This is a genomic window from Longispora albida DSM 44784, assembly GCF_000379825.1.
In the GTDB taxonomy this organism is placed as follows: Bacteria; Actinomycetota; Actinomycetes; order Mycobacteriales; family Micromonosporaceae; genus Longispora; species Longispora albida.
Window position 1 is genome coordinate 113,556 of the sequence record NZ_KB903816.1, and the last position, 54,093, is coordinate 167,648.

General features: G+C 70.5%; 56 protein-coding genes, 1 tRNA gene and 1 pseudogene (2 of these 58 running past the window's edge). 26 read left to right on the plus strand and 32 right to left on the minus strand.

The genetic code is table 11. The annotated features are described in order from the left end of the window. From A3G1_RS0109730 to hrcA, 7 genes are all read right to left on the minus strand, one after another. Positions 1 to 491, minus strand: the 5' end (the start) of a protein-coding gene (locus A3G1_RS0109730) for a PhoH family protein (RefSeq protein ID WP_018349286.1). 529 nt of this gene lie to the left of the window's left edge; only the first 491 of its 1,020 coding nucleotides appear in the window; its start codon is at positions 489 to 491; the stop codon falls past the left edge of the window. Positions 492 to 824: 333 nt separating this feature from the next. Beyond that, positions 825 to 2,171 (minus strand): serine hydrolase domain-containing protein, encoded by a 1,347-nt coding sequence (locus A3G1_RS0109735; RefSeq protein WP_018349287.1) that lies wholly within the window; start codon positions 2,169 to 2,171, stop codon positions 825 to 827. A 48-nt stretch (positions 2,172 to 2,219) separates the two neighbouring features. Then, entirely contained in the window at positions 2,220 to 2,567 is a 348-nt protein-coding gene (locus tag A3G1_RS0109740; RefSeq protein WP_018349288.1) for a histidine triad nucleotide-binding protein, read from the minus strand. 102 nt (positions 2,568 to 2,669) lie between these two features. Further along, positions 2,670 to 3,146: a hypothetical protein gene (locus A3G1_RS0109745; protein ID WP_018349289.1), complete on the minus strand. Its 477-nt coding sequence runs from the start codon at positions 3,144 to 3,146 to the stop codon at positions 2,670 to 2,672. A 177-nt stretch (positions 3,147 to 3,323) separates the two neighbouring features. Beyond that, on the minus strand, positions 3,324 to 4,031 hold the full coding sequence (locus A3G1_RS0109750; RefSeq protein ID WP_018349290.1) for a 16S rRNA (uracil(1498)-N(3))-methyltransferase: 708 nt from the start codon (positions 4,029 to 4,031) through the stop codon (positions 3,324 to 3,326). 63 nt (positions 4,032 to 4,094) lie between these two features. Beyond that, positions 4,095 to 5,225 carry a molecular chaperone DnaJ gene (gene dnaJ, locus A3G1_RS0109755; protein WP_018349291.1) on the minus strand — a complete coding sequence of 377 codons (1,131 nt, stop codon included), beginning with the start codon at positions 5,223 to 5,225 and terminating at the stop codon, positions 4,095 to 4,097. 12 nt (positions 5,226 to 5,237) lie between these two features. Beyond that, complete coding sequence (gene hrcA, locus A3G1_RS0109760; RefSeq protein ID WP_026211982.1) at positions 5,238 to 6,272, minus strand: heat-inducible transcriptional repressor HrcA; 1,035 nt, start codon at positions 6,270 to 6,272, stop codon at positions 5,238 to 5,240. 132 nt (positions 6,273 to 6,404) lie between these two features. Between hrcA and A3G1_RS0109765 the strand changes: the two genes are divergently transcribed. Both A3G1_RS0109765 and A3G1_RS0109770 read left to right on the plus strand, forming a co-directional pair. After that, positions 6,405 to 6,812, plus strand: coding sequence for a DUF4870 domain-containing protein (locus A3G1_RS0109765; RefSeq protein WP_018349293.1), 408 nt, complete (start codon positions 6,405 to 6,407; stop codon positions 6,810 to 6,812). Between the two features lie 207 nt (positions 6,813 to 7,019). Beyond that, positions 7,020 to 7,544: a DUF4870 domain-containing protein gene (locus A3G1_RS0109770; protein WP_018349294.1), complete on the plus strand. Its 525-nt coding sequence runs from the start codon at positions 7,020 to 7,022 to the stop codon at positions 7,542 to 7,544. A gap of 145 nt (positions 7,545 to 7,689) precedes the next feature. Here A3G1_RS0109770 and A3G1_RS0109775 read toward each other — a convergent pair whose 3' ends face one another. Together A3G1_RS0109775 and A3G1_RS0109780 are read right to left on the minus strand one after the other, a co-directional pair. Continuing rightward, a complete protein-coding gene (locus tag A3G1_RS0109775; RefSeq protein ID WP_018349295.1) occupies positions 7,690 to 8,529 on the minus strand; it encodes a hypothetical protein in 840 nt (279 codons plus the stop codon). An 11-nt stretch (positions 8,530 to 8,540) separates the two neighbouring features. Continuing rightward, positions 8,541 to 9,311 (minus strand): enoyl-CoA hydratase family protein, encoded by a 771-nt coding sequence (locus tag A3G1_RS0109780; RefSeq protein WP_018349296.1) that lies wholly within the window; start codon positions 9,309 to 9,311, stop codon positions 8,541 to 8,543. Positions 9,312 to 9,330: 19 nt separating this feature from the next. On the opposite strand from A3G1_RS0109780, the gene hemW reads away from it, so the two are divergent. Further along, on the plus strand, positions 9,331 to 10,521 hold the full coding sequence (gene hemW, locus A3G1_RS0109785; protein ID WP_018349297.1) for a radical SAM family heme chaperone HemW: 1,191 nt from the start codon (positions 9,331 to 9,333) through the stop codon (positions 10,519 to 10,521). Here hemW and A3G1_RS0109790 read toward each other — a convergent pair. Both A3G1_RS0109790 and A3G1_RS34060 read right to left on the minus strand, forming a co-directional pair. After that, positions 10,518 to 11,909 (minus strand): caspase family protein, encoded by a 1,392-nt coding sequence (locus tag A3G1_RS0109790; protein ID WP_018349298.1) that lies wholly within the window; start codon positions 11,907 to 11,909, stop codon positions 10,518 to 10,520. The genes hemW and A3G1_RS0109790 overlap by 4 nt on opposite strands. Next, entirely contained in the window at positions 11,902 to 12,270 is a 369-nt protein-coding gene (locus tag A3G1_RS34060; protein ID WP_018349299.1) for an effector-associated constant component EACC1, read from the minus strand. Before A3G1_RS34060 ends, A3G1_RS0109790 begins: the two co-directional genes overlap by 8 nt. A gap of 52 nt (positions 12,271 to 12,322) precedes the next feature. Between A3G1_RS34060 and A3G1_RS34065 the strand changes: the two genes are divergently transcribed. Both A3G1_RS34065 and A3G1_RS38345 read left to right on the plus strand, forming a co-directional pair. Further along, positions 12,323 to 14,146 carry a putative baseplate assembly protein gene (locus A3G1_RS34065; protein WP_018349300.1) on the plus strand — a complete coding sequence of 608 codons (1,824 nt, stop codon included), beginning with the start codon at positions 12,323 to 12,325 and terminating at the stop codon, positions 14,144 to 14,146. Then, the gene (locus A3G1_RS38345; protein WP_018349301.1) at positions 14,143 to 14,616 is read left to right on the plus strand and encodes a phage tail protein; all 474 of its coding nucleotides are present in this window, start codon (positions 14,143 to 14,145) and stop codon (positions 14,614 to 14,616) included. The genes A3G1_RS34065 and A3G1_RS38345 overlap by 4 nt, the downstream gene beginning before the upstream one ends. A gap of 22 nt (positions 14,617 to 14,638) precedes the next feature. On the opposite strand, the gene A3G1_RS0109810 is transcribed toward A3G1_RS38345, so the two are convergent. Continuing rightward, entirely contained in the window at positions 14,639 to 15,655 is a 1,017-nt protein-coding gene (locus A3G1_RS0109810; RefSeq protein WP_018349302.1) for an NADH:flavin oxidoreductase/NADH oxidase, read from the minus strand. A gap of 85 nt (positions 15,656 to 15,740) precedes the next feature. Between A3G1_RS0109810 and A3G1_RS0109815 the strand changes: the two genes are divergently transcribed. The 4 genes and pseudogenes from A3G1_RS0109815 to A3G1_RS38350 all read left to right on the plus strand — a co-directional run bounded on the left by A3G1_RS0109815 (position 15,741) and on the right by A3G1_RS38350 (position 19,632). Then, on the plus strand, positions 15,741 to 16,058 hold the full coding sequence (locus tag A3G1_RS0109815; RefSeq protein ID WP_245563468.1) for an ArsR/SmtB family transcription factor: 318 nt from the start codon (positions 15,741 to 15,743) through the stop codon (positions 16,056 to 16,058). Positions 16,059 to 16,177: 119 nt separating this feature from the next. Next, positions 16,178 to 17,154: pseudogene (locus A3G1_RS0109825) on the plus strand (beta-ketoacyl-ACP synthase 3). Further along, positions 17,144 to 18,166, plus strand: coding sequence for a 1-acyl-sn-glycerol-3-phosphate acyltransferase (locus A3G1_RS0109830; RefSeq protein WP_018349305.1), 1,023 nt, complete (start codon positions 17,144 to 17,146; stop codon positions 18,164 to 18,166). The pseudogene A3G1_RS0109825 and the gene A3G1_RS0109830 overlap by 11 nt, the downstream one beginning before the upstream one ends. Then, entirely contained in the window at positions 18,157 to 19,632 is a 1,476-nt protein-coding gene (locus A3G1_RS38350; protein WP_018349306.1) for a patatin-like phospholipase family protein, read from the plus strand. The genes A3G1_RS0109830 and A3G1_RS38350 overlap by 10 nt, the downstream gene beginning before the upstream one ends. Positions 19,633 to 19,664: 32 nt before the next feature. On the opposite strand, the gene A3G1_RS0109840 is transcribed toward A3G1_RS38350, so the two are convergent. Together A3G1_RS0109840 and lepA are read right to left on the minus strand one after the other, a co-directional pair. Next, positions 19,665 to 20,666: a coiled-coil domain-containing protein gene (locus tag A3G1_RS0109840; RefSeq protein ID WP_026211984.1), complete on the minus strand. Its 1,002-nt coding sequence runs from the start codon at positions 20,664 to 20,666 to the stop codon at positions 19,665 to 19,667. Between the two features lie 3 nt (positions 20,667 to 20,669). After that, positions 20,670 to 22,526, minus strand: a complete 1,857-nt coding sequence (gene lepA / locus A3G1_RS0109845) for a translation elongation factor 4 (protein ID WP_018349308.1) — start codon at positions 22,524 to 22,526, stop codon at positions 20,670 to 20,672. A gap of 107 nt (positions 22,527 to 22,633) precedes the next feature. Between lepA and A3G1_RS0109850 the strand changes: the two genes are divergently transcribed. The 4 genes from A3G1_RS0109850 (at position 22,634) to A3G1_RS0109865 (ending at position 25,204) form a co-directional block, all read left to right on the plus strand. Continuing rightward, positions 22,634 to 23,611: an aminoglycoside phosphotransferase family protein gene (locus A3G1_RS0109850; protein WP_018349309.1), complete on the plus strand. Its 978-nt coding sequence runs from the start codon at positions 22,634 to 22,636 to the stop codon at positions 23,609 to 23,611. 135 nt (positions 23,612 to 23,746) lie between these two features. Beyond that, positions 23,747 to 24,013, plus strand: a complete 267-nt coding sequence (gene rpsT, locus A3G1_RS0109855; RefSeq protein WP_018349310.1) for a 30S ribosomal protein S20 — start codon at positions 23,747 to 23,749, stop codon at positions 24,011 to 24,013. A 174-nt stretch (positions 24,014 to 24,187) separates the two neighbouring features. Then, the gene (locus tag A3G1_RS38355) at positions 24,188 to 25,087 is read left to right on the plus strand and encodes a thioredoxin-like domain-containing protein (protein WP_245563470.1); all 900 of its coding nucleotides are present in this window, start codon (positions 24,188 to 24,190) and stop codon (positions 25,085 to 25,087) included. Positions 25,088 to 25,129: 42 nt separating this feature from the next. Continuing rightward, positions 25,130 to 25,204, plus strand: a tRNA-Arg gene (locus A3G1_RS0109865). A gap of 333 nt (positions 25,205 to 25,537) precedes the next feature. Here A3G1_RS0109865 and A3G1_RS0109870 read toward each other — a convergent pair. After that, positions 25,538 to 25,897 (minus strand): hypothetical protein, encoded by a 360-nt coding sequence (locus A3G1_RS0109870; protein WP_018349311.1) that lies wholly within the window; start codon positions 25,895 to 25,897, stop codon positions 25,538 to 25,540. A 151-nt stretch (positions 25,898 to 26,048) separates the two neighbouring features. On the opposite strand from A3G1_RS0109870, the gene A3G1_RS0109875 reads away from it, so the two are divergent. From A3G1_RS0109875 to A3G1_RS38360, 3 genes are read left to right on the plus strand one after another with little or no spacing between them, the layout of a single operon-like run. Beyond that, positions 26,049 to 26,849, plus strand: coding sequence for a hypothetical protein (locus A3G1_RS0109875; protein ID WP_018349312.1), 801 nt, complete (start codon positions 26,049 to 26,051; stop codon positions 26,847 to 26,849). Beyond that, the gene (locus A3G1_RS0109880) at positions 26,846 to 27,244 is read left to right on the plus strand and encodes a hypothetical protein (RefSeq protein ID WP_018349313.1); all 399 of its coding nucleotides are present in this window, start codon (positions 26,846 to 26,848) and stop codon (positions 27,242 to 27,244) included. Before A3G1_RS0109875 ends, A3G1_RS0109880 begins: the two co-directional genes overlap by 4 nt. Further along, positions 27,241 to 27,933 carry a YkgJ family cysteine cluster protein gene (locus tag A3G1_RS38360; protein WP_157641033.1) on the plus strand — a complete coding sequence of 231 codons (693 nt, stop codon included), beginning with the start codon at positions 27,241 to 27,243 and terminating at the stop codon, positions 27,931 to 27,933. Before A3G1_RS0109880 ends, A3G1_RS38360 begins: the two co-directional genes overlap by 4 nt. A gap of 47 nt (positions 27,934 to 27,980) precedes the next feature. On the opposite strand, the gene A3G1_RS0109890 is transcribed toward A3G1_RS38360, so the two are convergent. From A3G1_RS0109890 to A3G1_RS0109905, 4 genes are all read right to left on the minus strand, one after another. After that, complete coding sequence (locus tag A3G1_RS0109890) at positions 27,981 to 28,952, minus strand: IS481 family transposase (protein WP_026211986.1); 972 nt, start codon at positions 28,950 to 28,952, stop codon at positions 27,981 to 27,983. A gap of 107 nt (positions 28,953 to 29,059) precedes the next feature. Further along, positions 29,060 to 29,662, minus strand: coding sequence for a dihydrofolate reductase family protein (locus tag A3G1_RS0109895; RefSeq protein WP_018349316.1), 603 nt, complete (start codon positions 29,660 to 29,662; stop codon positions 29,060 to 29,062). Continuing rightward, positions 29,662 to 30,030, minus strand: coding sequence for a DUF1801 domain-containing protein (locus A3G1_RS0109900; RefSeq protein ID WP_018349317.1), 369 nt, complete (start codon positions 30,028 to 30,030; stop codon positions 29,662 to 29,664). Before A3G1_RS0109900 ends, A3G1_RS0109895 begins: the two co-directional genes overlap by 1 nt. Positions 30,031 to 30,170: 140 nt before the next feature. Then, complete coding sequence (locus A3G1_RS0109905; RefSeq protein ID WP_018349318.1) at positions 30,171 to 31,040, minus strand: LysR family transcriptional regulator; 870 nt, start codon at positions 31,038 to 31,040, stop codon at positions 30,171 to 30,173. Positions 31,041 to 31,111: 71 nt separating this feature from the next. Between A3G1_RS0109905 and A3G1_RS0109910 the strand changes: the two genes are divergently transcribed. The 4 genes from A3G1_RS0109910 to A3G1_RS0109925 all read left to right on the plus strand — a co-directional run bounded on the left by A3G1_RS0109910 (position 31,112) and on the right by A3G1_RS0109925 (position 34,580). Continuing rightward, a complete protein-coding gene (locus A3G1_RS0109910; protein ID WP_018349319.1) occupies positions 31,112 to 31,966 on the plus strand; it encodes an NAD-dependent epimerase/dehydratase family protein in 855 nt (284 codons plus the stop codon). Beyond that, the gene (locus A3G1_RS0109915) at positions 31,966 to 32,829 is read left to right on the plus strand and encodes an aldo/keto reductase (protein WP_018349320.1); all 864 of its coding nucleotides are present in this window, start codon (positions 31,966 to 31,968) and stop codon (positions 32,827 to 32,829) included. Before A3G1_RS0109910 ends, A3G1_RS0109915 begins: the two co-directional genes overlap by 1 nt. A 79-nt stretch (positions 32,830 to 32,908) precedes the next feature. Beyond that, a complete protein-coding gene (locus A3G1_RS0109920) occupies positions 32,909 to 33,616 on the plus strand; it encodes a TetR/AcrR family transcriptional regulator (RefSeq protein ID WP_018349321.1) in 708 nt (235 codons plus the stop codon). Continuing rightward, entirely contained in the window at positions 33,609 to 34,580 is a 972-nt protein-coding gene (locus tag A3G1_RS0109925; RefSeq protein WP_018349322.1) for a VOC family protein, read from the plus strand. The genes A3G1_RS0109920 and A3G1_RS0109925 overlap by 8 nt, the downstream gene beginning before the upstream one ends. Here A3G1_RS0109925 and A3G1_RS0109930 read toward each other — a convergent pair whose 3' ends face one another. Next, positions 34,581 to 35,345 (minus strand): SDR family oxidoreductase, encoded by a 765-nt coding sequence (locus A3G1_RS0109930; RefSeq protein ID WP_018349323.1) that lies wholly within the window; start codon positions 35,343 to 35,345, stop codon positions 34,581 to 34,583. Beyond that, on the minus strand, positions 35,342 to 36,208 hold the full coding sequence (locus A3G1_RS0109935) for an NAD(P)-dependent oxidoreductase (RefSeq protein ID WP_026211987.1): 867 nt from the start codon (positions 36,206 to 36,208) through the stop codon (positions 35,342 to 35,344). The genes A3G1_RS0109930 and A3G1_RS0109935 overlap by 4 nt, the downstream gene beginning before the upstream one ends. A 143-nt stretch (positions 36,209 to 36,351) precedes the next feature. On the opposite strand from A3G1_RS0109935, the gene A3G1_RS0109940 reads away from it, so the two are divergent. Further along, positions 36,352 to 36,699 carry a winged helix-turn-helix transcriptional regulator gene (locus tag A3G1_RS0109940; protein WP_018349325.1) on the plus strand — a complete coding sequence of 116 codons (348 nt, stop codon included), beginning with the start codon at positions 36,352 to 36,354 and terminating at the stop codon, positions 36,697 to 36,699. On the opposite strand, the gene A3G1_RS0109945 is transcribed toward A3G1_RS0109940, so the two are convergent. Continuing rightward, positions 36,696 to 37,310 (minus strand): TetR/AcrR family transcriptional regulator, encoded by a 615-nt coding sequence (locus A3G1_RS0109945; RefSeq protein ID WP_245563469.1) that lies wholly within the window; start codon positions 37,308 to 37,310, stop codon positions 36,696 to 36,698. The two genes, A3G1_RS0109940 and A3G1_RS0109945, sit on opposite strands and share 4 nt — an antisense overlap. A gap of 70 nt (positions 37,311 to 37,380) precedes the next feature. On the opposite strand from A3G1_RS0109945, the gene A3G1_RS0109950 reads away from it, so the two are divergent. Beyond that, complete coding sequence (locus A3G1_RS0109950; RefSeq protein ID WP_018349327.1) at positions 37,381 to 37,917, plus strand: peroxiredoxin-like family protein; 537 nt, start codon at positions 37,381 to 37,383, stop codon at positions 37,915 to 37,917. Here the strand turns inward: A3G1_RS0109950 and A3G1_RS38365 are convergent. From A3G1_RS38365 to A3G1_RS41710, 4 genes are all read right to left on the minus strand, one after another. Then, positions 37,904 to 39,532, minus strand: a complete 1,629-nt coding sequence (locus A3G1_RS38365; RefSeq protein WP_018349328.1) for a WG repeat-containing protein — start codon at positions 39,530 to 39,532, stop codon at positions 37,904 to 37,906. The genes A3G1_RS0109950 and A3G1_RS38365 overlap by 14 nt on opposite strands. A gap of 74 nt (positions 39,533 to 39,606) precedes the next feature. Beyond that, the gene (locus tag A3G1_RS0109960; protein ID WP_018349329.1) at positions 39,607 to 40,878 is read right to left on the minus strand and encodes a citrate synthase; all 1,272 of its coding nucleotides are present in this window, start codon (positions 40,876 to 40,878) and stop codon (positions 39,607 to 39,609) included. Positions 40,879 to 41,130: 252 nt separating this feature from the next. Then, positions 41,131 to 43,326, minus strand: a complete 2,196-nt coding sequence (locus tag A3G1_RS0109965) for an MMPL family transporter (protein WP_018349330.1) — start codon at positions 43,324 to 43,326, stop codon at positions 41,131 to 41,133. A gap of 285 nt (positions 43,327 to 43,611) precedes the next feature. After that, a complete protein-coding gene (locus A3G1_RS41710; RefSeq protein ID WP_018349331.1) occupies positions 43,612 to 44,109 on the minus strand; it encodes a hypothetical protein in 498 nt (165 codons plus the stop codon). A 345-nt stretch (positions 44,110 to 44,454) separates the two neighbouring features. Between A3G1_RS41710 and A3G1_RS0109975 the strand changes: the two genes are divergently transcribed. Beyond that, complete coding sequence (locus tag A3G1_RS0109975) at positions 44,455 to 44,772, plus strand: helix-turn-helix domain-containing protein (protein ID WP_018349332.1); 318 nt, start codon at positions 44,455 to 44,457, stop codon at positions 44,770 to 44,772. A 52-nt stretch (positions 44,773 to 44,824) separates the two neighbouring features. On the opposite strand, the gene A3G1_RS0109980 is transcribed toward A3G1_RS0109975, so the two are convergent. Then, positions 44,825 to 46,117, minus strand: a complete 1,293-nt coding sequence (locus tag A3G1_RS0109980; RefSeq protein ID WP_018349333.1) for a PepSY-associated TM helix domain-containing protein — start codon at positions 46,115 to 46,117, stop codon at positions 44,825 to 44,827. A gap of 113 nt (positions 46,118 to 46,230) precedes the next feature. Beyond that, positions 46,231 to 46,989, minus strand: coding sequence for a DUF1684 domain-containing protein (locus A3G1_RS0109985; RefSeq protein ID WP_083936838.1), 759 nt, complete (start codon positions 46,987 to 46,989; stop codon positions 46,231 to 46,233). A 106-nt stretch (positions 46,990 to 47,095) separates the two neighbouring features. On the opposite strand from A3G1_RS0109985, the gene A3G1_RS0109990 reads away from it, so the two are divergent. After that, positions 47,096 to 47,683 (plus strand): ArsR/SmtB family transcription factor, encoded by a 588-nt coding sequence (locus A3G1_RS0109990; RefSeq protein WP_018349335.1) that lies wholly within the window; start codon positions 47,096 to 47,098, stop codon positions 47,681 to 47,683. A gap of 20 nt (positions 47,684 to 47,703) precedes the next feature. Then, positions 47,704 to 48,918, plus strand: a complete 1,215-nt coding sequence (locus A3G1_RS34100) for an MFS transporter (protein ID WP_040478026.1) — start codon at positions 47,704 to 47,706, stop codon at positions 48,916 to 48,918. Here A3G1_RS34100 and A3G1_RS34105 read toward each other — a convergent pair. Next, positions 48,915 to 49,694, minus strand: coding sequence for a PP2C family protein-serine/threonine phosphatase (locus A3G1_RS34105; RefSeq protein WP_018349337.1), 780 nt, complete (start codon positions 49,692 to 49,694; stop codon positions 48,915 to 48,917). The genes A3G1_RS34100 and A3G1_RS34105 overlap by 4 nt on opposite strands. Positions 49,695 to 49,842: 148 nt before the next feature. Here A3G1_RS34105 and A3G1_RS0110005 point away from each other — a divergent pair, with 148 nt between their 5' ends. Beyond that, positions 49,843 to 51,024, plus strand: coding sequence for a helix-turn-helix domain-containing protein (locus tag A3G1_RS0110005; protein ID WP_040478028.1), 1,182 nt, complete (start codon positions 49,843 to 49,845; stop codon positions 51,022 to 51,024). Between the two features lie 61 nt (positions 51,025 to 51,085). Here the strand turns inward: A3G1_RS0110005 and qcrB are convergent, their stop codons facing one another. The 3 genes in view from qcrB to qcrC are tightly spaced (each overlapping or abutting the next) and all read right to left on the minus strand, a layout consistent with a single transcriptional unit that may run on beyond the window. After that, positions 51,086 to 52,678, minus strand: coding sequence for a cytochrome bc1 complex cytochrome b subunit (gene qcrB, locus A3G1_RS0110010; protein ID WP_018349339.1), 1,593 nt, complete (start codon positions 52,676 to 52,678; stop codon positions 51,086 to 51,088). After that, positions 52,675 to 53,754, minus strand: coding sequence for a cytochrome bc1 complex Rieske iron-sulfur subunit (qcrA, locus tag A3G1_RS0110015; RefSeq protein WP_018349340.1), 1,080 nt, complete (start codon positions 53,752 to 53,754; stop codon positions 52,675 to 52,677). The genes qcrB and qcrA overlap by 4 nt, the downstream gene beginning before the upstream one ends. Further along, positions 53,751 to 54,093, minus strand: the 3' portion of a protein-coding gene (gene qcrC, locus A3G1_RS0110020; RefSeq protein ID WP_018349341.1) for a cytochrome bc1 complex diheme cytochrome c subunit. It continues 464 nt past the right edge of the window; the window shows 343 of its 807 coding nt (coding positions 465-807); its start codon lies beyond the right edge, outside the window; its stop codon occupies positions 53,751 to 53,753. The genes qcrA and qcrC overlap by 4 nt, the downstream gene beginning before the upstream one ends.

Genomic DNA, 54,093 nt, shown 5'->3' on the forward strand with positions numbered 1-54,093 from the left:
ATGATCCGGGTGACCTGCTTGGACTGGAGGGCCTGGACGGCCTTGGCCATCGCCAGGTACGTCTTGCCGGTACCGGCCGGGCCGATGCCGAACACGATCGTGTTCTCGTCGATCGAGTCCACATACCGCTTCTGGTTCAGGGTCTTGGGGCGGATCGTCTTGCCGCGCCGGGACAGGATGTTGAGGGTCAGCACCTCGGCCGGCCGCTCGTTCCCGCCCTGCTCGATCATGCCGACGGTGCGCCGCACGTCGTCAGAGGTCAAGGATTGGCCTTTCTCGATCAGCTCGATCAGCGTGGTGAAGACCCGCTCCGCGTGCGCGTTGTCAGCGGCCTCACCCGTGATGGTGATCTCGTTGCCCCGGACCAGCACATCGCTCTTCAGGGACTTCTCGACAAGTTTGAGCAGTTCGTCACCGGGGCCCAGCAGCCTCACCATCAGGCTCGGATCGCGCACGGTGACCTTGGTCTGCACCCGGGGTGTCTCGGACATACGCCGGCCCGCTGAGGGCCTGTCCCACCTGCTCTCCCTGACCTGGCCGGCCCAAGACCGGCGCCGTTACCGATTCCACCATCGTATCGGGCATTCGCACACATGGCCTGCTTGATTTAGCGTGGTCATCGGGTGCTGGGAGCACCCGGCGAAGGCCCGGAGGCGCGCGGCGTCCCGTGATCAGAACGGGAACGTGGCGGGGGAATCGTGAGCCGCCCGGCCCGCCGGGCCGGGGTCTCCCCCGGCGATGACGAGCTGACGCCGCGCGAAGTGGACTGTGCCGGACGCCAGCCCGCCGGGCAACACGATTTTCGTGTACCGGCGGCCGGCCGGCTACCGGAAGGAGTGCCCGTCGAAGGCCTGCTGGTCGCGGGTGAAGCGGTACGTGGCCCAGTGCATCCGGACGACGGTGCCGCTGGCGTCGCGGGTCAGGCGGAGCTGCTCGCCGGCCTCACGGCCGGAGACGGTGCGCAGCACGTCGGCGGACTCCACGGCGAAGACCGACGGCGGCTTGTTCGCGGGGGCGCCGGCGGGCCGGGCGACGAGAGCGCCCTTCTCCCAGCGGAAGACATGCTCGAAACCCTCGCCCCACCAGCGGCCGAGGACGCTGCGGAACTCTGCGGGCACTTCCTCACCCGGTACCCAGGGGGTGACGTCAGCGGGGTCGGCGGCCACCGACGCGGCGAGCAGTTTGTTCGGCAGGTCGACGACGGGGTCGCCGTTGCCGGCCGAGCCGAAGGCCGCAGCGCCCATGCCGCGCGGGGTACCCGGGCCTCGGCGGCCGAAGACACCGGCCAGGAAGCCCGGCATCGCGCCGTCGTGGCCGACGTGGACGATCCGGTCGCCCTGCGGCAGCAGGATCACGCCGAGGCCGAAGCCGGCCGCCCAGGCCGCGTCGTCCACTGTGGTCACCGGCCAGCAGGCCTCGTCGAGGGTCGAGGGCTTCAGCACCGCGCCGTCCGGGTCGATCCCGGCCGGGTCTGCGAGGAAGGCCGCCCAGCGGGCCAGGTCCGTCGCGGTACCCCAGAGCTGCGCGGCCGGGGCCACGGCCGCCATGTCGACGGGCGGCTCGGGCCGGGCGTAGTCGGAGTAGGCGTCGACCTGGTACCCGATAACGGCGTCCTCACCGGGGCTCACGGTCACGGACTCCAGCCCCAGCGGGGCGAGCACGAGGTCGTGCAGGATCTCGGCCCACGTGCCGCCGCGCAGCTTGGCGACGGCGAGCCCGGCCAGCGCGAAGCCCAGGTTCGAGTAGTGGAACTGGCGGGCAGACGGGAGCACCTGCTCGGCCAGGTCGAGCTGGGCCAGCAGCTCGGCGGTACCGGGCGGCTGGAGCGTGTCCCACACGTCGCCGTACGGCTCGCGCTGGAGGCCGGCCGTGTGGCTCAGCAGCCGCCGGAACGAGTGCTCGCCGTGGGACGGCACGTCGAGGTGCTTGCCGACCGGGTCGTCGAGGTCCAGCAGGCCGGCGTCGCGGGCCTGGAGCACCAGGACGGCCGTGAAGGTCTTCGTCACCGAGCCGATCCGGAACAGGCTGCCCGGGCCGAGCGGCCGGCCGGTACCCGAGCTGCCGACGCTGAACTCCCAGGCCGGCCGGTGTGCGCGCACCAGGGCCGCCTGCACGGCGGGAATCCGGCCAGAGGCTTGGGTATCGCGGACCAGCCGCTCCAGCTCCTTCATGGCGGCGACGGTACCAGCAGGCGGGACGGAATTGACCTATGTCACGGTTCAGTGAAGGTCGAGACCGGACGGGCCGAGCGGCTTGCCGCCGATCACGTGCAGGTGGGCGTGGAAGACCGTCTGGCCGGCGTCGGCACCGGTGTTGAAGACCAGCCGGTAGGAGTCGATGCCGTCCTGCTTGGCCACGTCGCCGGCGGCCGCGATCAGCTCGCCAGTCAGGGCCGGCGCGGCCTGAGCCAGCTCGACGGCGTTCGCGTAGTGCGCCTTCGGCACGATGATCACGTGCGTCGGGGCCTGCGGGGAGATGTCACGGAAGGCGAACAGGTGCTCGGTGTCGAGCACGACGGTGGCCGGCAGCTCCCCGGCGACGATCCGGCAAAACAGGCAGTCAGTCACGGGAGCGATCCTACTCAGCAGAGCAACGGGGTCACCGGGTAGCGGCCGGTCCAGCTTGTGCGCAGCAGGTACAAAATCATGCTCTTCGGTTTTGGTGCTTTGTCAGCCGCGGACCGTGAAGTTGCCGCTGGCGGTCTCCGACATCGGGGCCATCCCGGTGCAGGGCGGAAGGTCGCCCATGTGCGCGAGCTGCCAGGAGGCACCCAGCCGGTCGTGCCGTCCCTGATCGTGCACGGTCAGGCCGATCCGCACCCCGAGCGGCATCCGGGGATCGGAAGCCCAGGTCACCCGGCCCGTCATGACAGCGACCTGGCCGCCGACCTGGAGACAGTCCACCTCACCGGTGAACGACGCCTCCTCGCCGCCCTCCTTGTGCCGGATGCGGAAGGTGCCCCGCGCGGCCTGGTCCACCCCACGGGCGTCGATCGTGAAGTCGAGCTCAGCTTCGGTCGTTGTCTTGAGGCGTACCGAGCCGGTGAGGCTGGGCTCGCGAGGAGCCGTGGGGGCGGTCGCCACGGCGGGCGTGGCGGCTGCGAGGAGAACAGTGACGGCGAGTGTCGAAACAGCGATCGGTCTCATGTCCACATAGTCCAGAGGTGGCACTGTGGAGACGCTGAGCCCAGCTCAGGCTCCGCTCAGCTGGCCTTGATCTGTTCTTGATCTGGCTCTTGATCTGACCTGAAGTGGCCCGCCCACACCGGGTCCAAACGGCCTCCGACGCGCAGTCCAGCGTCGTCCACACCGGGTCCAAACGGCCTACCAGCGGCGGAGGCGGGCGGAGAGGATCGAGAGGGCCGCGACGCCAGCCGTCGAGGTGCGCAGGACCGTGGGGCCCAGGCGGACCGGGATGGCACCCTTGTCGGCGAAGGCGAGAACCTCAGCCGGGTCGATGCCACCCTCCGGGCCGACCACGATGGTCAGGTCACCGGCCGGCAGCGGAACCGTCGACAGTGGAACGTCGGCCTCCTCGTGGAGGACGAAGGTCGGGGCGATCTGCGCGGTGGCGTGCAGGCCGGAGACGACCGGGAACCACATCCGGCGGGACTGCTTGCCGGCCTCGCGGGCCACGGCACGCCACTTCTCCAGGGACTTCGCGCCGCGCTCGCCCTTCCAGTGGGTGATCGCGCGCGCCGCGTGCCACGGGATGATCTCGTCGACGCCGACCTCGGTCATCGCCTGCACCGCCAGCTCGGCCCGGTCGCCCTTCGGCAGGCCCTGGACGACGATCAGGCGGGGGCTGGGGGCCGGCTCGGTGTCGTACTGCTCGACGCGGAGATCCAGCGCGCCCTTGTGGGCCGCGATGACCACGCACACCGCGCGCGCACCCTGGCCGTCGCCGAGCAGCAGCCGCTCGCCGGCCCGCAGGCGCTGCACGTCGGCGGCGTGCTTGCCCTCGGGGCCGTCGAGCCGGAAGACCTGGCCGGCCGCCGGTACCGACGCGCAGAGGAAGAGAGGAAGACTCACGGCACGCCTCCACAAGAGATCCAGCTCAGCCGGGAACCCGGCTGAGCTGGGGACCGATGAAGTTTATTTGAGCGCGTCCTTGACCCGCGAGAAGAACCCGCCGGCCTGCTTGGAGACCTCGACGATCTCCTCGCCCCGCGCCTTGGCGAACTCGCGGAGCAGCCGCTCGGACTCGGCGTCCAGCTTGGTCGGGGTCTTCACGTCGAGATGGATGCGGATGTCGCCCCTGGTGCCGCCGGTGCCGATGTTCCGCAGGTGGGTGACACCCTTGCCCTTGATCCGGACCTCGGTACCCGGCTGGGTGCCCGGCCGGATCTCCACCGGCTCCTCGCCGTCGAGCGTCTTGATCGTGATCTGGGTACCGAGGGCCGCGGCCGTCATCGGCACGGACACGGTGCAGTGCAGGTCGTCGCCCTTGCGGGTGAACACCTCGTGCCGCCGCTCGTGGATCTCGACGTACAGGTCGCCGGCCGGGCCGCCACCCGGGCCGACCTCACCCTGGCCGGACAGCCGGATCCGCATGCCGTCCTCGACGCCGGCCGGGATCTTCACGGTCAGGCTGCGGCGGGACCGGACCCGGCCGTCGCCGGCGCACGTCGCGCACGGGCTGGGGATCACGGTGCCGAAACCCTGGCAGGCCGCGCACGGCCGGGCAGTGACCACCTGGCCGAGGAAGGTCCGCTGGACGCTCTGTACCTCGCCACGGCCCTGGCACATGTCACAGGTCACCGGGTGCGTCCCGGCGGCCGTGCCCTCGCCCTCACACGTCCCGCAGACCACGGCCGTGTCCACCGTGATCGGCGCCTCGACGCCGAACGCCGTCTCGGTCAGGTCGAGGTCGAGCCGGAGCACAGCGTCGGCGCCGGCCCTGACCCGCGACCGGGGGCCACGGCTGGTCGAGTTGCCGAAGAAGGCGTCCATGATGTCCTGGAACCCGACGAACGGGCTCCCGCCCGGCGGCATGCCACCGCTGTTCGGCGACAACGGGTCGCCGCCCAGGTCGACCATCTGCCGCTTCTGCGGGTCGGAGAGGACCTCGTAGGCTGCGCTGATGTCCTTGAACTGCTCCTGAGCCTCCGGAGCCGGGTTGACGTCCGGGTGGTACTGGCGGGCCAGCTTCCGGTACGCCTTCTTCAGCTCGTCTGGGCTCGCGTCACGGCTCACGCCGAGAATCGCGTAGTAGTCCTTGGCCACTGTCGTCCTAACTCAGTGTGGGGAGTTCTGGGCGAGGATCTCGCCGACATAGCGGGCCACCGCGCGGACGGCGGCCATCGTGCTCGGATAGTCCATGCGGGTCGGGCCGAGCACGCCCATCCCGCCGACGGCTGTCTGGCCCGGCCCGTAGCCGGTGGAGATCACCGAGGTGGTGCGCAGGTCGGCGAACTCGTGCTCGTCGCCGATCAGGACCCGGACCATGCTCCCGGAGGTGCCGGTCTCCCCGATCAGCTTGAGCAGGACGACCTCCTCCTCGATCGCTTCCAGGATCGGCATCAGCGAGCCGTGGAAGTCCAGCGCGCTGCGGGTCAGGTTGACCGTGCCCGCCAGGGCCAGCCGCTCCTCGTTCCGCTCGGCCAGCGACTCCATCAGGACCGTGGACAGGCTGGTCATCGCGGGGCGCAGGTCGTAGCGCACCTCGTCGACCAGCGCTGCGACCAGGCTGGGGGTGTCGGCGAGCCGCTTGCCGGTCAGCTTCTCGTTGATCAGGCGGCGGAGGGTGAGGACGGACTCCTCGTCATACGGCCCGGGCAGCTCGCACAGCCGCTGCTCGACCCGGCCGGTATCCGTGATCATGACGACCAGCAGCCGGGTCGTGCTCACCGAGATCAGCTCGAGGTGGCGGACGGTGCTGCGGGTCAGCGACGGGTACTGCACGACGGCGACCTGGCGGGTCAGCTGGGCCAGCAGCCGGACGGCGCGGTGCACCACGTCGTCGAGGTCGAGCGAGCCCTCCAGGAACCGCTGGATGGCTCGCTTCTCGGCAGGCGACAGCGGCTTGATCCGGCTGAGCTTGTCGACGAAGAGCCGGTAGCCCTTGTCGGTCGGGATCCGCCCAGCGCTGGTGTGCGGCTGGCGGATGTACCCCTCCTCCTCCAGCACCGCCATGTCGTTGCGCACGGTGGCTGAGGAGACACGGAGATTGTGCCGGTCGACGAGTGCCTTACTGCCCACGGGCTCCTGGGTGGCGACATAGTCCTCGACGATGGCGCGCAGCACGTCGAGCTTGCGTTCGTCCATCGGCACCGTGTCACCTCCCCTGGCACTCCCACGTCGTGAGTGCCAGTCTACGACCGAGGGCAAGCAGAACGGGAGTTCCGCTGTCAGCTTGCTGTCAGGTGACGGACATTAGTGATCTACGCAACTACGGTGTGCGCCATGACGCAGCTCCCACCGCCCGGATACGCCACCTCCGACGACAAGACCTGGGCGCTCATCGCCCACTTCGGCGGGGCAGCCGGGGCACTGGTCTCCTGCGGGGTCTTCGGTTTCGTCGCCCCGCTGATCGCATTCCTCGCGAAGGGCAAGGAGTCCCCAGCCATCCAGGCACACTCCCTTGCCGCCCTCAACTTCCAGGCACCCCTCAGCGCCGCGACGTTCGTCGTCGGCGTCCTCTACTACTGCGCGGGCTTCGGCGGGCTCGGCATGGCCCTGGTCTCGCTCGCGCTGTCGCTGGTCGGCCTCGCCGTCACGGCCGTCGCCGTGGTGTTCGGCGTCATGGCTGGGATCAAGGCCAACGACGGGCTGCTGTACAAGTACCCGTTCAACCTGGGCCTGATCAAGTAGGACCCGGCCCAGCCAGGGCCTTTTTCGGGTCGCACGCACCGATCTTGCAGGAAAGCACGCCAGGGCATGGGAAGCACCCCGGCGGGCCCGGACTGCAAGATCGGCTTTTTTCTCTGTACCCGTTTCTCTGTACCCGCCGGCTTCTCCGGGGTTTCTCAGGGGCACAGGGACTGTCTGCACCTGGTACCGCTGCCATACCCTGGGCCCGTGGCTGACTACGACCCCGACCGCCCCGTCACCGGCCCGCCGTGGACCCCGCCGGGCCCGCCGCCGCCCCCGCGTGGCAGCTTCCGGCCGCCGGCCCGGCCGGCCACCGGCTACGGGTACGGCGGACCGGGTGATCCCAGCGATCCGGTCTACGCCGGCCCCGGGCCGAGCAGGGCCGAGGCGAGCGACGCGGCCCTGACCCACTTCCTCGGGGCGATCGGCATCATCGGCCCGCTGCTGATGTACCTGCTGAAGGGCCAGCGTTCCCCCTGGGTGAAGGCCAACGCCGCCGAGGCGCTGAACTTCCACCTGTGCATGATCGGGTACACGTTCGCGTGGTTCTTCGTGGCCGGCGTGCTGTCCTGCGGGCTGGCCGCCGTGACGGAGGGCCGTGGGTTCATCGTGTTCTTCCTGCTGGCCTTCGTGCCGGTGATCGCCTCGGTGACGGCTTCGGTGATCGCGGGGCTGGCAGCCAACCGCGGCGAGTTCTTCCGCTATCCCGGCACCTATCGCATGGTCAAGTAGAGGTAGTGCCGAACCGCTGAGGACGAATCTGGACTGCGCATCGCGAAGGCCCGCATACAACACCGGTATGCGGGCCTTCGCGATGCTTGCCAGATCCGCCCTCAGCGGGTCACCTCGCGCTAGGTCAAGATCAAGGTCAGGAGCTTCATGCGTAGACCTCTGCTGTTACCCGGTCGCCTGTTGCCGCTGTGGTGCGTGACCAGCCGCCCGACTTGGCCGTCCACTCCAGGCCGGCGAAGCGCACCGAGCGCACCCCGTGTTCCTCCGCGCGGGCCACCAGCCAGTGCGCGTAGCGCCAGCCGACCTGGTTGCTCACCGCCGGCAGGCTGAACGCCCCGCCCTCCACCGTGCCCGACGTGCCCCAGTCGAGCTGGACGGACGTGTCGAGGGCCTTGGCCGCCTCCGCCCCGCGTGTCGCCGGGTTGCTGCCGAGGGTGCAGGTGACGGCCTGGACGGCCGTGCCCTGGAGCGCCCTGGCGAGGATCTCGGACTCGTCGGCCCACTGCTGGTACAGCTCGGGGTGCGCGCTGATCTGCACGGCCTGGGCCGCGTCGGTGACCCGCATCTTCTCCCAGCCGGGGATCTTCACGAGCTTGTCGTAGAACTTGCCTGCCGCGTAGCGCTGGTCGCTGATCTGCTCGACCGTGCCCCAGCCCTGGCTGGGCCGCTGCTGGAACAGCCCGACCGAGTCACGGTCCCCGCCGGACAGGTTACGGATCTTCGACTCCTGGTACGCGGTGGCGAGTGCCACCACGACCGCGCGCTCGGGGAGCTGGCGGCGGATGCCCACCGCGGCGATCGTGGCGGCGTTACCGAGCTGCTCGGCGTCCAGAGTGACCACACCGTCGGCTGTGACCGTGCAGGACTGCTTGGCCAGCGGCATGTCCGCCAGCTTCCCGCCGAGGTAGCGGGCGACCACGTACCCGCCGGCACACAGCAGGAGCAGGCAGGCCGCCAGCACAATGAGTAACGTCCGGAGCCGCATGGCAACCCACCCTACTTCGGCCAGCGCCCTTCCGGCACCCACGAAGGGGCGCGCTTCTCAGCGAAAGCCTGAACACCCTCCCGCCCTTCGGGTGACAGAAAGTAGCTGGCGGACAGGGTGGCGAGGCGGTCGAGTTCCTCGCGGACCGGGCGGCGCAGGAGTGCCTTGGCTCCCGCGAGCGCGCCGGGCGCGCCGAGGACGAGCGCGTCGAGGTACCCCCGCACGGTGGCGTCCACATCGGACACTGCCGCCGTGACCAGCCCGATCCCGGCCGCCCGCTCGCCGTCGAAGACCGCGCCGGTCAGGTACAGCTCGGCCGCCGCGCGGGACGTGAGCCGGGGCAGGACGGTCGCGGAGATGACGGCCGGGACGACGCCGAGCCGTACCTCGGTGAAGGCGAACGTGGCCGACGCCGAGCACACCGCGATGTCGGCGGCGGCGATCAGCCCCAGCCCGCCGGCCCGCGCCGGGCCGTTCACCCGCGCGACGACCGGCTTCGGGCACTCGACCAGGCGGGCGAGCAGCTCGACGAGGGCCGCCGCCGGTACCTGGCCGGCCTCGCGGGCGGCTGCCGTCTCCTTGAGGTCGGCGCCTGAGCAGAAGACCGGGCCGGTGTGGTCGAGCAGGAGCGCCCGGACGGAGTCGTCGGCTTCCGCGCGGTCGATCGCGGCGATGAAGTCGCTGATCAGGGCGGTGGACAGCGCGTTGCGGTTCGCCGGGCTGTCGAGCGTGAGGGTCGCCACGCCCTGCTCGGCGGAGTACCGGACAAGTTCTTCGGCCATGCAGGGCACACTAGACGGCATGCCAGGTGCCCTGCCCTCCGGAGAGCCCGTCCCCGCCGACGGTCCGCTGTCCGGCGTCCCGCCACGGAAGGCCGGTGAGCGCGGTTTCGGGGTGTATGTGCACGTCCCGTTCTGCGCGTCCCGTTGTGGCTACTGCGACTTCAACACCTACACGCCCAGCGAGGGCGTGACCTCGGCCGGCTACGCCGACCAGGTGCTGGAGGAGCTGGCGCTGGCGAGCCGGGCTGTCGACCCGCCTGCCGTGTCGACGATCTTCGTCGGCGGCGGCACGCCGACCCTGCTCCCGGCGGCCGAGCTCGGCCGGATCATCGCGGGCATCGAGAAGACGTGGGGCTTCGCGCCCGGCGCGGAGATCACCACCGAGGCGAACCCGGAGACGGTCACCCCCGCCTATCTCGCCGAGCTCCGCGCGGCCGGCTTCACCCGGATCTCGCTCGGCATGCAGTCGGCAGCCGCGCACGTCCTCGCCGTGCTCGACCGCAGGCACACCGCCGGTCGCGCCGTCGCGGCTGCGGCCGAGGCCCGGGCCGCCGGCTTCGAGCACGTCAACCTGGATCTGATCTACGGTACGCCCGGCGAGACGGCCGAGGACTTCGAGCGCTCACTGGCCGCCGTGCTGGAGGCCGGAGTCGACCACGTGAGCGCCTACGCGCTGATCGTCGAGGACGGCACCCGGATGGCCGCGAGGATGCGCCGGGGCGAGCTGCCGTACCCGGACGACGACGTGGCCGCCGACCGGTACCTGGCCGCGACCTCCACCCTGGAAGGCGCCGGCCTCGCCAACTACGAGGTGTCGAACTGGGCGCTGCCCGGCGGCGAGTGCCAGCACAACCTGCTGTACTGGCGGGGCGGCGACTGGTGGGGCTTCGGCCCGGGCGCGCACAGCCACGTCGCCGGGGTCCGCTGGTGGAACGTGAAGCATCCCAGCGCCTACGCCTCGGCCCTCGCCGCCGGCCAGTTCCCGGCGGCCGGCCGTGAGGTACTCGGCGACGAGGACCGCCGGATCGAGGAGATCATGCTCCGGCTCCGGCTCGCCGAGGGCCTGCCACTGTCCTACCTGGACGACGCCGGCCGGACAGCCGCCAGCCGGGCTGCCGAGGACGGGCTGCTCGTGCTCGACGGCGACCGGGCGGTCCTGACCCTACGGGGGCGGCTGCTCGCCGACGCGGTGATCAGGGATCTGACTTAGAGGTCCCGGCCGAGTTCGTCCGCGGCGGTCAGGCAGCCCTTCATGCGGTACAGCTCGGCCAGCCGCTGGGCCGCGTACGGCGCGACCTGCTCGTCGCCGGAGCCGGCGGCTCTGCGCAGCGCCACGCGGGCCTCGTCCAGCTGGCCGGAGTCCATGAGCATCACACCGAGCGTGGCGTGTGCCGCCGCCTCGGACTTGCGGATGCCTGCGGCGTGCTGGAGGAGCTGGCGGATCTCCTCGACGGGCCGCTTCCGCTGCACCCGGCCCAGGATCGCGTGCTGGGCGGCGCCCGGCGAGTACAGGGGGTGGCCGAACTCGGCGGCCCGGACGCTGGCCGCGTCGGCCCCGGCCGGATCGGTGGCCTGGAGCATCTTTCCCAGCTCGTACGCCGCGAGGGGGCTCCACTCCGGATGTTCAGCGGCGATCACCTGCTCGAACAGCGAGGTGTCCTTCGCCATGCGGGCGGCGCGCAGTGCGGCAAGTGTGCTCCAGTCGCCGCGCCGGGCCGCCGCGACCTGCCGGTACCCGGCGATGGCCGCCTCGGTCTCCCCGCGCCCCTCGGCGTCGTGGGCACGGAGGTACCCGGCGAGCACGTCCTCCTCACGGATCACAGCCTTCGGAGACGGAGGCAGGGGCGGGGGCGGAGGTGGCGGCTCGGAGGGGACGCTGGGGACCCGGGCCAGTACCAGATCGGCGATCGTGCCCTTGAGGATGCGCTGCGGCGTCGACAGGCCAGCGGCCGCCATCCGCATGTTGACGTGCTCGTAGAGGTCATCGGCGGAGACGTACCCGCCGGACGCCCGGCACTCGCCGCGCAGCGCCTCCGCGAGGTAACCCGTGAACGGGCTGGGCGCCCCGCCGTCCTTCGCGTCGGGGGTGCGCTGTCCGCTCAGGGAGCTGGTGAGGACGAAGCGGCCCTTGCCGCCGAGCTCACCCGGGGTGTCCGGGCCGCCCTTGAACCCGCCCGAGTAGCAGCAGTCGAGCAGCACGATCTTCGCCACGGCCGGCGAGTCGTCCATCAGCTCGCTGATGTCGCGGGCCGAGATCCCGGTCGCGCGCAGTGAGGTGGTGTTCGTGTCGCGGGCGCACAGGTACAGGCGGCCGAAGAGGTCGGTGAAGCCGTGCCCGCTGTAGTACAGGAGAAGCTGTTCGTTCTTCGTGGAGCGGGCGAAGAACTGTTCCAGCGCGGTGAGGACGGCCTGCTTGCCGACGTTGGCGACGAGCCTGATGTCGCCGGCAGCGTGCAGGCCGGTACCCGGATCGGACAGCACCGCCCGGAGCAGCTCACCGTCGTGCCGCGCGCCCTTGAGCTCGGTGAGCACCCCGGCCTCGTCCTCCGGGAACTCCCAGTTGGCGACGAGCAGCGCCTTGTGTACCCGATCAGCCATCGAGCCTCTTGGTCTCCAGGGACTTGAGCATCACCTCGCGCAGGGTGCGGTCGCTGAGAGCGGTGCCGTCCACGGTGTGCCGGACGCCGTCGACGACGACGTTCAGCTCGCGCCGCTTGTCCCGGCCGAGCCAGGCGGAGAACGCGGCCAGGGCCGCCGTGACCGCACCGGAGCTGCCGAGCGCGACCAGGATCTCGATCACGGCGCTCTTCTCGCCGGGCGAGGCCGTCGCCCGCTGGCCGACCCCGTCCACCTCGGACTCCTGGAGCTCACGGACCAGCATCTCGACCTGGGCCAGCCAGGCCGGATCGTCGGCGTCGAAGGCAACCGTGCCCGGCACTACCGCGATCTCCAGCGTCATCCCGCACCCTCCAGCTCGGACAGTCGTGGCCTGAGATGGGATGCTATCCCGCATGGCCAATCCAAGGGCGTCGGTCGATACCCGGCGGTTCCAGGAACTGTTCGACGACGCGGTGCGGATCGCCACCCGCAAGGGCCCGCTGGACGACAGTGCCCGGGAGGTCCTGCTGGGTGCCGCGTTCGTCGCCGACCAGCTCCTCTACCGGATGAGCAGCCTTCCCGAGCAGCTCAGGGGCCCGATGCTGGCGCTGGCCGGCCTGCGACCGGCACCGGCGCGGGCCGCGAGCCTGCTGCTGGAATTCCGCCCGCCTGGCCTGCTCACCTCGCCGGTCACGATGCCGCGCGGAGTGGTCGCGGCCACGGAGGACGGCACGGTCGGATTCACGACACCGATCGATTTCACTCTCGTACCGGTGAGCCTCGCCCACTGCCCGCTCAGCCTCGGCAACAACCAGAACTCCGCGGCGTACTTCCGGCTCGACCAGCCAGCGCCCGGCTGCGTCGTCGAGCTCTCCTTCGAGCTGACCTTCCCCGGTACCGGTGTCGACCCGGACGACCCGCCACTGTTCTGGGAGTACTGGGACGGCAGCCAGTGGTACGAGTGCACGGTGATCGAGGACGGCACCGGCGGGCTGACCCGTCCGGGCCTGCTGACGCTGTGGCTGCTGCACGACTTCAAGACGGTCACCGTCGACGGCACGCACGGCGCGTGGATCCGGGCCGTCGTGGACATGGACGAGGACGATGCCGGGTACCGCTACCCGATCACGTTCGGCCGGGTCACCGCCGCGACGGCCGGCGCGCGGATCGGAGCGTGGCACGCGCGGCTGGTCGCTGACGAGCCCCTGGGTACCAGCACCGGGGAGCCCGGCCAGCGGTTCCGGCTCCGGCACGCCCCGGTCGTGGAGGGGGACCGCTGGCCGGTGGTCGAGGCGCGGATACCGGGCGGGGAGTGGGAGGAGTGGGCGCTGGCCGGCTCCTTCGCCGGGAGTACGGCGGATGACATGCACGCGGTGCTCGATCCAGGTACCGGAGAGGTGTTCTTCGGACCGCAGGTCAGTGAGCCGGACGGGACGACCAGGCAGTACGGCGCGATCCCGCTCGCCGGAGCCCTCCTCCGCGTGCGCGACTACTGGTCCGGTGGCGGTGCCGCAGGCAACGTCCCGGCCGGCGCCCTGCGTTCCGTCATCGACGGCCTGACCCTGCACGGCCAGGACGCCGCCAGCGACGGCCGGGACGCCGAGACGATCGACGCGCTGTGGCAGCGCGCGCCGCTGGAGCTCCAGGCCGGAGACCGGGCCGTGACAGCCGCGGACTTCGAGTACCTGGCCAGGAAGGCCGCGCCGGAACTGGCCAGGGTGCACTGCGTCGCCGACGAGCAGGGCACCGTCCGCGTCCTGATCGTCCCGGCCCCGGCACCCGGCGAGCTGGGCGAACTCGGCTTCGGCGACCTCGCGCCGCTCCCGGAGACCATCGAGGCCATCGCCACGTATCTCGGCGAGCGCCGCCTGGTCGGCACCCGGGTCGTGGTGGAGGCGCCGTACTACACCGGAGTGGGCATGACGGTGGGCCTCACGGCCCGGCGCGGTACGAGCCCCGCCCGGGTCCAGCAGGACGCGCTCCGAGCCCTGCACACGTACCTCAGCCCGATCACCGGCGGCCCGGCCAAGCAGGGCTGGCCGCTCGGCCGGACCCTGCGCGCCGGCGAGCTGTACGGGGTTCTCCACCACGTGGACGGAGTGGACACAGTGGACGAACTCGTGCTCTACACCGCTGACCCCAACACCGGCGACAAGGACGAGGAGGTCACGGCGATCGAGTTGTCCGACCGGACCCTCCTGCTCGCCCGCGAGCTCGCCGTCACGGTGGCGACGTGAGTTCCGCGCAGCCGGGCTCGGTCCGGTTCGAGATGCCGGACACCGTGGTCGCCGATCCGGCCGCAGGGCTGCTCGCCGACACTGTGGACGAGCTGCTGGCGCCCCTGTGGGACATGGTCACGGGCTCACTGCTCGATCCGCTGGGTGCGCCCGTCCCGCTCCTGCCGTGGCTGGCGGCCTTCTCCGCCGTACCCGACGGCAGCCGCCTCCGGCACGCCATCGCCGGGGCGATCCAGCTGCACCGCCGGCGCGGCACGGTCGCCGGCCTGCACGGCATCGTCGCGCTCTACGGCGGGACAGCCGAGATCACCGACAGCGGAACGGAACCGGAACCGCCCAGTGAGCCGGCCGGACAGCCCTGGGTCCGGATCACCGTCACCCTGCCCGACCCGGAACTCCGCGAACCCCTCAGGTACGCGCTGGAGTCCGCGACGCCGGTCCACGTCCGCTGCGAGGTGGTCTACCCCTAGAGTTCCGAGCGTCGCCCCTCCGCTACGCCGCCCGCTCGTACTGCCTCGGCCAGCTGACCGGCACGCCCAGCTCCCGGGCGGCCCGCAGCGGCCAGTGCGGGTCGCGGAGGAGTTCCCGGCCGAGGAAGACCGCGTCGGCCTGCCCGGTCGCCAGGATGTCCTCGGCCTGCTTCGGCTCGGTGATCAGCCCGACGGACGCGACCGGCCCGCCACCGGCCTCGCGGATCCGGGCCGCGAGCGGTACCTGGTAGCCGGGGCCGACCGGGATGCTCGCCTGCGCGATGCCGCCGCTGGACACGTCGATCAGGTCCACCCCGCGCTCCCTGAGCAGCGGGGCGAGCCGCACGGTGTCCTCAATGGACCAGCCGCCGTCGATCCAGTCGGTCGCGGATGTCCGGTAGAAGAGCGGCTGACCGGCCGGCCAGGCCGCACGGACTGCCTCGACGACGCTCAGCCCGAACCGCGCCCGGTTCTCGAAGGAGCCGCCGAACTCGTCTGTGCGTCCGTTGACCAGCGGAGAGAGGAACTCGTGGATCAGGTACCCGTGCGCACCGTGGATCTCCAGCACCTGGTACCCGGCGTCGGCCGCCCGGCGCGCCGCGTCGGCGAAGGCCCGCACGATCCGGTCGATGCCCTCCCGGTCGAGGTTCGCCGGGCTGAGAACGGGCCAGCCGCCGTCACCCGGGGTCAGGACGTGGCCGCCCCGCCACAGCTCGGCCGTGGAGGCTTTGCGGCCGGCGTGCCCGATCTGCACGGCGGGCACAGCGCCGCGCGAGGACACGAACTCCGCGATCCTGGCGTGGCCGCGCTGCTGGTCAGCGTTCCAGAGGCCGAGGTCGGAGGGGCTGATCCGGCCCTCGGGGCTGACGCCGGTCGCCTCGGTCATGACGAGGCCGGCTCCGCCGAGCGCGCGGGCGGCGTAGTGGGCGAAGTGGAAGTCGTCGGGCACGCCGTCAGTGGCGGAGTACATGCACATCGGGGACAGCCAGACCCGGTTCGGGATGGTGACTTCGCGGAGGGTGAAGGGCTCGAACAGCACGGCAGGATCTCCCAAGGTCCATTAGTACGAGGATCTTCGTAGTACGACATCCATGAAACTACTACGGATGTCGTACCATCGCAACATGGACCGCACACTCCCCCACCCGGAAACCAGCGAGATCAGGCTGGACCAGGTGCTGCACGCCCTGGCCGACCCCGTGCGGCTCCAGATCGTCTGCGACCTGGCGAAGGCGTCCGAGGAGGTGGCGTGCAGCTCGATCGAGCTGCCGGTGACCAAGTCGACGACCACGCACCACTTCCGGGTCCTCCGCGAGGCCGGCGTGATCCGCCAGCACTACAAGGGCACAGCCAAGATGTCCTGCCTGCGCGGCCACGACCTCGACGAGCTCTTCCCCGGCCTGCTGGCCAGCGTCATCGAGGCGGCCCGGAAGAACAGCTAGGGAGACCCAGGCCGCGCGCGTCCCGGGTCGCGCCGGGGTGTCGGGGAACTCCTCCAGAAATTCCGGTCAAAACGTGCAATATTCTCGAATGTGAGTATTGCGCTGTTACCGGGGGTGTCATGGTGGGCGTGGGTTCGACGCTGGTGGCTGTGGGCGCTTACCGGCCCCAGCGGAGGGTGACAAACGCCGAACTGCTGGTCGCTGATCGGGTGAGCGACGAATGGGTGCGTGACCGCACCGGAATCATTGCCCGCCGGCACGCCGGGCCGGCCGAGGGTCTCGTCGAGATGGCCAGGGATGCCGCCCGGGCGGCGTTGCTGGCCGGAGAGGTGGCCGCTGGCGAGGTCGACGCGATAGCTGTGGCGACGTGCTCGCGCTGCCCTCGGGTCTTCCGAACGCCGCAGCCCGGGTGGCTGCCGAGCTGGGGCTGACAGTGCCGGCGTTCGACGTCAACGCCGCCTGCTCCGGGTTCGTCTACTCCCTGGCGCTGGCTGACGGGCTCGTGCGGGCGGGGACCTGCCGCACCGTGCTCGTGGTGGGCGCGGAACGGATGACCGACTGGGTGGATCCAGCCGACGAGGCGACCGCGCCGCTGTTCGCTGACGGGGCCGGGGCCGTGATCGTCCGCGCCGCCGGGTACGCCGGCGTCGGACCGGTGGTGTGGGGCAGCGACGGCAGCCGGGCCAGCCTGATCGCCGTCCCCGACCGGCGGTCGCCGCTGCGGATGCAGGGCCCCTCCGTGTACCGGTGGGCCGTCACCGAACTGGCCGCGCACGCCAGAAAGGCCTGCGCCGAGGCGGGCATCGCCCCCGGCGAACTGGCCGCGTTCGTGCCCCACCAGGCGAACCTGCGCATCGTGCGGGCGCTGGCCGGCGAACTCGGCCTCGGCGACGCGGCCGTCGCCGACGACGTCACCGACAGCGGGAACACCTCTGCGGCCTCCATTCCGCTGGCGCTGGCGCGGCTGATCGACCAGGACCGCGTACGGGCCGGCCAGCCGGTGCTCCTCCTGGGCTTCGGCGCCGGCCTGACCTATGCCGCGCAGGTGGTGGCGTGTCCGGGCGCGGCAGCGTACTTCCGCCACGATGGCGACTGAGGTGACCCGGCCCGCCACCCCCGCGAGCACGGCCTGGCCGACCGTGGTCGCGGTCGCGGCGGTGGCGGGCTGGTCGCTGGTCCTGCTGACCGCGGCGCCCCTGCTGCTGACCGCCCGCCTCCTCCTGCTGTTACCGGGTTTACCGGCGGCACTGCGCGCCCAGGTCCGCCTCACCCTGCTGGCCGGGGCCTACCTGGCCACTGTGGAGATCCCGGCGCTGCTCGCCCTGCGCCGCGGCCCCGCGCAGGGAACAGGGGCGCTGCTGCGCCGGGTACTCGGCCGCTTCTACGGATCAGGGCTGGCGCTGGCTGGCTTGCGCCTGTCGTGCGCCCATCCACCGGAGCTGGGCGACCGGCCTGTCATCGTCCTGGCCCGCCACGCCGGGGTGTTCAACAGCCCTCTGGTCCTGCACCTGGTCGCCTCCCAGCTCGGACGCACACCCCACACCATCGCCAAGCGGTCGGCGGCGCTCACGCCCGGGACGCGCAGGCTCTACCGGGCCAGCAGGGTCGCGTTCTTCGACTTCGGCCGGCAGACCGGTAAGGTCGCCGCCCTCCTGCACCTCAAACGCCTCGCCAGCACCGCCGAGCCCTCCGACGCCATCGTGATCTTCCCCGAGGGCGCCAACTACTCCGCAGCCCGCCGGAGACGGCTCATCGCCGCACTCGGCGCCGACGGCCACACCCAGCTCGCCGGCCAGGCCACGCGGATGCGCCACACCCTGCACCCGCACCCCGGCGGCGTGCGATTCACCGCCGCGCACGCCCCGCACGCCGACATCGTGATCCTCGCCCATACCGGGCTGGAGGACCTGCTGGCCGGATGGGGACGGATCGACTACCCGATCACCACCGACGGCATCGTGCACGTCGCCTGGTGGCACATCCCCAGCCGGGACATCCCCCGCGCCCCGGAGGCCTTCGCCGCCTGGCTGGGCGAGCGGTGGCTGGCGGCTGACAGGTGGATCGGGAGCGTCCGCGCCGAGACGACAGGGAACCACGCATGGAACTGAGCCATACCGCCGACGCCCCGAAGGTCGCGTTCGTGCTCGGTGGCGGCGGCTACCTCGGCGGCTACCAGGCCGGGATGCTGCGGGCGCTCCTGGAGCGCGGCATCCGGCCCGACCTGGTGATCGGCACCTCCGCCGGGTCGATCCAGGGCGCCATCCTCGCCGCCGACCCGACGGTGGCCGTGGCCGCACGGCTCGCGACGTTCTGGACCGACTGCGTCACGACGGGGGTGATGAGGATCCGCCCCCGGGAGGCGGCGGCCAGCGTGCTGCGGCTGCGGGCGGCGCTGGCCCGGCAGGACCGGCTGCGGACGCTGCTGGAGCGGTACCTGGGAGCCGGCACGCGCATCGAGGACCTGGCTGTGCCGTACCAGGCGTGCGCGGCCTCCATCGAACGGGCCACCGCCCGATACTTCGACTCCGGGCCGCTGATCCCCGCCCTGCTGGCCTCCTGCGCCGTCCCCGGCCTGTGGCCACCGGTACCGATTGGCGGCGAGCACTACGTCGACGGCGGCGTCGTGGAGACCATCCCCATCGGCCGGGCCGCCGCCTACCAGCCGCAGGACATCTACGTCCTGCGGCTGCGACAGCGCCAGCAGCCCCTGCGCCTGCCACGGTGGCCGTGGCAGCTGGGCAACGTCATCTTCGAGGTCGCCCGGCGCCACCGGCTCGGACAGGTCATCCACGCCCGCCCCGACGGCATCCGCGTACACCTGATGCCCACTGGCGAGGAACTCCTCGAACCGCCAGACCACGGCCTGCGCACCAGCGTCGCGGAACAGGTCGCCACGATCGCCCGCCGCGTCGAGCAGGGCTACCGCAGCGCCTGCGCCTACCTCGACAACGACAGCGAGCAGACCGGCACCCACCCCTCCAGCGCCGCCCGGCGGGCCACGCCCGACGGCCCGGCCCGCCCGGCTCCCCGGCCCACCTCGGCGTTCCTGTCCGCCAAACTCCACCGTCACTTCGAGCTGTTCGACCACGACGATGACGACCTGATCACCGCGGCCGACTACCGCGCCGTCGCCGACCACATCGCCAGCGCCTTCGGCCACGCTCCCGAAGGGGCTGTCGCCAACCGCCTGCGTGCGTCGTTCACCGCCTGGTGGATCGCCCTGTGCCAGGCCGCCGGGCAGAACGGCCACAACGGCATCGGCCGCCCTGCCTTCGACCGCGCGCTCTTCGCCCTGGCCAGCGACCCCGACGCCTACGATGGGTACCTCTACCCCGCGATCGACGCGGTGCTTGCTGCGGCCGACACCGACGGCGACCGGCTCCTCAACCACACCGAAGCCGTCCGCATGCTGCGCGCCTTCGGCGTACCACCTGCCCAGGCCCGCACGGCAGCCCTGCGTCTGGACACCAACGGCGACGGTGTACTCGCCCTCGACGAACTCGCCGAGGCGTTCCACGACTACTACACCAGCGACGAACCCGCACGCCCTGGCAACCTGCTCTTCGGCCCCTAGGGACACAGTGGATCCAGGGGCCGAACAGGTTCCTACCGCACCGACAGGTGCACGTGGTTCGTGTGCGCGGCCGCCGGGCCGCCGCCGCCCGAGTAGGACCGCCAGCCGGTACCGGGCATCCAGATCTGCCGGTACCAGATGACGTACAGCACGGCGAGCTTGTCGGCGTTGGCCACGTACCAGGCTGCCAGGTTGTTCCCGTAGGTGCGGTCCCCGCCGCTGGCGTCCACGTTCTCGAAGCCACCGACGGCCGCAGCCCAGTCGCAGGCCCGGCCGCGCGGGTGCTCGCCACCGTCCTCACCGGACCGGTAACACGCGACGAACCTGGTGAAACCAGCGCTCTTGGTCTGGTTGAAAGCGTGCAGCGTGCGCGGGGTCAGGCAGCCCGAGGTGGTCGGGTCCTTCACCGAGCAGCTCTCCGACGGCCAGCTGCCGTCCGGGTTACGCGGCGCGGGGTTGGCGCTGTTCGGCAGGGGCCCGGACGGCCCGGAAGCCTGCTGTCCACCGCCGGCCGCCTCCAGCGCCTTGAGCGCGTCGGCCCGCCGCTTCGCCAGCTCCTTGAGCTGGGTCTCCTGCTCGGCGATCGCGAGGTCGAGCTCCTTGCGCTGCTGGTCGAGCTTGAGCTGGGCGCCCTTCAGGTCGGTGACCTGCTTGGCGTCCCGCTCGCTCATGTACCGCATCGTCGCGGCACCCTGCAGGTACGCCGACATCGAGTCGCTGGACAGCAGTGCCTTGAGCGAACCGTTGCCACCGCCCTTGTACTGCGTGGCGGCCAGCAGCCCGACCTGCTGCGAGAGCTGGTCGACCCGGGTCTTGCTGGCGGTGATCTCCACGGCGAGCTCGCCCTGCCGCTTCTTGGCGGCATCGAGCTTCACCTTCGCGTCCTGGTACCCCTTGGACGCTGTCTCCAGGGCCTCACGCAGGCCCTTCGTACCGCCCTCACCAGGCTCGGCGTGGACCGGCGGGGTGATGACAAACAGCGTGGCCGCCACGACGGCGGCCACGCCTGCTGCAATCCGGCTGCGTAATCGCATGCCCTACTTTTTACCAGCCGGCTTGTCGCCAGCTTCATTGGTACTCAACGCTGCGATGAAGGCCTCCTGCGGGACCTCGACCCGGCCCACCATCTTCATCCGCTTCTTGCCTTCCTTCTGCTTCTCCAGCAGCTTCCGCTTCCGGGAGATGTCGCCGCCGTAGCACTTGGCGAGCACGTCCTTGCGGATGGCGCGGATGTTCTCGCGGGCGATCACCCGGGAACCGATCGCGGCCTGGATCGGCACCTCGAACTGCTGCCGGGGGATCAGCTTCTGCAGCTTCGAGGTCATCTGGACCCCGTAGTTGTAGGCCTTGTCCTTGTGCACGATCGCCGAGAACGCGTCGACCGGCTCGCCCTGGAGGAGGATGTCCACCTTCACCAGGTCGGCGACCTGCTCGCCGGAGGGCTCGTAGTCCAGCGAGGCGTAACCCTTCGTCCGGCTCTTGAGCTGGTCGAAGAAGTCGAAGATGATCTCGCCGAGCGGCAGCGTGTACCGCAGCTCCACCCGGTCGGCCGACAGGTAGTCCATGCCCTGGAGGACGCCACGGCGGCCCTGGCACAGCTCCATGATCGCGCCGACGTAGTCGTTCGGGGCGAGCACGGTCACCCGGGCGACCGGCTCGGAGACCGACGCGACCTTGCCGACCGGGTACTCACTCGGGTTGGTGACGACCACCTCCTCGCCGTCGTCGGTGGTCACCCGGTAGATCACGTTCGGGGCGGTGGCGATCAGGTCCAGGCCGAACTCGCGTTCCAGCCGCTCCTGGATGATCTCCAGGTGGAGCAGGCCGAGGAAGCCGCACCGGAAGCCGAAGCCGAGCGCGGCCGAGGTCTCCGGCTCGTAGACCAGGGCGGCGTCGTTGAGCTTGAGCTTGTCCAGCGCCTCGCGCAGCTCCGGGTAGTCGGAGCCGTCCAGCGGGTACAGCCCGGAGAAGACCATCGGCTTCGGGTCCTTGTACCCGCCGAGCGGCTCGGTGGCCGGCTTGGTGTTGAGCGTGACGGTGTCACCGACCCGGGACTGGCGGACGTCCTTCACGCCGGTGATCAGGTACCCGACCTCGCCGACGCCGAGCGCCTTCGACTTGACCGGCTCCGGGGAGATGACACCGATCTCCAGCAGCTCGTGCACGGCGCCGGTGGACATCATCTTGATCCGGTCGCGGGCCTCGATCTTGCCGTCGACGACCCGGATGTAGGTGACCACGCCCCGGTACACGTCGTAGACCGAGTCGAAGATCATGGCCCGGGCCGGGGCGGCGGCGTCGCCCGTGGGCGGGGTCATCTGCCGGACGATCTCGTCGAGCAGGTGCGGGACACCGAGACCGGTCTTACCGGAGACCTTCAGGCAGTCCTCCGGCTCGCAGCCGATCAGGTGCGCGAGCTCCTCGGCGTACTTCTCCGGCTGGGCGGCCGGCAGGTCGATCTTGTTCAGCACCGGGATGATCTTGAGATCGTTCTCCAGCGCCAGGTACAGGTTGGCCAGCGTCTGGGCCTCGATGCCCTGGGCCGCGTCGACCAGCAGGACAGCGCCCTCACACGCGGCCAGCGAACGCGAGACCTCGTAGGTGAAGTCCACGTGGCCCGGCGTGTCGATCATGTTGAGGACGGCCTGGTAGCCGGCGTTCTCGCCCTCGCGGATCGTCCACGGCATCCGGACGGCCTGGCTCTTGATCGTGATACCGCGCTCGCGCTCGATGTCCATCCGGTCCAGGTACTGCGCCCGCATCTGGCGAGCGTCGACCACCTCGGTGAGCTGGAGCATCCGGTCGGCCAGGGTCGACTTGCCGTGGTCGATGTGCGCGATGATGCAGAAGTTCCGGATGTGTCCGGGATCCGTGGCGCCTGGGTCGAGCTTCACCGGTGTCCTTGAGTCCTTCGTCGGGCGGGCCTAGGGTCTGGCGGGGCAGGCCGCAGGGTATGGGCCGCCTCCGATGATCCCACAACACCTGAGGGATCATGTCGGCCATGCACAGCTCCGCGGTCAGTTACGACTCGACGGCCGTCCGGCCGGGCTGGGACAGCCTGCCTGCCGGAGTGCGCGACGCCGTCGCCGCCCGGCTCAGCGGGGGGCCGCTGACGAGCGGGCCGCCCGCTGGTGGCGGGTTCACCCGGGGCTTCGCAGGGGTGGTGGCGGGTGCGGCAGGTACAAAATTCATCAAAGCCTCAAACCAGGAGATCATTTCCCGCAGTTACCGCCGGGAAGCCCTGATCAATCCCCGGTTACCTGCGGGGATACCCGTCCCGCGCCTCGACTGGTCCCTGGAACTGGACGGCTGGGTGGTCCTCGCGTTCGACGCGGTGCCCGGCGCCCGGATGCCCGCCCAGCCCTGGCGCCGGGAGGAACTGGACGCGACCCTGCGCGCCTGGGACGAGGTGGCCTCAGCCCTCGCCAGCCCGCCCCAGGCACTCCTGGACGTGGGACTGCTCACAGCGGAGGCCGACGCCGGGGCCGCGTTCTCGGCGTGGCGGCACGAGGCGGCCGGTTCCCTGCGGATGAAGCTGCCCCGGTGGCTGCCCCGCGACCTGGTCGTCCCGCTCGCCTGGCTGGAGGACGCCTGGCCAGCCGCCACCGCAGGCACGGCCGTCGCCCACGCCGACCTGCGCCAGGACAACGTCGTGCTCGACTCGGCAGGTCAGCCGTGGTTCTGCGACTGGAACTGGCCGTGCCTCGCGGCGAGCTGGTTCGACCTCGCGACGCTGCTCGTGACCGCCTCCGGGGACGGCTACGACGCCTCAGCTCTCTTCGCGGCCCAGCCCTCCGCCCGCGACGCAGCCCCCGAGCAGCTCGACGCGCTCCTGGCAGCCATCTCCGGCTACTGGCTGGCAGCCTCGGCCGAGTCCCCGGTACCGTCGGCCTCACCGATGCTCCGGCAGCACCAGCGCTGGAGCGGGGAGACGGCACTGCGCTGGCTGGCCCGGCGCAGAGGCTGGCGTCTCCCTTAGGCAGGTGGCAGTACCCGGCCCGTTTTGGCTTGCGGCCGGGGCGGCTGGTAACCTGGCTTTTCGCGCGTGCCTATCCCCCGGGATTCAGCGTGCGCGTGGTAAATGACCCGACTCACAAGACCGAGGCTGTGTCGCGTGGCGAACATTAAGTCCCAGATCAAGCGCAACCGGCAGAACGAGAAGGCCCGCCTGCGCAACAAGGCGGTCAAGTCTTCCCTGAAGACCGCCATCCGCAAGTACCGCGAGGCGGTTGCGGCCGGCGACACTGACAACGCCGGTGCGCTGCTGCAGGACGCCACCCGCAAGCTGGACAAGGCTGCGAGCAAGGGCGTCATCCACAAGAACCAGGCTGCCAACCGCAAGTCGGCCATCGCGTCGTCTTTCGCCAAGCTTGCCGCTTAAGTAGCTCAGCACCACCGCACGTCACCAAGGAGCCGCCCGGCTGCTGCCCCCGCGAGGGGACGGCTGCCAGGCGGCTTCTTGCCGTGCTCTAGCGCTGTCCTGTCGTTCTGTTCGTGCCCTCGTGTGTGGATACGCCGGTCCGGTGCGCCGGGCCGATATGCTGCCGGCGTGACGATGCCGCCGCCTTCCGGCCCCTACCAGCCCGGCCCAGCCCCGCACCCGGCACCAGACCCGTACGCGGCCCCCGGCCCCTACGCGGCATCGGATCCCCACGCGGCCCCGGCGTACCCGGGCGGGGTCGTGCCGGACAGCCCTGTGCCGGACGTCTCAGGCGCACCGGCCCCGCAGGCGTACCCGCATCCGCCGCACCAGCCGGGCCCCGGATACACCGGCCAGCCCGGGTACCCGCAGCAGCCGGGGTATCCCCCGTTCCCCCCGCAGCCCGACTACGCCCAGCAGCACGGATACCCGTACCCCGGCTACGCGCTGCTGCCCCCGCCGAAGAAGAGCCGGACCGGCCTCATCGTCGGGCTCGTGGCCGGCTTCGTCGCGCTGCTGCTCACCGCCGCCGGGGTCGGCACCTGGCTGTACCTCAGCAAGGAGCCCCCGCCGGACCTGAGCGCCGTCGTCGACTACCACAAGACCATGCCCGACGCGCTCGGCCAGGAACACTCCGACAAGCCCGTCTCGTACCCGATGACCCCGCCGGTCGGCGGCACCCACGCCCCGGTCTGGCAGAACTGCATGGGAGACGTGTACACCTCCAAGATCCCGAGCGAGCGGGCCGTGCACAGCCTCGAGCACGGTGCGATCTGGATCACGTACGACCCGGCCCAGCTGTCCGGCTCCGGGCTGAGCACGCTGGCTGGCAAGGTACGCGGCACCGAGTACACGTTCCTGAGCCCGTTCCCAGGCCAGAAGCCCAAGATCTCGCTGCAGGCGTGGGGGTACCAGCTGGCGGTCGACTCGCCGGAGGACAAGCGGATCGAGCTGTTCATCCAGCGCTACCGCAAGACCGCAGGCCCAGAGAAGGGCGCCACGTGCTCGGGAGGGTCGACCTCGACTTCGAGCTAGCCCGGGGAGTCTGCTAACCTTTCGGAGGTCCGCAAGGGCCACGCCCCCGTAGCTCAGGGGATAGAGCACCGCCCTCCGGAGGCGGGAGCGCAGGTTCGAATCCTGCCGGGGGCACCATCCGGAAACACCAAGAAGCTCTGACCAGCATGAAGCGGTCAGGGCTTCTTCGCGTCCGCCGCCTTTCGCCAGCCGCCCAGCCTGCGTGCCGCCGCGCTCCCGCCTCCGGAGGGCGGTGCTCCATGCGCGGTTTCACCGTCCACATCGAAGTATTCTCATAGGGCGACAAGGCCCGGAAGTCACATCGCTGGCTTCCGGGCCTTGCTGTTTCCCGGCGGCTCGGGGAATGTCCGGCGGGGTTGCGGACGCTGTCCACCATGGTGCTGGTAGCCCGGTGAGACGGGTACCGCCGCCGGGATAGGGGAACGTCCCGGCGGCGGTACCTCACCCGGGTCAGGCCGTGAAGGTGTGGACCAGGCTGATGCGGCCGACGATGTGCCGGTTGAACTCGGCGAGGTCCTCGGCCGGTACCCACAGCTCACGGATGTCGCGGCCGCCGGCCTGCTGTACCGGGTACCTGGCGAGGAACGCGGAGTCCATGAAGAACCTCGTGACGTGGCCGGAGCCCGAGTGGGGCACGTTCCACTCGCGGGCGATGCGGATCGCGTAGTCCTCGGTCAGTACCGGGTAGAAGATCGGCTGGTCCGGGAGCCTGGCGGGCCAGCGCCGCCAGCCGGACTCGGCGACGAGAGCCAGCTCCTGTGGCCCCGTCGGCCGCCACAACGTCGTCACCCACACGCTCACCACGATCACCGCCCCGGTTCGGAAAAGGGCATCCTGCCAGCCCCGGTACGCCGGTGGCCAAGGCTTTCCCGCTGGGCGCTGCCCGTACGGCTGCCCGGAAGGGACTTGGTGGCCGCCCCTTGACGGCGCAAGCTGGGCGGAGGAAGGGCTGGAGGCGTTCATGGGGAAAGCCAAGGCCAAGCTGAGTGCTGGCCCGGCGCAGGCGCAGGCGGGAGAGCAGGGTCGCGCGCTGGCGGGTTCCGATCCCGTGCGGCTCGACGCGGCGCGGCGGCTGGCCAGCCTGGACGCGGCCGGGCAGGCCCGGCTGCTCGGTGCGTTGCAGCACCTGTACGGCAACGCGGCTGTCCAGCGGGTCGTCGACGCCACGCCCGGCGGCGCCGTCGTGCAGCGTGACCGGGTCTATCACGACGCTCATCCCGCTCTGGCCTGGAAGGACTTCAAGGGCAAGGTGCCGGCTGGCGTGCCGTTCGACGCGGGCACGTTTTCCGGCAACACCGGGCTGTCCTACAAGGCGAAGGCCAAGAAGACCGGCGCGACCTGGGACGCCGAGGCCGAGATCGTCGCGTCCTCGCTGGATCTCAAGGCGTACATGGACCGGAGCAGGTCCTTCGTGCGCAAGGCGAAGAAGAGCGGTGACCTGCTGCGGCACGAGCAGGGCCACTTCGACATCCAGCACGTGCTGACCGAGAAGGGCGAGACCGCGATCAAGGCGGTGGCCAAGGGCGCGAAGGGCACCGGCTCGGCCCCGAAGATGAAGCAGGCGCTGAAGGCCGCGGTCGACAGCCTGAAGAGCACTCCGCCGTTCGCGAAGTTCGCCGCCACGGCAGCGAAGATCACCGAGGCGCAGGACCACTACGACAACCATCCGGTGAAGGGCACCGGTCACGGCACGAAGGCCACCGAGCAGGCGGCCTGGGAGTCCGCCATCGCCGCTGGCCTGCCGGCCTATCCCATCCCATGAGGCCGGTCACCGCCGTCGATCTCGTGCTCATCGCCCGGGCCACCGCCCTGGAACCCTGGGATTTCCTGGTACTCCGCCCAGCCGAAGACCCTCATCTCGTACCCGGGCCCTTCGCGCTCGGCAGCGGCCCCGCCCGCCACGTCCTGGCCCTCGCCGAGCCCTGCCCGTTCCGCCTGGTCACCCGGCACGGCTCCGCGTACTGCGCGCTGTCGGCGGTACGGCCGGTCTGCACGACGGAGGCGAGCCCGGCTGACCTGGAGATCCACGCGACCGTGGCGGCCGGCTGGAACGACTTCGCCGCGCGCTGGCCGGACGGCGATCCGCTCACGCTGCACGACCTCGGGCGGTACGTGCTCGATGCCGCTTCGGTGCTGGCCGGGCGGGAGGGCGGGTGACCGGGTACGGGGGTTGTGCGAGTTGCGAGGGCCGGTGCTGCCGGGAGTACCTGGTGCCGGTCAGCGGGTTCGACCTGGTCCGGCTGGCCGGGCGGACGGGGCTGGCACCGGAGGAGTTCGTGGTGCTGGTCAGGGTGGAGGAGGTCGCCGACGGGCTGCCGGGCGGCGAGGGTGCCCGGCTGACGGGCGACGGGCCGCTGCTGTCCATGGTGCTCGACCGGCGGGAGGACGAGGCGTGCGTCTTCCTCGCGACGATGCCGACGGGGAGGGCGCGGTGCGGGGTGTACGACTCACGCCCGCTGGTCTGCGCGGTGTTCCCGTTCGAGTTCCGCCGGGGCGGTGTGGCACCACGGGAGGATGCCTCCTGCGGTACCGGATCATGGAATCTCGCCACGATCGACCTGGCGGCGAAACGAGCACAGGTGCTGCGCAGCGAGGCTGAGTGGGCGATCCACCGGATCGTCATCGCCAGCTGGAACGAGCTCGTGGCCGCGTCCCATCCCCGGCTCTTCTCCCCCGCCGAGCTGTTCGGTTACCTGCTGGCGGCCTACGAGCGGATCGACGAGCTGCGCGCGGCGACCGGCGACTTCGACCGCCTGGTGCTGGCCTGGGGCCGGGCCGATTCCGCCGGCTTCCTGCGCGCGGTCGCGTCCATGCTGGACGGCTGGCTGGGCCCCGGGGACGGCTGAGCAGTACCTCGACGCCAGCCAGGCCAGCCGCTAGATGTACCCGGCCGTCAGGTTGGTAGCAGGCGGCTGATGGGTGGCAGTCCTTTGAGTGCGCTGTGGCGGCGGTCAGTGTTGTAGGAATTGAGCCAGGGTGCAAGGGCTGCCGCCCGTTGCTGGTTGGTGGTGAACGGCTGGTGGTAGGCCCATTCGTCGGCCAGGGTGCGGTTGTAGCGTTCGACTTTGCCGTTCTGCCAGGGGCAGTGGGGTTTGATGAACAGGTGCCGGGCGCCGAGGGTGGCGATGGCGTCGCGCATGGTGTGGGAGCGTTTGTAGCTCATGTGGTTGTCGGTGATGACCCGCTCGATGCGGGTGATGCCGACATCGGCGAACGCCTGGGCGGCGCGCAGCAGGAAGCCTGCACAGGTCGGGCCTTTCTCATCGGCGAGGATCTCGCTGTAGGCGTAGCGGGAGTGGTCGTCGACGAGTGAGTGGATGTAGTCGTAGCCGATCCGGGTGCGTTTCTGGGCGCCGGTCTGGCCGTTTTCACGGCCCTTGGCCTTCCACCCGCCGCCGTCGTGGATGCGGCCCATCTTCTTGACGTCCATGTGCACCAGTTCGCCCGGCCGGTCGCGTTCGTAGCGATGCGCAGTGGTCTTCGAGGCCCGGATGGGCCGGCCAGTCATCGGGTCGCAGTCACGAAGGTAGGGCATGTGGTGACGGCGCAGGATCCGTGACACCGTCCGCGCCGGCAGGCCCAGTTCCGGGCCGAGCCTGTCCTGGCCCTGCCGCTGCGCCCGGCGCAGCTCGATCACCTGTTGCTCGACGGAGGCCGGCGTGCGTGCCGGTGTCGTGTGCGGCCGCGAGGACCGATCATGCAGGCCCGCCTCACCTTCGGCCGTGTACCGGTCGATCCAGGTCTTGACGCACTTACGTGACACGCCCATCGCCGCAGCGATGTGGGCCTGGCGCCAGCCTTGGCTGTGACGCGCAACGATCAGCCGCCGGCCATGAAACGTCAGCCGGGCATTACTGTGGGCCACGGAGAACCTCCGGGATGGATGTGGGCCTTAGACAAGCCACACCCCACCCGGAGGTTCTTCACATGTCAACCAGACACCACCGCTACCAACGTCCTGGCCTGGTACAGCTAGAAGGTGTAGTAGAGGTGCGTCACGCCCTCGCCCAGGGTCACACGGGCCGGGGCGAGTTCCTTCCACTGTGTACCGATCCCGTCCCACAGCCGGATGCCCTCGCCGAGCAGCACCGGTACCTGGTGGAGGTGCAGTTCGTCCAGCAGCCCGGCCTTGATGCTCTGCTGGACGATGCTGGCGCCGCCCGAGACGAACACGTTCCGGTCCCCTGCGGCCTCCTTGGCCCGCTCGATGGCCAGTTCGAGCCCTCCGGTCACGAAGTGGAACGTCGTCTTGCCCTTGACCAGGGTCTCGCGTTCCCGGTTGGTGACGACGAAGACCGGTGCCTCGTACGGCGGCTCGTCGCCCCACGGTTCCTCGCCGAAGTCGAACATGTTCCGGCCGAGGACGTAGGCCCCGGTCGTGGCGAACTCCTCGGCGACCAGGCCGGAGGAGACGTCCTCGCGCCCGCCTTCCATGCCCTGGCGCGACCGCCACGCCGCCAGGTCGAAGACCCAGCGGTGGAGGCGCTCGTGGACGGGCATCCACTGGTCCATGTCGGGCGTCCCGACGTACCCGTCGACGGAGATGGACATCGCGGAGACGACCTTGCCGGCCATCAGCCGTTCACCTTCTCGAGTGCCACAGCCGACTCCAGCCACCGGGTGAACAGCGCCGTGTCGATGTCGGACGCCGACTTGAGCTTGATGGTGGCCATCTGCCGGGCTGCGGGCACGAGCAGGCCCGAGTCGTCGGCGACCTCCTGGCCGCGCCAGAAGCCGAACGTGAGGTACGAGGTGTAGCCCTTGATCAGGCAGACCGGCTGCTGTCCCGGCTTGGAGCCGAGGCTCCACACCGGATGCCCGTGCCAGACCGCGCCGGTCTGCTCCGGCATGACGGCCTCGATGACCGGGAGGATCCGGTGCCCGATCTCCCGCAGGTCTTCCGGCAGGCCATCGATGTAGTCGATGATGCTCTGTGCTGTCATGCTGGCGTTCTCCTGAACTGGCGTGAACTCCGTCGTGGTGATGCCTCTACGATCCGGCAGCGGCGGGGAGCCATCAACGCACGATCCGAGCATGACCGTTTACAGAAGTTCAATGATCGACGGTCACCGTGCCCGTGCCGTCAGGGGCTCAGCAGGTGTGCGCGGAGGGCTTCGGCCAGCGGGTTGTCGCGGCGGGGCATGGCGATGCCGATGTGCCGGGCCGGGCGGGGCGACGTGACCGGTACGGCGGCGATGTCAGCCGCCGGGTCCAGCGCGACCTCCGGGATCAGGGCGACGCCGACCCCGGCGGAGACGAGCGCCTGGGCGAAGAAGTAGTCCGTCGTGCTCGCCGCGACCGTCAGCTCGAAGCCGGCCCGTGCGGCGTACCGGTGCAGGTAGTCGCTGGTCTTCATGCAGCCCATGACCCAGCGCTCGCCGGCCAGGTCCGCGAGGTCCAGCTCGGCCCGGCTCGCGTACGGGTGACCGGCCGGCAGCACCATCCACATCGGATCGTCGCGGATCGGGGTCCAGGTCAGGCCGGCGCGGACGGGGAGCGGGCCGTCGAAGTGGTACGCGAGCGCGATGTCCGCCTGGCCTTCCCGCAGCAGCGGCAGGCTGAACTCCGGCTCGCGTTCCAGCACGACGAGCTCGGCTTCCGGGTGGTCGGCGGTGAACGCGGTCAGCGCGGCGGGCAGCAGTTTCCGGCCGCCGCTCGTGAAGGTCGCGATCGTGAGCCGGGTCCGGCGGGTCGTCAGCTGCTCGATCCGCCGCTGGGCGTGGTGCAGCTCGGCGGTGATGACCTCGGCAGCCTCGACGAGGAGGCGGCCGGATTCGGTGAGGACGACGCCACGGGTGCTGCGGTCCACCACCGCCGCACCGAGGGTGCGTTCCAGCGCGGCGATCTGCTGGGAGACGGCCGAGGGGGTGAAGCGGAGCGCTGCGGCCGCCTTGCTGAAGCTGCCGTGCCGGGCCACCTCGCGGAGTACCCGGAGCCGCTGGACGTCGATCATCAGTTTTCCTAACAGCTGGTTTAGCAAGTCACCACTTCTGCTAACCGATGCTAACCGGCAGGCTATCGATCATGAAACGGATCGCGGTGATCGGCGGCAGCCGGTACTTCGGGAAAGACCTGGTCCTGCGGCTGCGCGACGCGGGCCACGCGGTGACGGTGGTCAACAGGGGCTCGGCTGCGGTGCCGGAGGGCGTCGCGCACGTCGTGGCCGACCGGGACGACGAGGCGGCCCTGACCGAAGCCCTGCGAGACCAGGCCTTCGATGTCGTACTCGACCAGGTCCTCTACACCCCGCGCCAGGCCGCCGCCGCAGCCCGCGTCTTCGCCGGCCGGACCAGCCGGTACGTGATGACGTCCACGATCGAGGTGTACGACGGGGTGGCCGGCGGCACGGCCCCGCTCACCGAGTCCGCCATCGACCTCGCGGCGCTGCCGGTCGACCTGAATGCTGTGACCTGGGAGTACGCCGAGGGCAAGCGGCAGGCGGAGGCGGTGCTGGCGCGTTCCGGCCTGCCGTACGTGACGGTCAGGGCCGGGCACGTCCTCGGCGCCGGGGACTTCACCGGGCGGCTGGAGCACTACGCGACCCGGGCCCGGGCCGGCGAGCCGATCGTCGTCGCGGCCGAGGACCAGCCGTCCTCCTTCATCCACGCCCCCGAGATGGCGGCGTTCCTGCACTGGGCGGCCGACGGCACGTTCACCGGGCCGGTCAACGCCTGCTCACACGGCGAGCTGACGGCGACTGACCTCTGTGGACAGATCGCCGCCACTCCGGTGTACCGGACGGCCGACCCCGGTGAGCCCGTCTCCCCCTTCTCCTTCGCCAGGTACTACGGCATGGACAACGCCCGCGCCCAGGCCCTCGGCTTCCCGTTCAGCCACGTCTCCAGCTGGCTGCCCGCCGTCTTCAAGGAGCTCTCCTGATGCGTACCCGCACCCTCGGCACCCGTGACGTCAGCGCGATCGGGCTCGGCGCGATGCCGCTGTCCATCGAGGGCAGGCCGGACGAGGCCCGGGCGTCCGCCACCATCCACGCGGCGCTGGACGCGGGGGTGACGCTGCTCGACACCGCCGACTCGTACCACTGGCACGCCGGGGAGGAAGGACACAACGAGGAGCTGATCGCCCGGGCGCTCGCGGCGTACGGGCCGGCCGATCACGTGCTCGTCGCGACGAAGGGCGGGCGCGGCAGGCCAGGCGACGGCTCGTGGACCGTGACCGGCAGCCCGGCCCACCTGAAAGCCGCGGCCGAGCGCTCACTCCGGCGGCTAAGCGTCGAGGCGATCGACCTCTACCAGCTCCACAAGCCCGACCCGGCCGTACCCTTCGCCGAATCCGTCGGCGCGCTGGCCGAGCTCGCGGAGGCCGGCAAGATCCGGCAGGTGGGGCTGTCGAATGTCAGCTCGGCGCAGATCCGCGAAGCGGCTGCGATCCTCGGGGGCCGTCTGGTCTCGGTACAGAACAGATTCTCCGCCGGGCACCGGGAAGCCGCAGCCGAGCTGGAGACCTGCGCCGAGCTGGGCCTGGCCTTCCTGCCCTGGAGCCCGCTCGGCGGCATCTCCCGGTCGGCGCTGGACGGCCCGGGCGAGGCACCCACCCGCAACGCCTTCCACGACGTCGCGGCGGAGCGGGAGGCCAGCCCGCAGCAGGTCGCGCTGGCCTGGCTGCTCGCACAGTCGCCGGTGGTGATCCCGATCCCCGGCGCGAGCCGCCCGGAGACGATCCGCGACTCGGCGGCCGCCGCCGACCTGGATCTCACCCCGTCCGAGCTGGCCAGACTCGGCTGACACGCGTCTGAGGCTTGGTGACTCGTGACCAGAAAGCTATTCTGGTCACGAGTTACTGTCCAGAATGGAGGCCCAGGCGATGGCGAACGAGGAACGCGCCGACCGGATCATGGACGCGGCCCGGGAACTCCTGCTCCGCTGGGGCTATCCGAAGGTCACCATCGCCGACATCGCGCAGCGGGCAGGCATCGGCAAGGGCACGATCTACCTGCACTGGCGGAGCAAGGACCAGGTGTTCTTCGCGGTGGCGGCCCAGGAGGCCGTGGCCACGTTCGAGGCGGTGGTCGCGGCGATGCGCGCGGATCCCGCCGAGATCGCACTCGACCGGTACCTGCGCAGGTTCTACGTCGAGGCGATGGGGCGGCCGGTGCTGCGCGCCCTGTTCACGCGCGACGCCGGCACGCTCGGCGGGTTCCTGACCAGCCCGGCCCGGAAACCGGTGCAGGGGGCGAAGCTGCTGGCCTCCGAGGAGTACCTGGGCCTGCTCGCCCAGCACGGGCTGCTCCGCGACGGGGCTGATCCGGCGGCGGTGGGGTATCCGGTGCAGGCCATCGCGTACGGCTTCTTCACCGTCGATCCGTTCCTGGCCGGCGAGCCACCGGACGTGCCGGAGCGGGCCGACCGGCTCGCCGAGGTGCTGCACCGGGCATACGGCCCGGCGCGCCGGCCAGCCGCCCGCTCGTACGCCACGGCGGCCCCGGCGGTGATCGGCGTCTTCGAGCGGCTGAGCGCCGGATTCCGCGCGGCCGCGTACCAGCACACTCCCAGGGAGGCCGATCATGCCTGAGTACGACATCACGGGGCTGCACCACGTCGGGCACCTCGTCGGGGATCCGGCTGCCGCCGTCGCCCTGTACCGCAGGCTCGGCTTCACCGTCCCCGGCATGTCCTACCCCGCGCTGCCGGGGGTCCCCGGCGGCCCGCCGGAGCCGATCGGGGCTGGCAACACGCATGTGCGCTTCCCCGGCGGGTTCATCGAGCTGGTCACCATCGCGGCCGGCCCGGGCAGCGTCCCGCCCGGCGCTCGGCTGCTGCCGATCAGCGTCCCGGAGGACAGTCTGCCCGGCGTGCTCGCCGCGATCCGTTCGACGGCCGCCAACCTGAGTGCCTGCCTGGAGCGCTTCGAGGGCATGCACATCGCGATGTTCGACTCGCACGATCCCGAGGCGGCTGCCGCCCGGCTCACCGCGGCTGGAGTCGGCCACGGCGGGCTGCACGCGGTGCAGCGCCCGGCCGAGACCAGCGCGGGAGTCAGGATGCTGCCCGTCAGGTACCTGGAGATCGACGGCCCGGAGCCTGGCCGGGTCCCCGAGGGCCGGATCGGGCTGGCCAGCGACGCACCAGCCACAGATCTCGTCCACCCCCGCCACGCCAACGGGGCCGTGGCGCTGACCGGCTGCCTGCTCGCCGTCGCCGACGACGCCCTGCGCGAGACCGAGGGCCGATACGCGGCGTACCTCGGCCGCAGCGCCACCGGCACGGCTACGGTCCGGCACTTCGAGCTGGGCGACGCGACCGTGACCGTGGCCGCCGCGTCCGCAGTACCGGATCTGTTCCCGGGCAGCGGACAGGCACTACCTCTCCCCAGTTTCCTGTCGTCCACTGTGGAGGTCGCGGACCTGGCCGAAACGCGAGACTATCTGCTCAGCGCCGGTTTCGCCCCGGCAGCGACGAGCACCGGGGACCTCGCGATCCCGGCGAGTGCCGCACTCGGCATGACGATCGTGTTCAGGCAGCGGAACCGGGCCTGATCAGGCGGGCACCGCGACCACGTTGCGGCCGAGGCCGCCGTCGACGCCCAGCTCGAAGCCGGTCGTGAACGTCGCGTCGAAGGCCAGGAACAGCGCGGCCTTCGCGATCTCCTCAGGAGTGCCGATCCGGCCCATCGGGGTGAGGTGGTTACCTTCGGCCTCGAAGGCGGCCAGCTCCTCGGCCGGCGCCCCCGTGACACCCATCGTCGGCGTCTTCACGAATCCGGGGCTGACCGCGTTGACCCTGATCCCGCGCGGCAGCAGCTCCGAGGCGAACACGCGGGCGAAGGACCACATCGCGGCCTTCGATCCCGAGTAGACACTCATCGTCGGGAAACCGCCGAGGTTGGTGACCGCCGTCGTGAACACGATCGACCCGCCGTCGGCGATCAGCGGGGCCAGCTTCTGCACCGTGAAGAAGGCACCCTTGGCGTTGACGTTGAAGATCCAGTCGTAGGTCGCCTCGCTGACCTCGGCGAAAGGTTCGAGCACCGAGACGCCGGCATTCACGAACAGCGCGTCGATCTGGCCGAGATTCTTTTCCGTGTACTCCGCCAGAGCCGCGATGTCCCCCAGGTCCCCTGCGTCCGAGCGCAGGACGTGCGCGCCCTCGCCGAGCGACTGTCTAGCCGCAGCCAGGTTCTGTTCGTTGCGCCCGGTCAGCACGACCTCCGCTCCGCCGTCGAGCAGGCGGTTGGAGATCGCCAGGCCCATGCCGATGGTGCCGCCCGTGACGACGGCCTTCTTACCCGCGTACGCGTTCATGAGTTCCCTTTCGTGATGAGAGTGTCGACGAGGCTGGACAGGCTGTCGGCCCCGTGCCCGGCGGCCACCCGCCGCTCGATGAGTTCCTTGACTGGCTGGAGAAGGTCGAAGCTGACGCCCTGGTCTTGACTCGCCTGCCCGATGTTGGCGAGCGCGTCCGCGTTGACGGCGAGACTGGCGACGTCGGTGTGGTACGCGGCCGCGTCGATCTCGGCGGCGAAGGCCGGGAGCATGCCCGACATCGCCGACAGCCACGGCCCGAGCAGCTCCATGAACTCGGCCGCCCCGGCACCGGCGCTCCGGACCAGCCCCATCGCCTGGTAGAACCCGGCGAACAGGCCGTACATGCCGCTGAGCAGCGCGAGGTCGTAGAGCGCGGCGAGCCCGGGGTCGGTACCGAGGTACACCGGCTTGCCGAAGGCCGACAGCACGGCCGGGGGCTCGGACTCCCCGCTGTACAGGACCAGCGCGCCGGGCTGGCCGATCATCTGCGGTACGGCCATGATCCCGCCGTCCACATAGGTCACACCAGCGCCGGCCGCCCAGGCCGCCAGTGCCCTGGCCTGTTCCGGCGTGCCGTTCGTCAGGTTGACCAGCGTCTTCCCGCCGAGCCCGGCCGCGACCGGGCCGAGCAGGCTTTCCACCGTCGCGTTGTCGGCGACACAGACCACGACGATCGGGCTGGCCGCGACGGCTTCCGACACCGAGGCCGCGAGGCTGGCGCCGCGCGCCGTCAGCGGCCCGGCCTTGGCCGCCGAGCGGTTCCACACGGTCACGGCCTGGCCCGCGTCGAGCAGTGCCCCGGCGAGCGCTGAGCCCATCAGGCCGAGCCCGATCACGGAGACTTGACGTACCGGAGACATGATGCGCCCCTCTGTCCACAGTGCTGGATTGACGGCCACCTGATCTTGGGGCCTTCTCCAGCGTGCCCCGGCGCGCTAGGTTCAGCAAGTACCTACTAAAAAGTCAGGTACTTACCTAGAGGTAAGTGATCGGAGCTGGGACGATGCGCGGCAGGATGTTCTCGTGCGGGCTCGACGCCGCCATGAACGTGATCGGCGGCAAGTGGAAGGCACTGATCCTGTGGGCGCTGCACGCCGAGCCGCGCCGGTTCGGCGAGCTGCGCCGCGACCTGGACGGCATCAGCGAGAAGATGCTGATCCAGCAGCTCAGGGAGATGGAGTGCGACGGCGTGGTGCACCGCGAGGTGTTCCACCAGGTGCCGCCGAAGGTGGAGTACTCGCTGACGCCCCTAGGCCAGAGCCTGAACGCGGCGCTGCTCCCGCTCGGCCTCTGGGGAGACGAGCACCTGGCGGCCATCGAGGACAAAAAGAAGCAGCAGGCAGCGGCCTAGCTGTCCGGCGACAGTCCACGCAGGACGATCGCCAGGCCGCCGTCGAACTCCTCGCCGGCGGTGATCGCCTGGGCGGCGCGGGCCGTGGCGGCCAGGTGGGGATAGGTCCCGCTCAGCCCGGCCATCACGCCCGTACCTGAGCCGGACAGCGGCCCGAGGTGCCCGGCCTGCAACGCGCCCAGCAGGTACGCGAGGAGGGCACGGAACGCGATCACCCGGGCCCGCGCGCCGAACCCGGCACCGGCCAGGACCGCGAGGACGGCGTCACCCCACGCGAGCGTGCCCGGTGACGTGTGCCGGTGGCTGAGCAGCAGCGGGACGACCGCTGGATGGGCACCGATCTGGGTACGGATGCGCCCGGTGAGGACGGCGAGCTGCTCGCGCCACGGCAGGCCGGCCGGGAGCCCGAGGTCGGTACCGGAGACGACCAGGTCGACGACCAGCCGTTCCAGCGCGGAGCGGTCGGGCACGTAGCGGTACAGGGCCATCGTGCTCATGTGGAGTTCCGTGGCGACCGAGCGCATGGTCAGGCCAGGGAGCCCTTCGCGGTCGAGGACGGCGAGGGCTGCGGCGGCGAGCGCGGCCGGGGTCAGTGAGCGCGGGCGTGGCATGGCCTTGACAGCGTACAAGATACGCTCATACCGTCGTAGGCGTACCTCGTACACCTAACGGAGGTCCACCATGCCCAGCACCGCCGTGTCCACCCGCGTCCTCACCGACATCCACGGCCGCCCGGTCCCCGTCCCCGACCCGGGCGGCCTCGTGCACATCCAGTTCCGCAGGTTCGCCGGGTGCCCGGTGTGCAACCTGCACCTGCGGTCGGTGGCCGTCCGGCACGACGAGATCGCGGCAGCCGGCGTCCGCGAGGTGGCCGTCTTCCACTCCACGGCCACAGAGCTGCTCGAACACGCCGCGCACCTGCCGTTCGCCGTGATCGCCGACCCCGGCAGGGTCCTGTACCGCGAGTTCGGCGTCGAGTCCTCGCTGCGCGCCCTGCTCGACCCGCGCGCGTGGCGGCACATCCTCCGGGCGATCGGCACCGCGCTCCGCCGCCGCGACAAGAACCCGGCGCTGAGGCAGGAGGGCGGGCGGCTCGGCCTGCCCGGCGACTTCCTGATCGCCCCGGACGGGCGGATCGTGGCCAGCAAGTACGGCGAGCACGCCTACGACCAGTGGTCAGTGGACGAGATCCTCGCCCACGCGGCTACCGCTCCCTGACGGCCAGCCAGATCATGTACTCGAAGTCGCCGTCGCCGTAGTTCGAGTCCTGCTCGACCGTGAGCAGCCGGCCGTCGGGCAGCAGCCACGAGCGCGTCGCGCCCGCATCGCTGCCCCGCATCCCGTGCACGTCCTCCAGCGGAGTTCCATAGTGGGCGGCCAGCCGCGCCACGTGCCCGTCGAAGGCCCGCTGGATGGCCTCAGCCGTCCGCGTGTCGAGGAACTGGTACTCGCCCCAGATCTCGTCGTTCACATACGCGCTGGCCAGGTACGCGAGGGCGCCAGTGAAGATGTCCTCGTCGTCCCACTCCTCCAGCCCGGCCTCCTCGGTCAGGAATCCGTAGGACATGAAGTACGTCGCGAAGGGGGCCGGGTCGGCCCGCTGGAGGCGGTCGGCGACGACCAGGACGTCGTCGGCCGTCTCTGCCAGGTCCTCGGGGCGGCGGGACAGGAAGCGATAGTGGCGCTTGCCGGGGCCGTCCCGCCAGACGACCCCGCCTGCGGCCGAGCGGAGTTCCTGGCCGCCGGGGCCAGAGGCGAAGGTGGCGAGCGGGGTGGCGTGCTCATCCAGGTACACAAGGGAATGTTCTTCGGTCAGGAACGGCGCTATGCCATGCCCGGAGCCGAAACCCAGCACCCAGCCCTCGTCGTCGGTGACCGGCTCCGGATGCGGGACCGGCAGGAACGTGCCGTCAGCACGCAGCACGCCCCACACGTCATCCTCGCGCAGCGCGACCGTGGCACCGGCCGAGCTGAAGTCCTGAGCCCACAGGAAACGGCCCTCGAAGCCACGCGGCCCCGCGAAACTCAGCATCGACAGGCCGGTCCGGGCCACGCCGCACACCATGCGGCTCGACAGGTGCCGGTCTCCCCTCAGGACGACCGCGCCGGTCGCGTCGAGATAGCCGCCGCCGTCCTGCCAGTGGTCCAGCTCGGCGAAGTAGGCCAGGCCGTCACTGGTGAAAGCGCCGATCTGCCTGTAGCGCGGCGAGAGGATCCAGCTTCCGTCACACCCGGCCAAACCCCACTTCTTCCCGGTACGAGCCGGAGCAGCGCCCTGAGCCGAGAACCCCAGCGCCTCCTCGAACCTCGGCTCGACGACCATCCGGCCCGCCCGGTCGGCATACCCGACCGGCCCGCCAGCCGTGACCCGGACCGGAGCCAGGCCCACCGGAGAGAAGTGCCCAGCGGCCCAGAAGTCACCGGGAACCGCCCGCTCACCCGTCACGTCGACGTAGTACCGGGTCGGCGCCTCACCCTCCCGGACAGCCGCCAGCCCCTCCCGGAACGCCGCAGCCTTGCCGAACCTCGGTTCGATCGCGAACTCGCCGCGCACGTCCACGTACCCGCACAGGCCGTCACGCTTCACGGCGGCCAGGCCCTCCGAGAACCCCCGGACATCGTCGAGCACCGGCTCCATCAGCCACCGTCCGGTGTGGTCGACGAACCCCCACGACCCGCCGGCCGCCCGCGCCGGAGCCACGTACCCGCCGGCCGCACCGGCCACGAACCTGCCCACCGCCGTCAGCTCCCCCGGCGCGCGCAACAGCTCGCCGGTCGCCCGGTCCGTGAGCGCGAAGCGCTCCTCGCCCACACGCAGTACCGCTGGAAGCATGCGAGCCAACGTACAGCACCGCCCCGGTTCCAGTGTCTCCACTGTGGAACCGGGGCGGTGCGGCAGAATAAGGGTTACGCCGGGTAGCGGCGCTCCAGCGGGCCGGTGTAGACCTGCCGCGGACGGCCGATCTTCGTCGCCGGGTCCTCGATCATCTCGCGCCACTGGGCGATCCATCCGGGCAGGCGGCCCATCGCGAACAGCACGGTGAACATGTGCGTCGGGAAGCCCATCGCCTTGTAGATCAGGCCGGTGTAGAAGTCGACGTTCGGGTAGAGCTTGCGGGAGACGAAGTAGTCGTCGGCCAGCGCCAGCTCCTCCAGCTCCATCGCCAGGTCCAGCAGCGGGTCCGGCTTGGCCATCCGGTCCAGCACGTCCCGCACGGCCTTCTTCACGATGACCGAGCGCGGGTCGAAGTTCTTGTAGACGCGGTGACCGAAGCCCATCAGCTTGACGCCGGGCTCCTTGTCCTTCACCCGGCGGACGAAGCCACGGACGTCGCCGCCGGACTCCTTGATGCCCTCGAGCATCTCCAGCACCGCCGAGTTCGCGCCGCCGTGCAGCGGGCCGCTCAGCGCGGTGATGCCGGCCCCGACGCAGCCGAACAGGTTCGCGTTGGCCGAGCCGACCAGGCGCACCGTCGACGTCGAGCAGTTCTGCTCGTGGTCGGCGTGCAGGATGAGCAGCATGTCGAGCGTGCGCGCGACGACCGGGTCCACCTCGTAGTCCGTGGTGGGGAAGCCGAAGGTCATCCGCAGGAAGTTCTCCACGTACCCGAGGGAGTTGTCCGGGTACATCAGCGGCTGGCCGATCGAGTTCTTGAAGGCGTACGACGCGATCGTCGGCACCTTCGCCAGCAGCCGGATGGTGGACATCTCCACCTGCTTCTGGTCGAACGGGTCGAGGCTGTCCTGGTAGAAGGTGGACAGCGCGTTGACCGCCGAGGACAGCACAGCCATCGGGTGCGCGTCGCTCGGGAAGTTCTTGAAGAAGCGGCGCATGTCCTCGTGCAGCAGCGTGTGCATCCGGATCTGCTCTGTGAACTCCTCCAGCTGGGCCGGAGTCGGCAGCTCGCCGTAGATCAGCAGGTAGGACGTCTCGAGGAAGGTCGACTTCTCGGCCAGGTCCACGATCGGGTAGCCGCGGTAGCGCAGGATGCCGGCGTCACCGTCGATGTAGGTGATGGCCGACGTACACGAGGCGGTGTTCACGAACCCCGGGTCGAGGGTGACGTGCCCCGTCGTGCTGAGCAGCTTGCCGATCCCGAGACCGCCAGGTCCCTCCGTGGCCTCCTGGACGGGCAGTTCGAGTGAACCGCCTGTGTGCTCCAGCTTGAAGTCCGTCATCCCGGCTCCCACTCCTTCGTGTCCAGGCACAGCGTACGTCGCCCGCTGTTAGGGGGAAGCGGGAACGATGAGGTCTCTTCATAATCCTGCGAATCAGCCACATGCTAGGACCAGCCCCGGCCACGGTGATACCCATCACCGGGTCACCTACACTCCGGCAGGCCTGTTCCGCGCACACGAGCGCAGGGCAGGCCCCGGTGCGGGGACTGCCCTGTGCTCTGCGTTACCCGGCTGCCGCCGGGTCAAACCTGGCTAGCCGACCTGGGCGTACTCACGCTCGCGGTGCTTCGGCTCCGCCGGCGCCGGCTTGCGGCGGAGGAACTTCGGCGCCCACCAGTTCGCCTCGCCCAGCAGGGTCATCAGGCTCGGCAGCACCACACCGCGGATCAGCGTCGCGTCGATCAGGATCGCCGCCGCCAGGCCCACGCCGAGCTGCTTCATGTCGATCGTGCTCAGGGTGGCGAAGATCCCGAACACCGCGACCATGACGACCGCCGCGCTGGTCACGACGCCGGCCGAGGACGTGATGCCTTCGGCGACCGCCTGCCGGTTGGACAGGCCGCGGTCCCGGGCCTCGCGGATCCGGCTGACCACGAACACGTGGTAGTCCATCGACAGGCCGAACAGGATCACGAAGAGGAACAGCGGCAGCCAGGACACCACGGAGTGCGTCGAGCGGAAGTCCAGCAGGCTCTCCGCCCAGGTGCCGTTCTGGAAGACCGCGACGAGCAGGCCGTAGGCCGCGCCGACCGACAGCATGTTCAGGAGGATCGCGGTCAGTGCCACCACGACCGAGCGGAACACGAAGGTCATCATCACGAACGTGAGCAGCAGCACGAACCCGATGACCAGCGGCAGCTTCTCCTTCACGTGCGCCGCGTAGTCCACGTCACCGGCCACCTCGCCGCCGACCGCGTACTGCGCGCCGGACAGGGTGCCGATCGTCTCCGGCACGAGCGTCTTGCGGAGCTTGTCGAGCGAGTCGTGGGCCTGCGTGCTCCCACTGGAGTACGGCGTGGCCACGTACACCAGGGTCACCGTGCCGTCAGCGGACACCCGGGGCTTGGACAGGCCGTCCTGGGCGAAGAGCGCGTCACCCTTGGTCCGGTTCGTCAGGTTCTCCACGGCCTTGGCGACCTGGTCCTTCGCGGCGGCCGGAGCCTTGATCGCGACCATGTGCGCCGTACCGGTGCTCGGGAAGGCCGCCGTCATCCGGTCGTAGGCCTGCATCACGGACGTGGTCCGGGGCAGGTCGGCCTCGCCGGGCAGCCGGAGCTTCATGTTCAGCGCCGGGACCGCGAGCGCGGCGAGCGCGAGCCCCGAGATGAGGAACGTGACGACCGGGTACCGCAGCGCCGGGCGGAGCACGAACGGCCAGAACTTCGGCGGGGTGCTTTTCGGGGCGGTGAGCCGCCACAGGAAGGGAACCCGGGGGCGGTCCACCCAGCGGCCCAGCTTGCCGAGCACTGCGGGCAGCACGGTCAGCGAGCCGACCATCGCGATGGCGACCACCAGGATCGAGCCGACAGCCATCGAGGAGAACACGGTGTCGTTGGCGAGGAACATGCCGGCCATCGACACGATCACCGCGAAGCCGGAGACCACGACCGCGTGGCCGGAGGTCTTGGCGGCCAGCTCGATGGCGTCGATGTGCGACATGCCCTTGGCGCGTTCCTCACGCTCCCGGCGGAGGTAGAACAGTGAGTAGTCGACACCGACAGCCATGCCGACCAGCAGGACGACGCTGCTGACCGCGTCGACGGCCGGTACGAGGTGCGAGGCGGCTGCCGACAGGCCGATCGCGGAGGCGACGGCGGACAGCGCCAGCAGCAGCGGTACGCCGGCGGCGATCAGCGCGCCGAACGCGATCAAGAGGATGGCCAGCGTCACCGGGATGCTGAACAGCTCGGCCTTCTGGAAGTCCTTGCCGAGGGTGTCGTTGAGGGCCTTGCCGATGGACAGGCCACCGACCTCCTCGATCCGCAGCCCCGGGTACTCCTTCTGCACCGCGGCCGTGGCGTCGAGCAGCTTGTCGACGTCGTGCTTCTCGCCCTTCGGCAGTTCCTTGAGGTTGACCTTGACGACCACGGCCTTGCCGTCGGGCGACGGGACCGGATCGTCCACAGTGGTCACCATGCCGGTGAGCCCGGTCATCCTCGCCTTGACCGCCTCGGCGGCCTTGTCGGCCTGCGCCTTGTCCAGGCTGCCGGACTGCGCCGTGATGAGGATGTTCTCCGACGGCTCCTTCGGGAACTTGCCGTCCTCGGCGATCTGGGAGGCCCTGCTGACCTCACCGATGTTCTGGTCGTCGTTCGTGGCCTCGTTCACCCCGACCACCTGGCCGACCGTGAAGCAGAGCGCGACGAAGACCAGCCACAGGCCGATCACCCGCCACGGGTTCGTGGCGCTGTACCGCGCTACACGTACCGTCCAGGGCCCCTTAGACATTTCGACTTCCTCCCCCTGAGGCGGGCCGATCCCTTCGCCGGCCCGTAGAAGAGCCTCGCGGACCGGCCACTTCGGAACCATCCGGGAAGCCCCCGAAGCCACCCGGGGGTTAACCTCAGGCCGCCCACTAGGGGTAGCTCATCCTCAAGATCTAGACCTCCTCACCTCAGGGTCTGATGATGCGCGCCACACCATCCACAGTGCTCTGTCCTCACCGGAGACACCAATCAGCTGGCAGATCGGCGATCTGCCAGCTTCCCCTGATCCTGTATACCCCTGGCGGGGCTAGTTCGCCCCGAACGGGTCACCAGCCAGCCGGCCCGGCTGCGAGTAGTGCACGGTGTCGTAGGTGCCGTCGTTGTTCGTGTCGGTCACGGTCACGTCAGCGACGCCGTCGAAGTCCTCGTCCTTGAGGGCGAGGTCAGCCCGGCCGTCGTAGTTCTGGTCCGCGATCGCGACGTCGGCGATGCCGTCGTGGTTGTGGTCCTCGGCGTACAGGTCGACGCGGCCGTCGTGGTTCCGGTCGGAGTACACGGCGTCGTACTTGCCGTCGCCGTCCGTGTCCACGGTCGCGGTGTCCAGGTCGTGGCCGGGCCCGTAGCCGTGGGTGTAGACGACCTCGGCGTGCCCGTCGCCGTCACGGTCGATCTCCACCTTGTCGGCGTACCCGTCGCCGTCGACGTCGGTCATCGTCTCGGTGTGCCCGTCCGAGAAGGTCGAGGTGACGACGGTCGGCTCGTGGTCGGCCGGGTCGTCCATGGGCTCCAGCTCAAGTTCGCTCATGCCGATGAGTCTAAGAACTCCAGGCCACCGGCAGATCCCACGTTCGTGCCGTGCTGGCCGGGGTTGGGCAGACTGGCCGCTTCAGCAGGTTCCCTTCGCGCTCCGGCCCCGGGGGGCCTCCGCGCGAAGCGAACCGCGGCCAGCCTGCCCAACCCGTGCCCGGGCGCCGTTACCGCTGCCACGTCTGCCGGCGGTTTACAGTCAGTCCAGTTGTGGCCAGGCTGGAATCCCGATGGTTGTCCAGATCTGGTCAGCCGCGGCCGCTGCCCAGCCTGCCCGGATACGGGGCGACAAGTCGGGGCACTGGCAGTCGAAGGAACGCACCCGCGACGAGGAGGCGGCAGGATGACCAGCTACAGCCGGTGGAAGGACATCCGGGCGGAGCACGTCGAGCGGGCTGGCGGAGCTGAGGCGGTGGAGGCAGGCAAGCAGGAAATGCTCGCGGAGATCGTCGGGCACCGGCTCGCCGAGATCCGCAAGGCGCGCGGGCTGACCCAGCAGCAGGTGGCTGAGCGGATGGGCGTGACCAAAGGCCGGGTGTCGCAGATCGAGCAGGGGCAGATCTCCGGGCAGGAGGTCGTCGCGCGGTTCGCTGAGGCCCTGGGCGGCCGGCTTCACCAGGCGATCTACTTCGATGACGGGGAGATCGCCGCGATCGCCTGAGACACGAGGCGCGGGTACCCCGGTGAGGTACCCGCGCCGTACGCGCCAGGGATCAGCTCCGGCGGAGCCTGGTCCGCAGTCCGGCCAGCAGGTCGATCGCCAGGAAGGCTGCCAGGCTGATACCCAGTAGGGGGATGGCCCAGCCGACGGCCGCGATCACGAGCGGGACGAGGGTGATGACGGCTGGGTGGAGGTCGCGCCAGCCGCCCCGGGCGGGGGCTGCGCCGAGCGGGGCGCGGCGGTCGGCGCGGGTGGGGCGGCGCTGCCACCACATCAGGTACCCGAAAATGATCACGAAGACCAGGCCGAGCGCGATCGCGGCCAGGACCACCTGGTTGGCCAGGCCGAACAGGTTGCCCATGTGGGCGTGGATGCCGAGGTTGGACAGTTTGGACAGCAGCGGCCGGTCGTCCCAGCTGGCCCGGGAGGTCATGGTGGCGGTGGCCGGGTCGATGGCCGCCTTGTCGAGGCGGACCGGCCAGGTCTTGTCCGTCTGGGCGACGACCCAGGCCTTGCCGGGGCCCGCGAGGGTGATCTCGACGGGGCCGGACAGGCCCTCGTCGCGGGCGGTGGTGAGGATGGCGTCGATGTCGCCGTTGATCGTGGAGACCCCGGCTGACATGCCGTGACCTGCGTGTTCACCGGCCGGGGCTGCGGCGGCGGGTGCGCTGGGGAGCGTGGTGTTCAGCTTCGGCGGGGTGGCGCTGAGTGAGGTGAGGGCCTGCTGGAAGTTCTCGCCGGCGTAGGTGGACCAGGTCAGGCCGGTCGCGGAGAGGAAGAGCAGGCCGAGCGTGAGCCAGACGCCGGCACTCGCGTGCCACGACCTGGTCCTGCGGACACCCTTGGCACCTTTCTCCGGGCGGACGGCAAGGCGCCGGTTACGCCGCCACCAGAGGATCAGGCCACCGAGGACCAGTACCCAGAGCCAGCTCGCCGCGAGCTCCGAGTAGATCCGGCCGGGCTCGCCGAGGTGCAGGTTCTTGTGGAGGTCAGCCAGCCAGGCCGTCAGCGGGGTGTTGCCGTCGACGGTGTCCAGGACGCCGCGCACCTTGCCGGTGTACGGGTCGACGTAGGCACTCTGCCCTTCGAAGTTCACCCGGGTCGTCGCTTCCGCGCCCTCGGGGAGGGTGACGCTGACCAGCTCGCCGCCCGGTACCGCGGCCTGGGCCGCCTTGACCTGGTCGGCGACGGGCAGGCGGGTGGTGCCGGGTTCCGTGGACAGTTCGCGGCTGTAGACGACCTGGTCGAGCTGGGGCGCGAGCGCGTACAGGAAGCCGCTCAGGGCTGCGACCAGCAGGAACGGGGCGACCAGGATGCCTGCGTAGAAGTGCAGCCTGCGTAGCACTGGGGTCTCCTCGAGGGTTGGGCTCTCGGGTACCTCAGTCGTGCTGGTGACCGCGGGCAGTTCCTGGCCGGCCCGGTGAGCATCCGCACACGGGCCGGCCGGAACTTTTCGCCCTACTCGGACGACCTCAGCGACTTTTCGCCGGCCTCGACCCGGAACGGCAGCACGTTCTGCTCCGGGGGCAGCGGGCAGACGAACGCGTCGGAGAACGCGCACGGCGGCAGGCTGGCCCGGTTGAAGTCGAGCTCCACGGGGCCGCCGCCCTGCGGTACCTGCGGGAAGAGGAACCGGGCTGCCCCGTAGCTCTCCTTCCCGCTCGTCCCGTCGCGGAACGTGATGTGCGCGATGTTCTCGCCGCCGTGCAGGGCGAGCACCTCGACCGGCTGGCCGTCCACCTCGAACGACAGGGTGCCGAGCAGCGGGTAGTCGGCGACCCGGTCGGTGTAGCTGTGCTCGATGTGCACGGTGTCGAAGGGGTCCGCCGGGGTGAACTGGGCGGGGATCACCCACTTCCGGTCGGGCTCGAACGTGTCGATGCCCTGGAAGGAGCGGGCCGCCTCAGAGTTCACGTCGTAGGCGCGGACCGCGAAGTCCTCGCCCCGCCGGATGATCAGGAGCTCGATCTCGCCGTACCAGAGCCGCGAGTCCTCGTAGACCAGCGCCTCGGTGATCGGCTCGCCGTCGAGGGTCAGGCCGTCGGCGCCGGTGACCCGGACGCCGGTGCCCTCGGTGCGCCACGTGCCGGGGATGTCGTCGATGACCGTGTCCCCGTACAGCCAGTGGGTACCGGTCAGCGTCGCCGACCCGCCCCGCGCGACCACTGCGGCCTCCCGCTTGGCTCGCCACTGCCGCCACTCGTCAACAAAAGTCATGGCTGGACGCTAGCCGCTGGCGGTCCGGCACCCAAGGGGCTGGTGATCAACAACTACTACAGAATTTTGTTTGCAGAATTTCCTCTGCGGTTGGTACGGTCGGAGCATGACACCCCCCGAGTCCCCCGATCCGCGCACGCGCCGGGTCAGCAGCACCGGCGAGTTCAAGGCCCTCGCGCACCCCATCCGGCTCAGCCTGCTCGGCGCGCTGCGCGCCCACGGCCCGGACACCTCGGCCGGCCTGGCCAGGCGGCTGGGCACCGACACCGGCACGACCAGCTACCACCTGCGCAAGCTGGCCGAGGCCGGATTCATCGAGGACGACCCCAGCACCGACGGCCGTGAGCGCCGCTGGCGGGCCGCCCACCAGCTCACCGACTGGGACAGCACGGCGCTCGCCGCCACAGCCGAGGGCCGGGAGGCCATGCACCTGCTGCGCAACCAGCAGGTCGGCAACCTCCAGCGGGACATCAGCCAGTTCCAGCACCACATCGCCGACGTGCCGGCCGAGTGGATCGAGGCTGCCGGGATCGGCGACCTGCTGATCCGGCTCAGCCCCGAGGCCGTCACCGAGCTGTGGGACCGGTTCTACGCCCACGCCGAGGAGCTGCGCGAGCGCGAGGCCGCGAATCCGGCCGCCGTGCCGGTGTCCATCGTGGTGTCCGGGTACCCGCGGCTGGAGGGCTGGGAGTGAGCGCCGCCAGCCGGTACAAGATGATCAGTTTCTTGATCTGGCTCCCGACCGGGCTCTACCTGGCGCCGCTGGTGCTCCTGATGCTGAGCCGGGGCCTGGATCTGGCTACCGTCGCCGCGGTCGGCCTCGGCTACTCGCTGACCGTGACCCTCCTCGAACTGCCGACCGGCGGCCTGGCTGACGTGATCGGGCGGCGCACGGTGCTCGTGGTCTCCGCCGTGGCCAGCCTGACCGGGCTCCTGCTGCTCGGGCTAGCCGAGTCGATCGGGCTGCTGGTGGCCTCAGCGGTCCTGCGCGGCATCGCCCGGGCGCTCCAGAGTGGACCAGCCGAGGCCTGGTTCGTCGACGCGACGCACGCGGCCGAAGGGCCCGACGCGGATCTCAGCAAGGGCCTGTCGGGCGGTTCGGCGGCCGCGTCGGCGGCACTCGGGATCGGGACGCTCGCTGGCGGAGCGCTTCCGCTGCTACCCGGCGCGTCACTGGCACTGCCGGTGCTGATCGCCGCCGTTGTGGAAGTGGCACGCCTGGTGTTCACGGTGTACGGGCTGCCCGAGGCCGCACGCCCCCGCACGACGCTGGCTGGCGTGCTGCGCGGCGTCCCTGCCACGATCCGCACCGGACTGCGGCTCAGCGTCGGCCACCAGGCCATCGCCCGCCTCCTGGTCGTGGTGGCGGCCTCCGGCGTCGCCCTGGCCACGATCGAGCTGATCACTCCTGCCTGGATGGCCACCCTGACCGGAAAACCCGGAACAGCGGGAATCGCGTACGCGATCGTCGCCTCTCTCGGCTTCGCCACGAGCAGCATGGGCAGCGCACTGAGTACCCGGGTGAGCGAAGCCCTCGGCACGCCAGCCCGCGCGGTCGCCACCAGCGTGCTGATCGCCGCCGGTTCCCTCGCGATCCTCGCGGCCTCCGCCCGGCTCACCGGCCTGGCGGGGCTGATCGTCGCCGGCCTCTCGTACTGCCTGCTCTTCACCGCGCTCGGCATCGGCGGCCCAGCCGGGGCGACCATCCTGCACGGCCACGTGACGGCGGGCGAGCGGGCGACCGTGATCTCCGTGCAGTCGCTCGCGCTGCAGCTGGCCGGGGCGGTCGCGGCCGTCTCCTTCGGCTGGCTGTCCGGGACTGCCGGCCCGTGGGTCGCGTTCGGCGCGGCAGCCGGGCTGGTCGCACTGTCGGCGCTGGCACTCATCCAGCGCTCCCCGCAGCCGGTACTGGAAAAGGCCGAGTTCTAGAAGAAGGCTGAGATCAGGCCCCGGATCAGCCCGCCCTTGCGGGGCTTCGGGGCACTCGCCACCGCCTCCACGTCCACCACGATCACCGAGATGTTGTCGTGGCCGCCGCCGGCGAGCGCGAGGCCGATCAGGCGGGCCGTGCAGCGGTGCGGGTCGGGCTCGTCGCGCAGGGCCGCCGCGATGTCCTCAAAGGACGCCAGGTCGGAAAGGCCATCGCTGCACAGCAGGTACCTGTCGCCACGGACGGGCCTGCGGACCTCGTACGTGGCCTCCATCGGGGATCCCTGGAGCACCCGGGTCACCACGTTGCGATGCGGGTGGACGAGGGCCTCGGCCGGGCTGATCCGGCCGTCCTCGACGAGGAGCTGGATGTAGGTGTCGTCCCGGGTGATCTGGGTGAGGGTGCCTTCACGCAGCAGGTAGGCCCGGGAGTCGCCGGCGTGGGCCAGCACCAGCTTGTCACCGGACAGCAGCAGGCCGGTCAGCGTCGTCGCCATCCCGGCCAGCGCCGGATCGGCCTCCACCGCGGCAGCGATCTTCGCGTTGGCCGCCGTCACGGCCTCCCGGAAGGCGGCCACCGGGTCGCCTGCGGTCTCAGCCAGGCCAGCCATCGCCTCGATGGCCAGCGCCGAGGCCACCTCACCGGCCACCTCACCGCCCACCCCGTCGGCGATCACCGCCAGCTTCGGGCCGGCCAGCAGGCTGTCCTCGTTCACCTGCCGGATCAGGCCGAGATCACTGGCAGCGGCGTGACGCAGGGTGAAGCGATCACTCATGATGGCAGCATGCCCTGCCGGGCAGGCTAAGGTCTGTACGCACTTGTACGTAGGACCCCGGCACGCCCCGCACGACTCCCCGGCCGCGAGCGCGACCCCGCCCAGCGGCCACGAGCGCACCCTGGAGCCACCAGTGACCGCCTTGCCGATGGCCGGCCGAGCCGAAGAGCTCCGGGCGATCAGCGAGGCCTGGGCGGCCCGGCAGATCGTGGTGATCACCGGCGAGGCTGGCATGGGCAAGAGCAGGCTGGTCGCCGAGGCGCTCGCGGTACTCGACCCGGCACCGGCCACCGTGCTCGCCGGGCACGCCCGCAGCCACGCGCCGGCCCCGTACGACTGGGTCGCCTCCGCGCTCAGCGGCCGCGACCTCGGCGAGCTCGGCGTACCCGCCGACGCGCTCGGCTGGCTGACCCAGCGCCCGGACGCCCCGGTACGCCGGTTCGCGCCGGACACGCTGCTGCGGGTCGCCGTCGACGCGGTACGGGAGCTGACCGGCCCGGCACCCGGCGGCGTCATCGTCGTCGAGGACCTGCACCACCTCGACCCGGCCAGCCTGTCGCTCGTGGCGGAGCTGGCCACCGTACCGGCGCTGCTCGTCGTCACCAGCCGCCCGCCGACCACAGCGGCGTTCCCGAGCCTGGCCGGCCGGGTGCTCGCCCGGCTGAGCGGGACGGCGCGCTCCGTCCGCAGGCACCTCGGCCCGCTGAATCCGGCCGAGACGGGCTGCGTGATCGAGGCGGCGTTCGGCTCCGCCGAGTACGCGGAGGAGACCCAGGCCCGTACCGGCGGCAACCCCTACTGGCTGACCGAGCTCATCGCGGCCCATCGCGGCGACAGCCCGCGCTCGCTCGCCGAAGCTCCCCTGCCCAGCCACGTCGCCGCGATGGCCACCGAGAACCTGAGCGGCGAGGACCCGGCCGTCATCCGGCTCGCCCACTCCGCGGCCCTGCTCGGGGCGGCGGAAGCCATCCGGTCCAGCCCGGACGACGAGTCCGTCCGCAGGCTCGTCCACCTCGGACTGTTCGAGCTGGGGCCNGGCGGCGAGCCCGAGTTCCGCTACCCGCTGCTCCGCGAGGCCGTCGCGGCCACCGTGCTCCCCGGCGAACGCGCCGCGCTGCTGGCCGGCGAGCCCGACACCCCGCTCACCACCCGCGAACGCGAAGTCCTCGGCCGCATCGCAGCCGGGATGACCAACCAGCAGGTGGCCAGCTCCCTCGGCATCTCCGTCCGGACGGTCACCGTCCACGTGTCGAACCTGCTGCGCAAGACCGGCTCGGGCTCCCGTACGGAAGCCGCGCTGTGGGCTGTCCGGCGCGGCCTGTCCGGCTAGCCAGCGACACGAGAAGGCCCCCGGTACTCGGAGTACCGGGGGCCAATCCTCGCTGGTGGAACTACTTCTTGCCGGCCAGTTCCTTGGCCTTGCCCTTGCGGGCTTCCTTGTCCTCAACCTCGAGCGGCGAGAAGAAGCCGCGGATCGCCGGCCCGAGGGCGCCGATCCGGTTCATCTTCTTCGGCACGACCCAGCCCTCGTACTCCAGCTGGCCGTGGCCGTGGTCGTCGACCGGGCCGAGCGGCTGGTGCACCTCGTAGAACCGGCCGTCGGGAGCCCGCTTGATGATGCCGGTCTCCACGCCGTGCGCCAGGACCTCGCGGTCGTGCTGCTGGAGGCCGAGCGCAATCCGGTAGGAGATCCAGAACGCCGCCGGCGGGGCGAGCAGCAGCGCGATCCGGCCGATCCAGGTCATCGCGTTGAGGCTGATGTCGAAGTGCTGGGCGATGACGTCGTTACCACCCGAGGCGAACAGCACCAGGTAGAACGCCAGCGCCATCATGCCCAGGCCGGTACGCACCGGGGTGTCACGGGGCCGCTGGAGCAGGTGGTGCTGCTCCTTGTCCTTCGTGAACCTGGCCTCCAGGAACGGGTACAGCAGGCCGATGTTCACGATCACGCCCGGCAGCACCACGGCGGCCCAGAAGATCGGCGGGATCGTGTACCCGTTGCCGAACAGCTCGAACCTGGTCTCCCAGGCCGGCCAGAGCCGGGCGATGCCGTCGAGGAACATCACGTACCAGTCGGGCTGGCTCGCCGAGGAGATCACCGAAGCCTGGTACGGGCCGAACAGCCAGATCGGGTTGATCTGGAACAGGCCGCCCATCGCCGCGATCACCGCGAAGGTGATCATGAAGAAGCCGCCGCCCTTCATGGCGAAGCCCGGGAACATCCGGACGCCGACCACGTTCTTGTTGGTCCGGCCGGGGCCGGGCCACTGGGTGTGCTTCTGCTTGACGAGCAGGCCCATGTGCGCGGCGATCAGACCCAGGATGATCGCCGGGAAGATCAGCACGTGCAGGATGTAGAACCTCGGGATGATCACCGTGCCGGGGAACTCGCCGCCGAACAGCGCGAACCCTGCCCACGAGCCGATCACCGGGATCGACTGCGTGATGGCGTTGATGACCCGCAGACCGGTGCCGGACAGGCCGTCGTCCGGGATGGAGTAGCCGAACAGGCCCTCCATGAAGCCCAGCCAGAACAGCAGGAAGCCGATCATCCAGTTGGCCTCACGCGGCTTGCGGAACGCGCCGGTGAAGAACACCCGGAGCATGTGCACCACGATCGAGGCCATGAACAGCAGGGCTGCCCAGTGGTGCATCTGCCGCATGATCAGGCCACCGCGCACCTCGAACGAGATGTCCAGGGTGGACTCGTAGGCCTTCGACATCTCGATGCCCTTGAGCGGCGTGTACACGCCGTCGTACTTGACCTCCTCCATCGAGGGGTCGAAGAACAGGCCGAGGAAGGTACCGGTGAGCAGCAGGACGATGAACGAGTACAGCGCGATCTCGCCCAGCATGAACGACCAGTGGTCGGGGAAGACCTTGTTGAACATCCTGCGCAGCGGCGTCGAGGCGTGGAAACGCTCGTCGATGCCCTTCGCGCTGCGCTCGGGCAGCGTCGCGAGGTCGAACCTCTTCTTTTTCATGGCCGCTCCCAGAACGCCGCGCCAACCGGCACCTTGTAGTCAGACGTCGCGTAGAAGAAGCCCTCGTCGTCCACGCCGATCGGCAGCATCGGCAGCCGCCGGGTGGCCGGGCCGAAGATCGGCTTCGCGTTGTCGGTGATGAGGAACTGCGACTGGTGGCACGGGCAGAGCAGACGGTTGGTCTGCTGCTCGTACAGGCTGGCCGGGCAGCCGAGGTGGGTGCAGATCTTCGAGTAGGCCACGAAGTTCTGCCACATGCCGCCCTTGTTGACCTCGACGCGGCCCAGGTTCTCCCGGGTGAGCTTCGCGTCGTTGTCACGCAGGTGGATCAGCAGGGTCGGCGAGTCGGCGTGCACGTTCGTCGTGCCGTGCGGCACGCCGGGGAAGGCGGTGATCTGGCCTCCGACGCTGACGTCCTCCGGGCGGATCGGCGTGCCGTCCTCGCGGACCAGCCGGACCGGCTTGCCCTCGTTGAACTGCTTGGCGTCGAAGCCGGTGTGGAACAGCGGGTCGCCGTGCCCGTGCGGGTCGACGATCATGCCGCCCAGCGGGACGACGGCCGCGGCACCCAGCGGCAGCGCGCCGAGGGCGATCGCGCCCTTGAGCAGCGGGCGCCGGGACACGTTCAGCTCCTGGCCCATGTTCACGAGGGTGGCACCGGTCAGCTTCTGCTCGACGGTGTCCACGTCGTCGTGCCGTTCCTGGACCGAGACCTCGGCCGGCAGCAGCCGCTTGGCCCAGATGATCTGCGCGGCGCCGAGGCCGAACAGCGCCAGGCCCAGGGTCGCGCCGAGCATCGGCGTGTACCACTTGTCGAGGTGCCCGCCGAACTCGTACTCCCACGGCCACGCGACGTAGACGACCACGAACGCCAGGGCGGCCAGGCCGGTGATCATGAACCAGAACGCGATCGTGCGCTCCACCCGCTTCTCGGCCGCGGTACCGGCCTTCGCGAAGCGCGGTTCGTAGTGGACGATCTCCACGCCGTCCCGACGGGCGCCCTCCCGGACCAGGTCGAAGCGCGTCAGGTGCGGCTCGTCCGGGTCGAAGGTGCTGTCGTTGTGTTGGGTGCTCATGACTTCCCTGCGATCCAGAGGGTGGTGAAGACCAACAAGGTGATGCCGACCACGAAGATCGCGATACCCTCGGTCGCCGGCCCGATCCGGCCGAGGCCGTAGCCACCGGGGTCCATGTCGTTCTTCATGTACTCGACGTACGCGATGATGTCCTTCTTTTCCTTCACGGTGAGCTGGTTGTCACCGAAGACCGGCATGTTCTGCGGCCCGGTCAGCATCGCGCCGTACAGCTGGGCCGAGTTGGCCGGATCGAGCGGCGGGGCGAACTTGCCGGAGGACAGCGCGCCACCACCGGCGGTGTAGCCGTGGCACTGCGCGCAGTTGACGCGGAACAGGCGG

Excerpts from the sequence above, each read along its gene's own strand:
- A3G1_RS0109735 (WP_018349287.1), bottom strand. The coding sequence starts at position 2,171 with ATGAAGGAGCTGGAGCGGCTGGTCCGCGATACCCAAGCCTCTGGCCGG.
- A3G1_RS0109745 (WP_018349289.1), bottom strand. The coding sequence starts at position 3,146 with ATGAGACCGATCGCTGTTTCGACACTCGCCGTCACTGTTCTCCTCGCA.
- A3G1_RS0109765 (WP_018349293.1), top strand. The coding sequence starts at position 6,405 with ATGACGCAGCTCCCACCGCCCGGATACGCCACCTCCGACGACAAGACC.
- A3G1_RS0109775 (WP_018349295.1), bottom strand. The coding sequence starts at position 8,529 with ATGCGGCTCCGGACGTTACTCATTGTGCTGGCGGCCTGCCTGCTCCTG.
- A3G1_RS0109780 (WP_018349296.1), bottom strand. The coding sequence starts at position 9,311 with ATGGCCGAAGAACTTGTCCGGTACTCCGCCGAGCAGGGCGTGGCGACC.
- hemW (WP_018349297.1), top strand. The coding sequence starts at position 9,331 with ATGCCAGGTGCCCTGCCCTCCGGAGAGCCCGTCCCCGCCGACGGTCCG.
- A3G1_RS0109790 (WP_018349298.1), bottom strand. The coding sequence starts at position 11,909 with ATGGCTGATCGGGTACACAAGGCGCTGCTCGTCGCCAACTGGGAGTTC.
- A3G1_RS34060 (WP_018349299.1), bottom strand. The coding sequence starts at position 12,270 with ATGACGCTGGAGATCGCGGTAGTGCCGGGCACGGTTGCCTTCGACGCC.
- A3G1_RS34065 (WP_018349300.1), top strand. The coding sequence starts at position 12,323 with ATGGCCAATCCAAGGGCGTCGGTCGATACCCGGCGGTTCCAGGAACTG.
- A3G1_RS0109815 (WP_245563468.1), top strand. The coding sequence starts at position 15,741 with ATGGACCGCACACTCCCCCACCCGGAAACCAGCGAGATCAGGCTGGAC.
- A3G1_RS0109830 (WP_018349305.1), top strand. The coding sequence starts at position 17,144 with ATGGCGACTGAGGTGACCCGGCCCGCCACCCCCGCGAGCACGGCCTGG.
- A3G1_RS38350 (WP_018349306.1), top strand. The coding sequence starts at position 18,157 with ATGGAACTGAGCCATACCGCCGACGCCCCGAAGGTCGCGTTCGTGCTC.
- A3G1_RS0109840 (WP_026211984.1), bottom strand. The coding sequence starts at position 20,666 with ATGCGATTACGCAGCCGGATTGCAGCAGGCGTGGCCGCCGTCGTGGCG.
- A3G1_RS0109850 (WP_018349309.1), top strand. The coding sequence starts at position 22,634 with ATGCACAGCTCCGCGGTCAGTTACGACTCGACGGCCGTCCGGCCGGGC.
- A3G1_RS38355 (WP_245563470.1), top strand. The coding sequence starts at position 24,188 with ATGCCGCCGCCTTCCGGCCCCTACCAGCCCGGCCCAGCCCCGCACCCG.
- A3G1_RS0109875 (WP_018349312.1), top strand. The coding sequence starts at position 26,049 with ATGGGGAAAGCCAAGGCCAAGCTGAGTGCTGGCCCGGCGCAGGCGCAG.
- A3G1_RS0109880 (WP_018349313.1), top strand. The coding sequence starts at position 26,846 with ATGAGGCCGGTCACCGCCGTCGATCTCGTGCTCATCGCCCGGGCCACC.
- A3G1_RS0109895 (WP_018349316.1), bottom strand. The coding sequence starts at position 29,662 with ATGGCCGGCAAGGTCGTCTCCGCGATGTCCATCTCCGTCGACGGGTAC.
- A3G1_RS0109900 (WP_018349317.1), bottom strand. The coding sequence starts at position 30,030 with ATGACAGCACAGAGCATCATCGACTACATCGATGGCCTGCCGGAAGAC.
- A3G1_RS0109905 (WP_018349318.1), bottom strand. The coding sequence starts at position 31,040 with ATGATCGACGTCCAGCGGCTCCGGGTACTCCGCGAGGTGGCCCGGCAC.
- A3G1_RS0109910 (WP_018349319.1), top strand. The coding sequence starts at position 31,112 with ATGAAACGGATCGCGGTGATCGGCGGCAGCCGGTACTTCGGGAAAGAC.
- A3G1_RS0109915 (WP_018349320.1), top strand. The coding sequence starts at position 31,966 with ATGCGTACCCGCACCCTCGGCACCCGTGACGTCAGCGCGATCGGGCTC.
- A3G1_RS0109920 (WP_018349321.1), top strand. The coding sequence starts at position 32,909 with ATGGCGAACGAGGAACGCGCCGACCGGATCATGGACGCGGCCCGGGAA.
- A3G1_RS0109925 (WP_018349322.1), top strand. The coding sequence starts at position 33,609 with ATGCCTGAGTACGACATCACGGGGCTGCACCACGTCGGGCACCTCGTC.
- A3G1_RS0109930 (WP_018349323.1), bottom strand. The coding sequence starts at position 35,345 with ATGAACGCGTACGCGGGTAAGAAGGCCGTCGTCACGGGCGGCACCATC.
- A3G1_RS0109935 (WP_026211987.1), bottom strand. The coding sequence starts at position 36,208 with ATGTCTCCGGTACGTCAAGTCTCCGTGATCGGGCTCGGCCTGATGGGC.
- A3G1_RS0109940 (WP_018349325.1), top strand. The coding sequence starts at position 36,352 with ATGCGCGGCAGGATGTTCTCGTGCGGGCTCGACGCCGCCATGAACGTG.
- A3G1_RS0109945 (WP_245563469.1), bottom strand. The coding sequence starts at position 37,310 with ATGCCACGCCCGCGCTCACTGACCCCGGCCGCGCTCGCCGCCGCAGCC.
- A3G1_RS0109950 (WP_018349327.1), top strand. The coding sequence starts at position 37,381 with ATGCCCAGCACCGCCGTGTCCACCCGCGTCCTCACCGACATCCACGGC.
- A3G1_RS38365 (WP_018349328.1), bottom strand. The coding sequence starts at position 39,532 with ATGCTTCCAGCGGTACTGCGTGTGGGCGAGGAGCGCTTCGCGCTCACG.
- A3G1_RS0109960 (WP_018349329.1), bottom strand. The coding sequence starts at position 40,878 with ATGACGGACTTCAAGCTGGAGCACACAGGCGGTTCACTCGAACTGCCC.
- A3G1_RS0109965 (WP_018349330.1), bottom strand. The coding sequence starts at position 43,326 with ATGTCTAAGGGGCCCTGGACGGTACGTGTAGCGCGGTACAGCGCCACG.
- A3G1_RS41710 (WP_018349331.1), bottom strand. The coding sequence starts at position 44,109 with ATGAGCGAACTTGAGCTGGAGCCCATGGACGACCCGGCCGACCACGAG.
- A3G1_RS0109975 (WP_018349332.1), top strand. The coding sequence starts at position 44,455 with ATGACCAGCTACAGCCGGTGGAAGGACATCCGGGCGGAGCACGTCGAG.
- A3G1_RS0109985 (WP_083936838.1), bottom strand. The coding sequence starts at position 46,989 with ATGACTTTTGTTGACGAGTGGCGGCAGTGGCGAGCCAAGCGGGAGGCC.
- A3G1_RS0109990 (WP_018349335.1), top strand. The coding sequence starts at position 47,096 with ATGACACCCCCCGAGTCCCCCGATCCGCGCACGCGCCGGGTCAGCAGC.
- A3G1_RS34100 (WP_040478026.1), top strand. The coding sequence starts at position 47,704 with ATGATCAGTTTCTTGATCTGGCTCCCGACCGGGCTCTACCTGGCGCCG.
- A3G1_RS34105 (WP_018349337.1), bottom strand. The coding sequence starts at position 49,694 with ATGAGTGATCGCTTCACCCTGCGTCACGCCGCTGCCAGTGATCTCGGC.
- qcrB (WP_018349339.1), bottom strand. The coding sequence starts at position 52,678 with ATGAAAAAGAAGAGGTTCGACCTCGCGACGCTGCCCGAGCGCAGCGCG.
- qcrA (WP_018349340.1), bottom strand. The coding sequence starts at position 53,754 with ATGAGCACCCAACACAACGACAGCACCTTCGACCCGGACGAGCCGCAC.